The 50,532-nt window shown below is 48.7% G+C and carries 51 protein-coding genes, 3 tRNA genes, 1 other RNA gene and 1 other annotated feature (1 of these 56 cut by a window edge); of the genes, 16 read left to right on the top strand and 39 right to left on the bottom strand.

Features of this window, described 5'->3' with window-relative positions; translation table 11 throughout:
• Positions 1–276: 276 nt before the first annotated feature.
• The 8 genes from C8J48_RS16030 to C8J48_RS15995 all read right to left on the bottom strand — a co-directional run bounded on the left by C8J48_RS16030 (position 277) and on the right by C8J48_RS15995 (position 8,375).
• Positions 277–549 carry a pro-sigmaK processing inhibitor BofA family protein gene (locus tag C8J48_RS16030; protein ID WP_107728232.1) on the bottom strand — a complete coding sequence of 91 codons (273 nt, stop codon included), beginning with the start codon at positions 547–549 and terminating at the stop codon, positions 277–279.
• Between the two features lie 103 nt (positions 550–652).
• On the bottom strand, positions 653–1,639 hold the full coding sequence (locus C8J48_RS16025) for a CPBP family intramembrane glutamic endopeptidase (RefSeq protein ID WP_107728231.1): 987 nt from the start codon (positions 1,637–1,639) through the stop codon (positions 653–655).
• 19 nt (positions 1,640–1,658) lie between these two features.
• On the bottom strand, positions 1,659–2,255 hold the full coding sequence (recR, locus tag C8J48_RS16020) for a recombination mediator RecR (RefSeq protein ID WP_107728230.1): 597 nt from the start codon (positions 2,253–2,255) through the stop codon (positions 1,659–1,661).
• Between the two features lie 197 nt (positions 2,256–2,452).
• A complete protein-coding gene (locus tag C8J48_RS16015) occupies positions 2,453–2,764 on the bottom strand; it encodes a YbaB/EbfC family nucleoid-associated protein (RefSeq protein WP_107728229.1) in 312 nt (103 codons plus the stop codon).
• 15 nt (positions 2,765–2,779) lie between these two features.
• Positions 2,780–4,567, bottom strand: a complete 1,788-nt coding sequence (dnaX, locus tag C8J48_RS16010) for a DNA polymerase III subunit gamma/tau (protein ID WP_107728228.1) — start codon at positions 4,565–4,567, stop codon at positions 2,780–2,782.
• Between the two features lie 136 nt (positions 4,568–4,703).
• A complete protein-coding gene (locus C8J48_RS16005) occupies positions 4,704–6,173 on the bottom strand; it encodes an ATP-binding protein (RefSeq protein WP_245891252.1) in 1,470 nt (489 codons plus the stop codon).
• 430 nt (positions 6,174–6,603) lie between these two features.
• An RNA gene (gene ffs / locus C8J48_RS16000) (signal recognition particle sRNA large type) lies at positions 6,604–6,869 on the bottom strand.
• Positions 6,870–6,983: 114 nt separating this feature from the next.
• A complete protein-coding gene (locus C8J48_RS15995) occupies positions 6,984–8,375 on the bottom strand; it encodes a DHA2 family efflux MFS transporter permease subunit (RefSeq protein WP_107728280.1) in 1,392 nt (463 codons plus the stop codon).
• Positions 8,376–8,865: 490 nt separating this feature from the next.
• Between C8J48_RS15995 and C8J48_RS15990 the strand changes: the two genes are divergently transcribed.
• Positions 8,866–10,197, top strand: a complete 1,332-nt coding sequence (locus C8J48_RS15990) for a helix-turn-helix domain-containing protein (RefSeq protein WP_107728227.1) — start codon at positions 8,866–8,868, stop codon at positions 10,195–10,197.
• Between the two features lie 391 nt (positions 10,198–10,588).
• Here the strand turns inward: C8J48_RS15990 and C8J48_RS15985 are convergent, their stop codons facing one another.
• The 6 genes from C8J48_RS15985 to C8J48_RS15960 form a co-directional block, all read right to left on the bottom strand.
• Positions 10,589–11,323 (bottom strand): ABC transporter permease, encoded by a 735-nt coding sequence (locus tag C8J48_RS15985; protein WP_107728226.1) that lies wholly within the window; start codon positions 11,321–11,323, stop codon positions 10,589–10,591.
• A 2-nt stretch (positions 11,324–11,325) separates the two neighbouring features.
• Complete coding sequence (locus C8J48_RS15980) at positions 11,326–12,045, bottom strand: ABC transporter ATP-binding protein (RefSeq protein ID WP_107728225.1); 720 nt, start codon at positions 12,043–12,045, stop codon at positions 11,326–11,328.
• A complete protein-coding gene (locus C8J48_RS15975; protein WP_107728224.1) occupies positions 12,045–12,515 on the bottom strand; it encodes a DUF3021 domain-containing protein in 471 nt (156 codons plus the stop codon). The genes C8J48_RS15980 and C8J48_RS15975 overlap by 1 nt, the downstream gene beginning before the upstream one ends.
• Positions 12,516–12,524: 9 nt before the next feature.
• Entirely contained in the window at positions 12,525–12,965 is a 441-nt protein-coding gene (locus C8J48_RS15970) for a LytTR family DNA-binding domain-containing protein (protein WP_107728223.1), read from the bottom strand.
• A 251-nt stretch (positions 12,966–13,216) separates the two neighbouring features.
• On the bottom strand, positions 13,217–13,408 hold the full coding sequence (locus C8J48_RS18850; RefSeq protein WP_170105625.1) for a hypothetical protein: 192 nt from the start codon (positions 13,406–13,408) through the stop codon (positions 13,217–13,219).
• 469 nt (positions 13,409–13,877) lie between these two features.
• On the bottom strand, positions 13,878–14,792 hold the full coding sequence (locus tag C8J48_RS15960) for an arginase family protein (RefSeq protein ID WP_107728221.1): 915 nt from the start codon (positions 14,790–14,792) through the stop codon (positions 13,878–13,880).
• 104 nt (positions 14,793–14,896) lie between these two features.
• Here C8J48_RS15960 and C8J48_RS15955 point away from each other — a divergent pair, with 104 nt between their 5' ends.
• Positions 14,897–15,238 (top strand): winged helix-turn-helix transcriptional regulator, encoded by a 342-nt coding sequence (locus C8J48_RS15955; RefSeq protein WP_107728220.1) that lies wholly within the window; start codon positions 14,897–14,899, stop codon positions 15,236–15,238.
• A gap of 194 nt (positions 15,239–15,432) precedes the next feature.
• On the opposite strand, the gene C8J48_RS15950 is transcribed toward C8J48_RS15955, so the two are convergent.
• The 11 genes from C8J48_RS15950 to C8J48_RS15905 all read right to left on the bottom strand — a co-directional run bounded on the left by C8J48_RS15950 (position 15,433) and on the right by C8J48_RS15905 (position 21,819).
• Positions 15,433–15,524 (bottom strand) — tRNA-Ser (locus C8J48_RS15950).
• Between the two features lie 109 nt (positions 15,525–15,633).
• Complete coding sequence (gene tadA, locus C8J48_RS15945) at positions 15,634–16,104, bottom strand: tRNA adenosine(34) deaminase TadA (RefSeq protein ID WP_281261226.1); 471 nt, start codon at positions 16,102–16,104, stop codon at positions 15,634–15,636.
• Between the two features lie 10 nt (positions 16,105–16,114).
• Positions 16,115–16,552, bottom strand: a complete 438-nt coding sequence (locus C8J48_RS15940) for a Fur family transcriptional regulator (protein WP_107728218.1) — start codon at positions 16,550–16,552, stop codon at positions 16,115–16,117.
• 22 nt (positions 16,553–16,574) lie between these two features.
• On the bottom strand, positions 16,575–17,414 hold the full coding sequence (locus C8J48_RS15935; protein ID WP_107728217.1) for a metal ABC transporter permease: 840 nt from the start codon (positions 17,412–17,414) through the stop codon (positions 16,575–16,577).
• Positions 17,415–17,450: 36 nt separating this feature from the next.
• Positions 17,451–18,233, bottom strand: coding sequence for a metal ABC transporter ATP-binding protein (locus C8J48_RS15930; RefSeq protein ID WP_245891250.1), 783 nt, complete (start codon positions 18,231–18,233; stop codon positions 17,451–17,453).
• A 445-nt stretch (positions 18,234–18,678) separates the two neighbouring features.
• A tRNA-Arg gene (locus C8J48_RS15925) sits at positions 18,679–18,754 on the bottom strand.
• A gap of 161 nt (positions 18,755–18,915) precedes the next feature.
• On the bottom strand, positions 18,916–19,056 hold the full coding sequence (locus C8J48_RS18845) for a hypothetical protein (protein ID WP_170105623.1): 141 nt from the start codon (positions 19,054–19,056) through the stop codon (positions 18,916–18,918).
• Between the two features lie 137 nt (positions 19,057–19,193).
• Positions 19,194–21,041, bottom strand: a complete 1,848-nt coding sequence (gene asnB / locus C8J48_RS15920) for an asparagine synthase (glutamine-hydrolyzing) (protein ID WP_107728216.1) — start codon at positions 21,039–21,041, stop codon at positions 19,194–19,196.
• A gap of 46 nt (positions 21,042–21,087) precedes the next feature.
• A complete protein-coding gene (locus C8J48_RS15915) occupies positions 21,088–21,324 on the bottom strand; it encodes a hypothetical protein (protein ID WP_107728215.1) in 237 nt (78 codons plus the stop codon).
• Between the two features lie 9 nt (positions 21,325–21,333).
• Positions 21,334–21,570, bottom strand: coding sequence for a hypothetical protein (locus C8J48_RS15910; RefSeq protein WP_170105621.1), 237 nt, complete (start codon positions 21,568–21,570; stop codon positions 21,334–21,336).
• A 24-nt stretch (positions 21,571–21,594) separates the two neighbouring features.
• Positions 21,595–21,819 carry a hypothetical protein gene (locus C8J48_RS15905; protein ID WP_107728214.1) on the bottom strand — a complete coding sequence of 75 codons (225 nt, stop codon included), beginning with the start codon at positions 21,817–21,819 and terminating at the stop codon, positions 21,595–21,597.
• Between the two features lie 149 nt (positions 21,820–21,968).
• On the opposite strand from C8J48_RS15905, the gene C8J48_RS15900 reads away from it, so the two are divergent.
• On the top strand, positions 21,969–22,241 hold the full coding sequence (locus C8J48_RS15900; RefSeq protein WP_107728277.1) for a hypothetical protein: 273 nt from the start codon (positions 21,969–21,971) through the stop codon (positions 22,239–22,241).
• Positions 22,242–22,466: 225 nt separating this feature from the next.
• Here C8J48_RS15900 and C8J48_RS15895 read toward each other — a convergent pair whose 3' ends face one another.
• The gene (locus C8J48_RS15895) at positions 22,467–23,147 is read right to left on the bottom strand and encodes a protein kinase domain-containing protein (protein WP_107728213.1); all 681 of its coding nucleotides are present in this window, start codon (positions 23,145–23,147) and stop codon (positions 22,467–22,469) included.
• A 783-nt stretch (positions 23,148–23,930) separates the two neighbouring features.
• On the opposite strand from C8J48_RS15895, the gene C8J48_RS15885 reads away from it, so the two are divergent.
• Positions 23,931–24,722: an SDR family NAD(P)-dependent oxidoreductase gene (locus C8J48_RS15885; RefSeq protein WP_107728211.1), complete on the top strand. Its 792-nt coding sequence runs from the start codon at positions 23,931–23,933 to the stop codon at positions 24,720–24,722.
• 243 nt (positions 24,723–24,965) lie between these two features.
• Here the strand turns inward: C8J48_RS15885 and C8J48_RS15880 are convergent.
• The 6 genes from C8J48_RS15880 to guaB all read right to left on the bottom strand — a co-directional run bounded on the left by C8J48_RS15880 (position 24,966) and on the right by guaB (position 31,421).
• Positions 24,966–25,055: transfer RNA gene (locus C8J48_RS15880), tRNA-Ser, on the bottom strand.
• 63 nt (positions 25,056–25,118) lie between these two features.
• Complete coding sequence (serS, locus tag C8J48_RS15875) at positions 25,119–26,399, bottom strand: serine--tRNA ligase (RefSeq protein ID WP_107728210.1); 1,281 nt, start codon at positions 26,397–26,399, stop codon at positions 25,119–25,121.
• A 41-nt stretch (positions 26,400–26,440) separates the two neighbouring features.
• Positions 26,441–26,664 (bottom strand) — a binding site (T-box leader).
• 6 nt (positions 26,665–26,670) lie between these two features.
• Complete coding sequence (pdxT, locus tag C8J48_RS15870; RefSeq protein WP_107728209.1) at positions 26,671–27,255, bottom strand: pyridoxal 5'-phosphate synthase glutaminase subunit PdxT; 585 nt, start codon at positions 27,253–27,255, stop codon at positions 26,671–26,673.
• Between the two features lie 23 nt (positions 27,256–27,278).
• Positions 27,279–28,181: a pyridoxal 5'-phosphate synthase lyase subunit PdxS gene (gene pdxS / locus C8J48_RS15865; protein WP_107728208.1), complete on the bottom strand. Its 903-nt coding sequence runs from the start codon at positions 28,179–28,181 to the stop codon at positions 27,279–27,281.
• A 270-nt stretch (positions 28,182–28,451) separates the two neighbouring features.
• Complete coding sequence (locus C8J48_RS15860) at positions 28,452–29,711, bottom strand: D-alanyl-D-alanine carboxypeptidase family protein (RefSeq protein ID WP_107728207.1); 1,260 nt, start codon at positions 29,709–29,711, stop codon at positions 28,452–28,454.
• A 252-nt stretch (positions 29,712–29,963) separates the two neighbouring features.
• Entirely contained in the window at positions 29,964–31,421 is a 1,458-nt protein-coding gene (gene guaB, locus C8J48_RS15855; RefSeq protein WP_107728276.1) for an IMP dehydrogenase, read from the bottom strand.
• 320 nt (positions 31,422–31,741) lie between these two features.
• Between guaB and C8J48_RS15850 the strand changes: the two genes are divergently transcribed.
• The 5 genes from C8J48_RS15850 to C8J48_RS15830 all read left to right on the top strand — a co-directional run bounded on the left by C8J48_RS15850 (position 31,742) and on the right by C8J48_RS15830 (position 36,031).
• Positions 31,742–32,524, top strand: a complete 783-nt coding sequence (locus C8J48_RS15850; RefSeq protein ID WP_107728206.1) for a hypothetical protein — start codon at positions 31,742–31,744, stop codon at positions 32,522–32,524.
• 19 nt (positions 32,525–32,543) lie between these two features.
• On the top strand, positions 32,544–33,266 hold the full coding sequence (locus tag C8J48_RS15845; RefSeq protein WP_107728205.1) for a hypothetical protein: 723 nt from the start codon (positions 32,544–32,546) through the stop codon (positions 33,264–33,266).
• Between the two features lie 139 nt (positions 33,267–33,405).
• A complete protein-coding gene (locus tag C8J48_RS15840; protein ID WP_107728204.1) occupies positions 33,406–33,819 on the top strand; it encodes a GntR family transcriptional regulator in 414 nt (137 codons plus the stop codon).
• 4 nt (positions 33,820–33,823) lie between these two features.
• Positions 33,824–34,723, top strand: coding sequence for an ATP-binding cassette domain-containing protein (locus C8J48_RS15835; RefSeq protein WP_107728203.1), 900 nt, complete (start codon positions 33,824–33,826; stop codon positions 34,721–34,723).
• 255 nt (positions 34,724–34,978) lie between these two features.
• On the top strand, positions 34,979–36,031 hold the full coding sequence (locus C8J48_RS15830) for a YaaC family protein (RefSeq protein ID WP_107728202.1): 1,053 nt from the start codon (positions 34,979–34,981) through the stop codon (positions 36,029–36,031).
• Positions 36,032–36,181: 150 nt separating this feature from the next.
• Here the strand turns inward: C8J48_RS15830 and gyrA are convergent, their stop codons facing one another.
• From gyrA to dnaA, 7 genes are all read right to left on the bottom strand, one after another.
• Positions 36,182–38,629, bottom strand: a complete 2,448-nt coding sequence (gene gyrA / locus C8J48_RS15825) for a DNA gyrase subunit A (RefSeq protein WP_107728201.1) — start codon at positions 38,627–38,629, stop codon at positions 36,182–36,184.
• A 138-nt stretch (positions 38,630–38,767) separates the two neighbouring features.
• Positions 38,768–40,693, bottom strand: a complete 1,926-nt coding sequence (gyrB, locus tag C8J48_RS15820) for a DNA topoisomerase (ATP-hydrolyzing) subunit B (protein WP_107728200.1) — start codon at positions 40,691–40,693, stop codon at positions 38,768–38,770.
• Positions 40,694–40,750: 57 nt separating this feature from the next.
• A complete protein-coding gene (gene remB / locus C8J48_RS15815; protein WP_107728199.1) occupies positions 40,751–41,011 on the bottom strand; it encodes an extracellular matrix regulator RemB in 261 nt (86 codons plus the stop codon).
• 5 nt (positions 41,012–41,016) lie between these two features.
• A complete protein-coding gene (gene recF, locus C8J48_RS15810; RefSeq protein WP_107728198.1) occupies positions 41,017–42,135 on the bottom strand; it encodes a DNA replication/repair protein RecF in 1,119 nt (372 codons plus the stop codon).
• A gap of 12 nt (positions 42,136–42,147) precedes the next feature.
• Positions 42,148–42,363, bottom strand: a complete 216-nt coding sequence (gene yaaA, locus C8J48_RS15805) for a S4 domain-containing protein YaaA (RefSeq protein ID WP_107728197.1) — start codon at positions 42,361–42,363, stop codon at positions 42,148–42,150.
• Between the two features lie 26 nt (positions 42,364–42,389).
• Positions 42,390–43,526 (bottom strand): DNA polymerase III subunit beta, encoded by a 1,137-nt coding sequence (gene dnaN / locus C8J48_RS15800; protein WP_107728196.1) that lies wholly within the window; start codon positions 43,524–43,526, stop codon positions 42,390–42,392.
• 341 nt (positions 43,527–43,867) lie between these two features.
• A complete protein-coding gene (dnaA, locus tag C8J48_RS15795) occupies positions 43,868–45,223 on the bottom strand; it encodes a chromosomal replication initiator protein DnaA (RefSeq protein ID WP_245891249.1) in 1,356 nt (451 codons plus the stop codon).
• 563 nt (positions 45,224–45,786) lie between these two features.
• Here dnaA and rpmH point away from each other — a divergent pair.
• The 7 genes from rpmH to mnmG all read left to right on the top strand — a co-directional run.
• A complete protein-coding gene (gene rpmH / locus C8J48_RS15790) occupies positions 45,787–45,921 on the top strand; it encodes a 50S ribosomal protein L34 (RefSeq protein WP_107728194.1) in 135 nt (44 codons plus the stop codon).
• 125 nt (positions 45,922–46,046) lie between these two features.
• On the top strand, positions 46,047–46,415 hold the full coding sequence (gene rnpA, locus C8J48_RS15785; RefSeq protein WP_107728193.1) for a ribonuclease P protein component: 369 nt from the start codon (positions 46,047–46,049) through the stop codon (positions 46,413–46,415).
• A 6-nt stretch (positions 46,416–46,421) separates the two neighbouring features.
• Positions 46,422–46,631, top strand: coding sequence for a membrane protein insertion efficiency factor YidD (yidD, locus tag C8J48_RS15780; protein WP_107728192.1), 210 nt, complete (start codon positions 46,422–46,424; stop codon positions 46,629–46,631).
• A gap of 63 nt (positions 46,632–46,694) precedes the next feature.
• Positions 46,695–47,444, top strand: coding sequence for a membrane protein insertase YidC (gene yidC, locus C8J48_RS15775; RefSeq protein ID WP_107728191.1), 750 nt, complete (start codon positions 46,695–46,697; stop codon positions 47,442–47,444).
• Positions 47,441–48,076, top strand: a complete 636-nt coding sequence (jag, locus tag C8J48_RS15770) for an RNA-binding cell elongation regulator Jag/EloR (RefSeq protein ID WP_107728190.1) — start codon at positions 47,441–47,443, stop codon at positions 48,074–48,076. Before yidC ends, jag begins: the two co-directional genes overlap by 4 nt.
• Before the next feature lie 374 nt (positions 48,077–48,450).
• Positions 48,451–49,830 (top strand): tRNA uridine-5-carboxymethylaminomethyl(34) synthesis GTPase MnmE, encoded by a 1,380-nt coding sequence (mnmE, locus tag C8J48_RS15765; RefSeq protein ID WP_107728189.1) that lies wholly within the window; start codon positions 48,451–48,453, stop codon positions 49,828–49,830.
• 13 nt (positions 49,831–49,843) lie between these two features.
• Positions 49,844–50,532, top strand: the beginning of a protein-coding gene (gene mnmG / locus C8J48_RS15760; protein ID WP_107728188.1) for a tRNA uridine-5-carboxymethylaminomethyl(34) synthesis enzyme MnmG. 1,198 nt of this gene lie beyond the right edge of the window; 689 of the gene's 1,887 nt are visible here — the first part of the coding sequence; it begins with the start codon at positions 49,844–49,846; its stop codon lies off the right edge, out of view.

Here is a 50,532-nt window from a genome sequence, read left to right as displayed (position 1 = left end):
AGCCAGGATCAAACTCTCCATAAAAAGAGCTTGAAACGCTCATAATAAGAATTGAACAGGGTCGTTCATTCGCTCTTCAGTTTTCAAGGAACGCTTGTTGCTTCAGGCTTTTCCAGCCCTGCCGCCTCTTGCGGCGACAAGATCTATCTTATCAAACCGTGATGATCTTGTCAACAACTTTTTTTGAAGTTGTTTTTTTGTTTCGCTGCCGTGTTGCGGCGACAGATATTAATTTAACATGGGCAGGCTTTTACGTCAAGAGGTTTTTTTATCTTTTTACCCACCCACTAAAAACAATTTGACTACGATCAGACAAATCAGCCCCGGTAATCCCAGCAAACCGGTAATCATCGCTGTTACTGGATTGATGGGTAGGCGAAAATCGATCAGATCTCCCGCCAAGTTTAAAACAAACAGCACCAACCCACCGACGGCTGTATACAAAATTCCATACCACACCCAGCGCAAAGGCTTGATAATCGATCGACTAATCACCATCAGCAATAATAAGGAAGCCACCCCCACCAACAGCCACCATCCCCATTGCATCCGACTCGCTCCTTTCCGCTGCCATCGTCATCCTGACGGTCATCCATTTGCATTGCCTAGTACAAGCCTATGAACGCAAGCGAGGGAGTAGAACAGGGGCATCCTAAAAGCCAAATACTTCAAATAACACAGACACGGAGTTGTTCACAATATGAAACAGAATGGGTGCCCACAGGGAACGAAACCAAGCATACAAGATCCCCATCACCAAACCCATGGCCAACAACGGCGCAAAAAAAGCGACGTCAGCATGAAAGAGGGCAAAAATCACAGAAGAGAGTAGAATGCTCAATCCTACACCAATTTTGCGCCACATCAGCTTCATCAACAATCCGCGAAAAACCACTTCCTCAGCGATTGGACCCACCACCCCGATGATGAGCAGCTGAAATAATACAAACACCCAACCCGACTCCACCGCTTGGCTGATCCCTGCTGAAATATCGTCTTCGCGCCAGGATGCCAGCTCCAGGTTAAACCATCGTGCCACCGGTTCCGTCACCAGCGAATCCAGGAAAAAGAAGACCAACAGATAAGAGCCCGCCACCACACCGATCATCATGAGCCAGCGACTTGCACGGGGTCGATCAAAGCCCAGCGCTTCCCAAGAGCCGCGAAACAACACCAATGCTGTTCCCACCATAATAAAGTGTGGCAAGAAGGAAAAGAAAGAGTCTAACCATTCCAAGCCTCCAAAACCGGAAATAAAAAAATAAGGAAAAAGCGTCACCATGGTAAGAAATTGCACCCAGGCAAAATAATAAACCACCGTTAAGCCTTCGACCTGCTTTTGGAATGCGAATTTCTCATAGGCAAAGTTCTGAACCGAGCCGGTTAATATAAACAGCAGCGAAGAAATGAAGGTAACTATCATCCATAACAAGTATTGAAATGCAATCCACAAACTTGGTGTCTCCGCACTTTGGATGCGCCATAAGCCTTCCTCTGTTTTTTGCCATTCCAACGTGGATAGCTCCATCGGAACCATATAAAAAAAACTGATACAAAGAAACCATGCACACCAATGGCGCAATTGAGCCAGCGGAGGTTGCGAATGTGATTCAGCAGTGGTGGATTGGGCAGGCAGCAAGGTTAAACCATCCCCTCTATTATAGCTCTCTTCGTCCTTCTAACGCCTTGGTCAAAGTAACTTCATCGGCATATTCCAAATCACCGCCGACGGGCAAGCCATGGGCAATGCGGGTTACTTTTAGCCCAACTGGTTTAACCAGACGCTGTAGATACATCGCAGTCGCTTCCCCTTCAATATTGGGATTGGTGGCCAAAATGAGTTCCGCGACCGTTTCATCTTCCAACCGTTTCAACAATTGCGGGATGCTTAACTCATCCGGGCCGATCCCCTCTATCGGGGAGATCGCTCCGTTTAAAACATGGTACAAACCGTTGTATTCCTTCGTCCGTTCCATCGCAATCACGTCCCGAGGATCCTGTACAACACAAATGACGGAACGATCCCGGTTCTTATCCGCGCATACATTGCAAACGTCCTGATCGGTGATGTTGCTGCAAATACGGCATTGCCGCAGATCCCGTTTGGCCCGGGCCAATGCTTTTGCCAAGTCTAATACGTCTTCTTCCTCCATCACAAGTACATGAAACGCCAATCGCTGCGCTGTTTTTGGTCCAATACCCGGCAAGCGCATAAATCCCTCGATCAATTTGGAAATCGGTTCAGGTACATACAACGCGGTCACTCCTTTTGATTTAGGATAAGAAAAGCCTGTTCCTAAGAACAGGCAGAGGCTGCTAATAAACCGATCGTGGGGCGGTCGGGGGTGGTGATCCGCCTCCGCTCCATGCGTGGCAGAGTCGCTCGCCGAACCACCACCCCTCCCTGTTTTCTAACTCAGGTTATAAGATCAAACCAATTTCGTGGTCGGCCTTAAAACATTCCAGGCAAGTTTAAGCCACCGGTCAATTTCCCCAGATCCTGCGCCGCCAACTCGTCCGCCTTTTTCATGGCTTCGTTGACAGCAGCTGTGATCATATCCTGTAGCATTTCTACATCTTCAGGGTCGACAGCCTCCGGGGCTATGGAAATATCCAACAACTGTTTGTGCCCGTTCATCCGAACTTTGACAACCCCGCCGCCGGCAGTGGCTTCCACTTCTTTGTTGCCCAGTTCTTCCTGAGCTTTGGCCATTTGTGCTTGCATCTTTTTCATCTGTTTCATCATTTGATTCATGTTTTTCATCGAAATTCCTCCCGATCAATCTGTAATCTCGATCATATCCTTACCAAAAAAATCAATGGCCTGTTTGACGGGATCATCATCCCGTTCACCCTGACCTCCGGCGACACTGTCGGCGGACTCCCCTTTAGAGGAAGTTGTTGAGGTAACGGGAGGGGCAGCCTGTTCTACGGGTTGGATGGCATCAAACTCTTCTTTCATCACCGTGATCAACCGTTGAGAAGAGCCCATCACTTCTTGCAACACTTCCTCGATCAATCCTTTGTTGCCTTCCCGTTCCGTGGTATCTCGATGAATGGCGTTGCGAAAGGCGATTAAGACGGCATCTTCCGCTGCAGCTACCGGTTCGCCATCGATCAGCCAAGCATGAACCGTGATTTTTCGCTCCTTTACCCTCCCCAACACCTCAGGCCATAACCCTTTTAACCGCTGCAACCGCTCGGGGGTAGAACGAGCCAGCATCGACGCAACCTCTCCCTTTGCCACCGGTGCGGGTCGAGGACGGGATGGCTGCACTTTCTTTTTGGGATTTGGTGAAGAAACCGATGCTGGGGGAGAAGCGTCAGCGGGTGCGGAAGTGGGTGCGGAAGTGGGTAGATGGGAACGCCCCCCTTTCCACTCCTCCCACTGCTGCCGCAACTGCCGTAACTCTTCTTTTAACCGGGCGATTTCCTGCACATCGTCCGTTTCCTTCCCCGCTGCGGCTTCAGTGGAATCCGGCGGACATTGGGTAAGATCTACCAACGCCACCTCCAGCAAAATCCGGGGCTGGGCCGCCCATTTCATCTGCTGTTGGGTGTAAATCAACCGCTCCAACACCCGCCCCAATCGCACCGCTGACGACTGGGTGGCGAGTTGCTCCAGTATGGCATCCCCGCCCAATCGCTGTTCTATCTCCTGCAAATCGGGAGCGGTCCGAATCAGCATCAAATCTCGCGTCAAATGAATGAGATCATGAATCAAGCGTTCCGCTTCCAAGCCCTCATTTAGTAAGCGGTCAACCCGTTCCAAGCAGTCTGACGGTTTTTGCTCCAGAATCCCGGCTACAATCGCGGCCAGGGATTGCCGAGAAGCAGACCCCGTCACTGCCAAAACCGCTTCTTCGCTTATTTTTCCGTCGTCGGCAAATGCCATCACTTGATCCAACAGACTGAGGGCATCCCGCATCCCACCGTCCGCCGCTTGGGCAATCACCGTTAAAGCGGCATCCTCTGCCGCCACATTCTGGGCTTCGCAAATCATGCGCAAACGCTGCAAAATCGCGGCCAGGGAAATACGGCGAAAGGAGAAGCGTTGACAACGGGAGATGATGGTGGCGGGCAGTTTATGTGGCTCCGTGGTTGCCAGAATAAAAACAACATGCTCCGGCGGTTCTTCCAATGTTTTAAGCAAGGCGTTAAAGGCTTCTGTGGTCAACATGTGAACTTCGTCAACGATATATACCTTGTAACGCACTTCAGAGGGAGCGTATTTCACTTTATCCCGCAGATCGCGAATCTCATCGACGCCCCTGTTGGAAGCGGCGTCAATCTCCACAACATCCATCAGGGAACCCGTTGTTATTTTGCGACATGCCTCACATTCATTACAAGGCTCCGGGGATGGGCCGTTGAGGCAGTTGATCGCCTTGGCCATAATCTTAGCTGTACTGGTTTTCCCTGTACCCCGTGGCCCGCTAAACAGATACGCATGGGAAAAGTGCCCTTCCGCCAATGCATTGGTCAAGGTTTTGGTCACATGCTCTTGTCCGATTAAATCAGCAAATGTCTGAGATCGCCATACCCGATACAAGGCCCGATAAGACACGAGCAACACTCCAAGCCCCGTTGAAAAACTAAATGACACGGGTGAGTTGATGCATTTATCATACTACACCAACCGGCTTTTTTCCAAAAGAATCACCCACCTGAAAAACAGGCGGGTATGAAAAAAATTAAGAGTCTCAATCCTCCATAACAGGAATGTGTACAGTGAAGGCCGTCCCATCCTCTAAAGACGAGAATTCCACTCTGCCTCCGATATCTTGGAGGATTCGTTTGCAAACGGACAAACCCAATCCTGTTCCATGTTCTTTGGTGGTAAAAAAGGGATCAAAAATCTTTTCCGCGGCGTGCGGGGGAATCCCAGGTCCGGTATCCCATACCTCAATCGCCAACTCTTTCCGATCCGTCATCGCAAACAGGCGGATGGTGAGAATGCCGCCATCTCCCATCGCCTCGATTCCGTTTTTGCACAGATTGAGGAAGACTTGTTTTAGCAGTTCTTTATCCGCTTTTACCCGCGGAAGGGATGGGTTCTCCACCTGAAAACGAACCTCTGTATTGTGAAGAATCGCTTCATTTTCAATGATCGGCAACAGCTCTTTCCAGATTTCATCCACTTGTACCGGACACATCCGAACACTTCGGGGTTTGCTCAACAGGAGAAATTCACCCAGCAGGTTGTTGATGCGGTCGATTTCTCGCAACATAATCTCCGTATAGCCCTGTTCTTTTAACTCTCCTTTTTCTTGTAGGGCGTGTTTCATCACTTGTAAAAACCCGCGAATCGAGGTGAGTGGATTTCGAATTTCATGGGCGGTACCCGCCGCAATCTGTCCGATCATCGCCAGCCGATCGTTTCGACGCACCTGCATTTCTAGGGATTGCAGTTGGGTCATATCCCGGATCAAGCAGTAGGCACCGATGATGTGATCCTCCCATCTGCCAAGGGGTTGATAATCCAACCGCACATCCAACCGCTTCTCTCCCACTACCCAGGAAACCGGCTGATCCCGAAATGGGATGCGATTCTGTATTTTCTCTAACAAGGAGGAAAGTTTCCCTGTTTCATCAATCGGATGATTAAATACATGTTCCACCGGTCGCCGCAAAACATCATTACGGTTGACGCCGATTAACATCTGAGCGGATCGATTTAGCTCATCCACCCTGCCGTTGCCGTCTAGAACAATAATCCCAAGCTGTAGATCGGCGGCCAATCGATCTATCCTGTGATGAAACAATCCCCATCCCCTGGATGCAGGATTAAAAATCAACAAATGATAACCATGTCCCTCAGAAGTTCCACTGATCCAATGAATTGTTGAAGGAAGAGGAGAGTAATCTGGGGACAACAGGCTTCCTTGTAACGTTAGCAGTTTAGGCTTACTCTCACCGGGGTGGAAAAGGTGGTGTTCCCCTTTTTCCGGCAACAACAACCACCGTTGAAAGGGTTGGTTGAGAACTGACGATCTCTCCCATCCGACCTGGCTCAGGAGAGATTGGCTCACTTCGATCACCTTTCCATGGTCATCCAGAACCAAAGCCGGCTGCGGCATCCCTTCCACCCACGATGTTAAATGATCCAACTTAACGTCGAGATGAAACGCAATGGGCACCTTCCGATCTCCTCCGTCCCCGGGTTTCTTCACATCCAGCCACCTCTCCGCCGCCATGACCGAATCCAGCGGTGACATGGCCCCCAGTTTGCTCTTGGTTTTTTATTCGCTTTTTACCTTGATCTTCCTTCTTTATTGAGAAACTTTCTATCTGAAGGGAGAAGGGATTTTTGAAAGCGAAGTGCCTTTGCTGTACCACTCAGCGGAAGCCCCGAGGGCGGGAAAAAGCGGTGCATTACAAGCACAAGTCTTGTTATGCCCAAGTCTCGCACTGCAACAGGTTTGAGCGATAGCGAGTTTTGCCCGCTCCCGCACTCGACTGTTGGAGCGGACAGTTCCCTTTTTTCTTTGCAAACAGCAAGAACACGTCAGCTTCAAAAATCCCTTCTATATATTTATAATGACAATCCAAAAAGGACTCGGGAAGATTCCCGAATCCTTATCATTCGTTTATATAGAGATACCGTGCACCTGCCTCTGACCTTTCCGCCTGAGCGGACTCGACTGATTTCGCTCAGATCAGGCACCCCTGCGGCACACGAAAGGATCTCCTTAGTGCTGCTTCCGTCAGGACCTGACACAGTTCAGAGGTTTCCGTTGCGCAGGACCTGTTCGTCAACACGTCCTCAATCGACCAGACCTCACACGGAGAAGACCTCGGGCAGGAATTCAACCCCGCTATGGCGGATTGCGGGTTACAGGGCACCGCAAGCTCCCCATCTAGCACGGTTTTTTTATTGTAACACACATGACCGTTTGAAACAATGTACGGCTTATTTCCAGACTAGGGGAAAGGATTATTGAGACTGCATGTTCTTACCAATTATCATTCAGATCGTCAACCTATGCTTCAGGATGTGCTGCCGACCGCTTAATAAACAAAGCGAGAACAAAACCCACCACCGCAAAGATCATTCCGATGGAAAAGGCGCCTTGCACTCCGGCCGTCAGCGCTTCTACTTGCCGAATGGGTGCAGTAGGATCACTAACGGATGCCATGTATTTACTTTGACCGGCAGTCATGATACTGATGAATAAGGCAACCCCAATCGCTCCCGCCACTTGCTGTAATGTATTTAAAATAGCGGTACCGTGCGGATAATATCGACGGGGCAACTGATTCAGACCATTGGTTTGCACAGGCATCATCACCATGGCGATTCCAATCATCAATAAGGAATGTAAAAGAATCAACGCTGGTATAGAAGTGGTTGGCGTAATGCCGGCGATAAACCACATCACCACCATCACAATGATCGTACCGGGAATAACCAGCATTCTCGGCCCATACTTATCGAACAGCCGCCCCACCACCGGTGAAATAAAGCCGTTCAGAATCCCGCCAGGCAAGAGAATCAGCCCGGTTATAAAAGCACTTAAAGTAGCCGCACCCTGGAGGAACATCGGCAAAATAATAATTGTCGAAAAAAGCGTCATCATCATAATCATCAGCTGCACTGTTGCCAAGGAAAACATGGGGTATTGAAAAGCGCGAACATCCAGTAGCGGCTCTTTCACTTTTAATTGACGCCATAAGAATAACAGCAGCGATATTCCGCCGACACCGAGGGGAATATACACCTCCGGACTCATCCAGCCCCCATTCCCTTCTCCCGCACTGCTAAAACCAAACACCACACCACCAAAGCCGAGGGTAGAAAGCAGGATTGAGATGATATCCACTTTTGGCTTTGTTACTTCCCATACATTCTTCAGATAAATGCTTGAAACCACAATGGATAAAAGCGCAAATGGCAGAACGAGAAAAAACAGCCAGCGCCAGTGCAGCGTTTCAACGATCAATCCGGACAGAGTGGGGCCAATGGCCGGTGCGAACATAATCACCAACCCAATCGTTCCCATCGCTCCCCCGCGCTCATGCGGCGGGTAAAGCACCAAAATCGTATTCATCATCACAGGCAGCAACAAGCCCGTCCCCCCTGCTTGAATCAAGCGGCCGATCAGCAATATGGAAAAATTGGGGGATATTCCACAAACAAATGTACCGATCGTAAATAAAATCATCGCTCCGAAAAACATCTGCCTCGTTGTAAACCATTGGTTCAGCAGTGCCGTTACCGGAACCAAAACCCCCACAACAAGCATAAAACCAGTTGCCAACCATTGGATTGTTGCGGCGGTTACCTCCAATTCCTCAATCAGATCCGTATAGGCGACATTTAATAATGTCTCATTTAAAATGGCAAAAAACGCTCCGACAATCAACGAGATCATGATTGGCGCTCTTTTTAATTGTTTTTGCTCTCTCCACTCAGCATTTTCCGTATCGATCGTATTCAACCGTTAGTCCTCCATCTCAGATGTTTTTAATTGCCGTAATCAATCATGATCGAGGATTCCTGACATCCCAGGTCATATTAGGATTGATCTTTTTTGCACACAAAAAACCACAAGCAACTCCCTTGCCGGTGGTTGATCGGTTTCATTCGTTCTTACGATTGATTTGCACCTCAAAATCGCTGACGAATAAGTCCGTCAGCGGTCACAAGTCCCAATGTGGTAACCGTGTATGTGTTCACTCGTGCTACTATTATATACATTTTATGAACATATATCAACTTTAAACAGTAAGTGTGGAAGATTATAATATCAAAATCGGATTATATGAAGCTTCTTTTGATTTTATTCTCCTACAACCGTTCCAATTAAATTCAATTAGCGGTAAAATTAAGATATATCTGTTACCGAGGGAGGGTGAACAGTCGTGAAAACGGTTGAACTCCATGAAATCGGCGAAATTATACGGAAAGTCCGTAAACAGAGAGGGTTCCGTTTGGAAGATTTGGCGGATGATAATATTTCCCCCGCTACCATCAGCAACATCGAACGCGGTGTCCCTCATGTCAGCATGAACAAAGCCCTATACCTGTTGGAAAAGCTAAACATCGAAACCCACCAAGTCCCCTATCTACTGATGGAAGAAGAGAATGAGATCAAAAGCCATCAACTGGATATGGATATGATTGAGACTTTATTTAAGCTCAATAAACATGATCAAGCCTTGAAAGAGATTGAAGAGTTAAACTTAGAGGATAATCATCCTCTAGCCGCGACTGCTTCTATGTTAAAAGGGCGTTGTCTCAATGCTAAGGGACAGCATAGACGGGCGGAAAGAGCTTATTATCAGGCGATTAAACTGGCTAATCAACACCCCTACAATCAACAAACCAACGTCGAGGCTTCCAGCTTTTGCGATCTTGGCGTTTGTGCCTATTTACAAAATGACTTGGAAAGCGCAATCCAATTTACCAATAGTGGTATCGATGCCTACAAGGAAAACGGAGATCGCTCTTACCTCCGCTATAATCTTCTTCGTAATAAGGCGATCTACTTAGAACGGTTGGGACATATTCACGAAGGGATGCGGGTCGTTGAGGAGATATGGGATGAACGTTTTGGAATTTATGATGTGGATACCCTTCTCACCATTTATTGGGCCCGGATTGAGTTTTTAAGAAGGACAGGCTGTGAAGAGGAAGCGATTAAATGTGCACAGGAAGGGTTAAAACTGTCCATTCGCAACCAGCATTATAGATCGATCTTTGAAACCTGGACCCAGTTGGGCTGTATCTATACGACATTGGGGGATTTGGCAAAAGGAGAAGCTTGCTTTACTACTGCACTGCAAGCAAAAGATTTTCTCCCTGATCAAAGGTTGGCCTCCACCACCTATGTAATGCAGGGATTATTGTATCTTCATCTGCAAAAGTATGCAGAAGCAAAGGAATCATTTGCACAAGCGATCCAGATCTCAGAAAAGGCGAATGATGCTCCTCGATTAATCTATGCTCTCATCGGCATGGGTGATTATATGAAGGAAAATGAAGAACTCAAGGATGCTATCCCATATTACCAACGCACGTTGGAGCTGGCTCAAAAACACAAACTTAAAAAACAGGAGTATAAAGCTTTATATAAACTAGCGGAATGTTGGAACGCAATCGATGAGAAGGAATTCATCAATTGTATGCGAAATATGTATGCAGTAAAAAAAGAACTTGAGGAAGAGGGTGATTTTTTTGGTGAGATGGACTAAGCTCTCAATCATCGCAGCTATGGCACTTTTTACATTCTTCACGGCTTCTAACGTTTCTGCTACAACCTATGTAGTTACGGATACATCCACAACTAAAAGTGAACCTGGTAACGGTTAAAGATAGTAACCCCCATCAATTCCATTAAAATCTAACCATCGCTTAACCCGCAAAAGGAAACCGCTTAAACGGTTTCCTTTTGCCTTTACCCACGACTTCGTCATTAAACTGGCCCGAGTGATGAATGAGACTGAACGTTTTCATTTCTCTATTGATCCTGGTCACGGCTCAAATCAACATAGTTAAAAGTCTTTTTAGCCCTTGGCAGTTCAGAAGAAAAAAAGCGGTGGATCTTCTAGAATCACGCTATGTTCATTTGTTTTCGACCCCTTCTTAATTTTTCATTAACTTTTTAAAACCTAAAATGGCGATCACAAAAATCACGATTGTGTAACTGATGACCCAAAGCAACGGCACGATTATATCTCCATATTCACCCGCCAACGCTGCTCTAGTGGCATCAACGGCATGAGCAAACGGGAGAAGATACGCAATCGTTTTAAATGTGTCACCAACCATATCCAATTCAAACCATGTGCCGCTTAACAACGCGGAGAGGTTGACGAAGATCGCGGAAACTCCGTTCACTTGTTTATCTGTTAGGTACGTCCCTAATAACACACCAAATCCAATATATAGAAACGCAATCCACACAAGTACGATGATTGAAGCCAAGATGTTCATACTAAAAGGTAAACCCAATAAAAAGGCAGCAAGATAGCACATGGCTGTTTGTAGAATCGCAACGGATAATAAGGGAAGAGAGTATCCGACGATATAATCTTTTGCCGTCATCGGCGAAGCAAATATACGCATTAAAAACGAACTACTTTTATCTTTTCCCAACAGCAATCCGGAAAATAATGTGATAAATGTGAAGCTAAATACGATCACACCTGGGATTAAGTTTTCGATACGAAATAAATCAGAGGGCATTTGCGGCATATTTTTTTGAATGGCGGAGAAGAGCCACATGATGAGAATTGGTAACCCGATGCCCAATATCAGTGTGATTGGATCACGCAAGATTTCTTTACGATTGCGCTGTGTAAAGGCAAGAGCTCTCATCCTTAACCCTCCTCCGTCAATGAAAGGAATACATCTTCTAACGTTTCTTGACTGGTTTGCCGTTTTAACTCTTCAATGGTACCCAGTGCATGTAATTTCCCATTATGCATAATACCAACGCGGTCCACTAATGCTTCCACTTCTCCTAAATAATGTGTTGTCAATATAATTGTCATTTTCCCCTTTAGTTCCAATAAAACCTTCCACAGATTGCGTCTTGCGCGCACGTCTAAACCAAGGGTTGGCTCATCTAAAAAGAGAATTTCTGGGTTTGAGATCATTGCCATTGCAATACTTAACCTACGCTGTAACCCACCTGATAACGATTTCGCTTTACTTTTCGCACGATCGGTTAGACCAAATCTCACCATCAGTTCATCCGCCTTTTGTTCCGCCGTATCTTTATTCAATCCATATATCCTTGCAACAAACTCTAAATTTTCCCTTGCCGTAAGATTGGGGGCAACGGCGGATTCTTGTGGAGAAAGGTTGATTTTTTGCTTTACTGCTGCTGGATTTTGAACGATGCTATCCCCATTCATCCAAGCATCACCGCTTGCAGGTGTCAGCAAACCGCTCAACATTTTAACGGTTGTTGTTTTCCCCGCAGCATTTTGACCGAGTAGAGCAAAAAATTCACCCTTTTCAATCATTAATGATAAACCGTCTACTGCTGTACGATCATTAAACCTCTTTGTTAACTTTTTTATGACAATCGCCATTACTCATCCCCCTCTGTTTCCTTCAATTTCATCTGAATCGAGCGGTTGATCTGTTTGATGTCCTTTTTGGAAAAGGTATACTGCAACCAGCCGATCAGCGGATAGATCCCTATAATGTTTAGCAGGATAATCCAGATACCGATATACAGTTCCGGCACCCACAATAGGAAGACGATCGGTACCCATACACTGGTGGTGACAATGAAATGGACGGCATATTGCTTGAATAATCCCCATTTCGCAATATCAAATACAAGTGACGTCGTTGCAAACGTAATGCCGATACAGCCAGTCAACATCATTTGCACGATGACTGCGGTCCATTCATTTGGAAAGTGTGCACCAAAATGATCGATAACAGGAAGATAGGTCCCTTGACCCAATTGTAATGAAATTAGAATCTGAACCATTTGCCCTCCAAAAACCCCTGTAACAAAACCACCTATGATTCGACTAAGTATCAATTTCATCATTTCACCTCATATTCCAAACAAGTTCTTGATCTTTTTTACATAGCGACGGGACGCATACGTTTTAATATCCCCTTTTAGCGCTACACCAATGGTTCCGGTCATACTAATATCCATGTTTGTAATCATTCGGATATTGACTATCTCTGAATTAGAAATGCGGACAAACCATTTACGATCCAGTTTTTCTTCCAGTTCATATAATCTTAAACGGACCGTATATATCCCATCTTTGGTTTGAACATAAACTTTTTGTTTCTCTGTATAAATTCGGATAATATCCTTGCAAGAGATGATTACAACGCCACGATGGGAAAATACGGCTAAAGAATCCATCGTACTTTCGGATAATCGTTTGATTAGCTCCGTAATTTCGTCTGTCATTTTATCAGTTAGGATGATGATTTTCGGTTCTTTACAAGACGGATCAATGGAGACTTCCACTTTCATTGCATCACATCCCTTTAGAGTCACTATATAAGGAACCCTGCTCCTTGTATATCAATTACCAACAATCGGTCGTTTTCGGACGATAAGCGGTTTCGATGGAGACCGATGCGATATTAAGCTGAACATAAAAAAAGGGGCCGACTTCTTTTAAACAAAAACGGGCTCTTGGCTTGGTGTCAACATCATGGAAATCACATAACATGCCTAGTGTGGATAACCCTAGACATACAAAGGAGGGTGGTTAATGGACCTCAACCGAGAGCATCACAAGCATCATGATCATCATAAGCATCATCATCACAGGCACCACAAACATCATGATCACCACAGACATTATTATCACATGGATTACCACGCGCTGAAAAAAGCTTACTACCATTGTAAAAAAGCCTACAAGTACATGGAAAAGGCGATGAAACATCATCATTTGGAAAGTTCTTCAAGCTCCTCATCCTCTTCAACCCATATGAATGATACATTGGGAAGCTCGGATACTTCTAGTTAATCTCCCTTGTTAATGCACCCTGACACTAGGGTGCATTCCTTTCATAAAACCGACAGGATGTATACGAAACATGTGAGGAGGTGAGCGGAATGATGTTCAGTCCCTTTTATATACCGCCGTGGATGGTTTACACGCGATCCACTTTCTATTTTGGTCCATTCTATTTTTACCCTTGGTGGAAAAATAACCCCCCGATTGATCCTGATATCCCTGAAGGGCCATTACGCCCACCGGAGGGCCCTTTGCGACCCGAATTATAGAGGTCGCGCTTTTTTAATGACATTACTGTAACGTGATTGCGGGTAAAATTTTATCAATCACAGCAGGTCAATCGTAATTTCAGCAAATAAAAAGGGTTTCGCAATTGCGAAACCCTTCATTGTTCTATTATAACTCCGTTTTTGACTTTAGTTATTTAAAATAGGTATTTCTGCAAGCAGATTCTTCAAGTTAATAGAGTCCCATGGCAAATGCTCCGTTATACCTAATCCAACTATATCTGTTTCTTCAGATAGTTCTTTAATCAGATTAAGCAGTTGAGGCATTTGCATTGTTCCCGCAGGAGATAAATGAAAGGGTTCTTCAGGGTTGGCGAATAATAAAGAACGAAATGCCTTTGGGTCAAGTACGTCTAAATCAAGGTGTATAGCTAGGTGCTTAATGCCACTTTCTTTAATCCACTCTTTTACAGATTCAGTACTGTTCGTTAACTCTTGGGTTCCAGCAGTTCGAATACCTAGTCTTTGAATTACTTCTGTATCCGGTTCTGTAGGAGCGATACCGAGTCTTTGAAACGCTTCTGAAATCTCTTTTGTTTGTTGTTCAGTAGGAGCTGCTAATCCCGCGATAAAGACATTTTCTGGTTTTAAAGGGATTTCCACATGTTTTACGAACTCCTCATCTCCTATTCCCAAGAGATTCCCGAGAGGTAATGCATGTCCGTTATCATACCCAACATAATTAACTAAGTCGGAGTGAGCATCGATCCAAATTAAACCTAATTCCCCCCCATATCGTTCGTTTAAATAGGCAAATGGGGCTTGCTCGACTAAGCAATCACCACCAAACATGACAATGCGATCGGGTTTATGAGCATTAATGATATGCTGAGCAGCCTCTAATTGTTCAAGTAGCTGTGTTCTTCCATTCATACCGTTCTCATTTTCAAGTGGAGTTCCATCGTAAGCTTGAACTGGAACATGAATAAGAGGTTGATCATTTTCTGGAGCTAGCCATGCAAGCAGTTCGGCTCCAAAAGAGTAGTTAGGGTTGTTCCCACCTTGCCATTGTGGCATAAAAAGACGTATTGTTTTTTTAGTCATTTTTCCTCTCCTTTACTTAAACCTATGGTCAGTATAAAATGAACGCAAATAAAAAAATAGTACGCTCTTTTTTGATAGATACTACCCGAAAGGATAGTGCTAATATGGGTATGGCTGAATATAAAGGTAAAATAAAAAATATTCAAGATACACCTTTTGGTTATACTATTTCAGTTATTGGTGGCAAATGGAAAATGGTTATCATTTACCTACTAGCAGAAAACCAACCGGTTCGCTTTAATGATCTGAAAAGACAAATAGGAGCTATTACTTATAAAACATTGAGTTCACAACTAAAAGAATTGGAAGCAGATGGTCTGGTAAACCGGAAAGAGTATCCTCAAGTTCCCCCTAAAGTCGAGTACAGTCTTACAAATAAAGCGGAAACTCTATTACCAGTTTTAGAAGGATTATGTGAGTGGGGAGTAAAAAACCAAAATAATTAAATCCGAATTCCTGATTGCTCTTTGTAGATCAAGAAATGTAGAAATACCGGACAGGTACCCAAAAGTAAGTATCAGAGTGGTTAAGTCGTTCCACCATTACGATCACAATGGACACATTTTCTCATGTCATGCCCAACATGCAAAAAGAAGCCGCCCAAAAATTGGACGGCTTTCTGTTTTAAAACCCTTCTATTTGGCGGAGAGGGTGGGATTCGAACCCACGGTACGGCGTGAACCGCACAACGGTTTTCGAGACCGCCTCCTTCGACCACTCGGACACCTCTCCATGTTTTTCAATCTGACAATGAACAATTTTATCGGATACTCCGGCAAAAGTCAAGGCGTCGAGCTACGATAAAATTCGTTTTCTTGGCCCGATCACTTTTCAGCAGCCTCTATTTAGGCTTATTTTTCTTTTTCGCCCGTAACTCACGGAAAAAGCGGGTGAGCAGCGCCCCGCACTCCTCCCGCATCCAGCCGTCCACTACCTCGGTCTGATGGTTTAAGCGCGGATCTTGCAACAGGTTCATCAGAGTACCGGCGCAACCACCCTTGGGATCGGTCGCACCGTAAATCACCCGCTCCATACGTGCCAGCATGATCGCTCCAGCACACATCGGACACGGTTCCAAGGTCACATAGAGGGAACAGTCGGTCAGCCGCCAACTTCCCAAGGTGTGGGCCGCCTCCCGAATCGCTATCATCTCGGCATGGGCGGTTGGATCTTGATCCGTTTCGCGCAAATTGTACCCCCGACCGATAATGTGATCATCCTTTACCACAACCGCTCCAATCGGCACCTCACCGATCGCCTGCGCCTGCTGTGCCTGTGCGATCGCCTCCAACATAAAATAGTCGTGATTCACTCTGCTTCCCTCACTTGACCGCTTGCTCGTCCGGATTGATTTCACAATCCTGACAGTAGCCGTATATCTCAAATTTGTGATCGGTAATCGTAAAATCTGCCGGTTTTCCCAGGAGTGCATTCATCGGGCAAAGGTTGAGCGGCTTAGTCCGACCACACTGTTTGCAGATCAAGTGATGGTGGTGATGATCCCCGCCACAATGAAAGCGATAGCGTCGCTCTCCTTCCCATTCCGTCCCTTCAACAATACCCAGGTCTTCAAACAGGGAGAGATTGCGGTATATCGTATCAACGCTTAGACCGGGAAATTGGCCTTGCATCTCCTCCATTACTTCTTTAGCCGTCAAGTAACGGTCCTCCCGGCTGAATATCTCCACCATCGTTTCCCGTTTACCCGTGTATTTATAACCTTTTTGCTTCAATCGATTTAGCGCTTGTTCCACATTCATGGATATCGCCCCTATCCATTCCCTAATTACCGATACGCCGGAAGCGTTTGACCGCTACCACGACTGCCAAAATGACGACAGACACCAAAATGATGGTGCCACCAGAGGCCCAATCAAAGTAAAAAGCGGCAGCTAATCCTGAAAACACCGCAATTTGCGCAAAAAATACGGATAAAAACAGGGTTTGCTTAAAACTGTTGGCAATTTGTAGGCTGGCAGCCACCGGTAGGGTAATCAACCCCGATACCAATAATATCCCCACCACACGGATCGATGCGGTGATTACCATCGCCACCGCCAAACTGAATAAAAGGTTGATCCAGCGACGGGGAATACCGCTAAAGACGGCACTCTCCTCATCAAAGGAAAGGGCAAACAATTCTTTGTAAAAGAGCGAAACCAACAGGAACACCACGACACCCGTCACAATGATGACATAAAGCTCTGACTGGCCGACGGCCAAAATACTTCCAAACAGATAACCAGCCACATCCACATTAAAGCCGTCGCCAGCACTGATCAACACCACACCCAATCCAATTCCGCCGGACATAATGACAGGAATAGCCAATTCCTGGTAAGATCGGTATAACCCGCGCAATTGCTCTACAAAAACGGAGGCCCCCATGGAAAAACCCATCCCGAAATAGAGGGGATGAACCGATTGTAGTGCGGGAAAACTCTTTTGTAACAACAACCCCGCCGCCACTCCGGATAAGGTAACATGTGCCAGGGCATCGGCGATTAACGACAGCCGCCGTACCACCAAAAAGACTCCCACTACTGGGGAGATCAATCCGATGATCATTCCAGCTAGTACAGCCCGTTGCATAAATTCATACTGCAGGATCATCTCTATCATATCAAATTGGATGCCATTGCCGCACCCATGACCTCCTCACCCGATGGAACACGACTGATGACCATGTTCCAATACTGTCACTTTATGCCCGTAAGCTTTTGTCAAAATCTCTTGGCTTCGTAGCGAAAATTCATCGGATTTCCCATGGAAAAAGAGCTGTTTATTTAAACAAGCGATCCGATCGACATAAGTCGTTATCGCACCGATATCATGACTGACCAACAGCAGTGTCAACCCTTTTTCCCGATGCAGATTCAGCAATAGATCATAAAACTGCTCCGATGAGTGGGCATCCACCCCAACGGTGGGTTCATCCAAAATCAATAAATCAGGATCGCTTACCAACGCCCGCGCGATAAAGGCGCGCTGTTGTTGCCCGCCGGAAAGCCGCCCGATATTGCGATCAGTATAAGGCGTCAACCCTACCTGCTCAATCGCCTGCAGTACCCGTTCCCAGTTTTTACGCGTCATGCGCCGGAATAAACCCAATTTGCCGTAAAGCCCCGACGCCACGACTTCCCGTACTGTAGCCGGAAAGCCCAGATTAAAACTGTTCGCCTTTTGTGAAACATAACCAATGCGAGACCACTCTCGAAACCGGCGCTGCGGCGTTCCAAACAGATCAACTTCTCCTTGATCAGGGGAGAGCCCGCCCAGTGTCAACTGAATCAAGGTCGACTTTCCCGAACCGTTAGGGCCGACCAGTCCGAGAAATTCCCCTCGTTTTAACGACAGGTCAATCCCTTCCAGTACCGGTTGCGATCCGTATGCAAAGTGGACTCCCCTCAATTCCAAGATTGTATCCATCACAACTGCCATGGAAAACGCTGCAATGGCAAAATATGCCTTTCCATGGCGACCCTCCAATCACTTGAGAGATAAGGTCTCTTTTTTATCGTCCTCTTATTACCTGTGTGTACTTATTATAAACGATACCCATCAAAATGTAAAACGTAAGTATTACGTTTTAGCACCCAACTCTTGAGATTTTACAATCGGACAACCCGCAGATCACAGCAGACGAATCTAAACGGTTACAATGCCGTTCTCGCACTAATACTTTTTTTTACCACAAAATAAAGACCGCCTTCCTTCGGATCGTTGCGTATCTTCACGCTTTGAACCGAAATAAAGGCGGCTACCAATTCTTGTGCAGAAGTGGGTGTGAAACTATGTGCTATCGTTAAGCTTTCCATTAGGCTTAACGGGCGGAAATAGGGGGGTACCCCCGCAGGCCTGCTAAAATCCGCATCATTTCTACCTTTGGTGCGCCCGAGAGGAGTCGAACCTCCGACACGCGGTTTAGGAAACCGCTGCTCTATCCACTGAGCTACGGGCACATATCGTAGTCATTATTTTATCATGGATGAAAACGCAGTCGCAACCCATCAAAAAAAGGACCACCCAATGGCAGTCCATTCAATTGGCAGCTGAATTACGGGAGAACACGATCTTCTCTCCAAGATGAAGTTTAATCGATACACACTTCAATCATACCCGGTTAACCTTTACTGGAACGTTTTCGACGATGGCTGCCCCGTTTTTTTTGATGCTCTTTCCAACGGCCGAGCGACTGCGGTAATTCCAACAACACCCGTAGCAGTGACACAATCGCAACCATCAATTGAACCCATTTCTCCATGCTCCTGCCCCCTTTTTGGCGAAGGTGGTGATGGGGAGCGGTTCAGTCCTTGTTTTGATTATAGAACATTAGTTCGTATTTTGATAGGCTTTCGACAAAGTTTTTGCACAAAAAAATTTGCCCCTCTTGGGGCGATCTCAATCCACCAAACGAACGCGATAATCGCGCATCCACTGATCCAATTGAATCCAATGGGCGAACAGCTGTGGCACGTTCATCAATTGGCCGAACCAAGGCAAGTTGACCTGGGTAAGGTCTCCCGTTGCAAAGGAGCGAACAGCATCGCGATCCAACAACTGACAAACGGGTGCGTTGGGATCATCCAGGATGTGTAGCGCTTGCTCTTTTACCGCTTGTAGATATGCCGGATTATGGGTTTTGGGGTAGGGGCTTTTTTTGCGAAACAGAACATCATCGGGCAAAATCCCCTTCATCGCTTCCCGGAATAATCCTTTTTCCCGTCCATTTAGTCGCTTCATCGACCAGGGGATATTCCAAACGTACTCCACCAAGTGGTGATCACAAAACGGAACGCGCACTTCCAACCCCACCGCCATGCTCATACGATCTTTCCGGTCCAACAGTGTCGGCATCCAGCGGGTTAGATTGAGGTAAAAGATCTCCCGAATACGGGCTTCCAGCCCTTCCTCCCCTTCCAGCCGCGGCACCTCTGCCATAGCTTCGCAATAACGGTCCTGAACATATTCTTGCGGCCGAATCGCCCCCCGTATCTCCGGCGCCAAAAAAGAGACACGCTCGTGGATATGGCGAGACCATGGGAAGGTATCCGCTTGGATCATTTCTTCACGGTGAAACCAAGGATACCCCCCAAACACTTCATCGGCACACTCCCCGGACAATACCACTGTTGCATGTTTTTTAATCTCCCGGCAAAACAGGAGCAAAGAAGCATCCACATCGGTCATGCCGGGCAAATCGCGCGCCAAAAGTGCATGGGAAAGGGATTCTGCCAACTCCGCATTGTCAATCACAATCGGGTAGTGGTTGGAATCGATCGCCTGGGACATGCGCTTGACCCACGGCGCATCCGCATTGGGCTGAAATTCGTTGGGTTGAAAGTAGCGATCGTTTCCGTCGTAATCAACGGAGAAAGTGGAGAGCGCCCCTTTGCCCGTATTCCGGAAATAACGGGCTGCGCATGCGGATATCGCACTGGAGTCCAATCCGCCGGAGAGCATCGTGCCGATGGCCACATCCGATACCAGCTGCCGCTCAACCGCATCGGTAAAAAGCTGACGTACCCGCTCGATCGTAGTCGGCAAGTCATCGGTGTGCGGACGGCTTTCCAATTGCCAGTACGCTTCCACCCGTTGCGAATGGCGCGTCACCTTCATCCAATGGCCAGGACGCAGTTCTTTCACCCCTTTAAACACACCGTGACCCGGCGTGCGAGAGGGGCCCATCGCCAATACTTCCGCCAACCCTTCCGCATCGACTTCTGCGGTGATGTCAGCATGAGCCAACAACGATTTTAACTCCGATCCAAAAAAAACAGATCCCTTACGGATTGTGTAAAACAAAGGCTTTACCCCGATCCGATCCCGGGCCAAAAACAGACTCTGCTCCCGCTCATCCCAAATAGCAAAAGCAAAAATACCGTTTAGATGTGCGGGGGCATCTGTTCCCCATTGGGCGTATGAAGCCAAAACCAACTCCGTATCGGAACGGGACTGAAACGTATGCCCCCTTACTGTCAGTTCGCGGGAGAGCTCATCCATATTGTACAATTCACCGTTGTAGGTGATCACCAGGTTGCGATCCCCATAACGGCGGATCATCGGCTGTACGCCACCTTCCGGATCGATGACGATTAAGCGACGATGGGCTAATCCGGTGCAGGGGGAGAGCCAGATTCCCTCCGCATCGGGCCCGCGTGGAATCAGGGTTTGATTCATTTTTTCCAACCAGTCGCGCCTAAGGCTTAGATCTCGTTCCCAATCAAGCCAACCCGAGATACCGCACATGGTTCATCCCTCCAAGACGGGCCAAGGTTTTCGTTTGTTTGATTTCTCAAATTTGCCCACCACCGACATTGTTTGCATCGATATTTACCATATCGGCTTTATCGGGGTCCCAGTTGACCAAGGTGCTGGTGGGAATATAGGAAACGCCATCCCCGATGGTAAAAACGCCATTGTTTTGCTTGGTGGCGTTTCGATTTTGCACCAGATTGATACCGACTCCCACGATCCCACCTTGGGTGACGATGTTGGTTTTTATTACTCCCACATGGAGATTGGTAAACATTCGCTCCACCTACACTTGTGGTGCCGCGATATCAGCTGCTTCAATCGAAGTTTGATCAATCAGATCCGTATCCCCATTCAGTTGAAAGAGGATCGGCGCTGCGCTCAAGCCGTCCCCAACGTTGAAGGATCCTTGGTTAGTCTTGGTAGAGGTTCGGTTTTGAACGATGTTCTGCCCAAAACCGAGTGTACCACCGCTATTGAGCTGATCATTTTTCACGAAACCGACATTTAAAAAAACTGGCATCCATCCTTCCTCCTCCAGCATTCCTTACGGGAAGATTGTGTTTTGTCTGTTGTCAGCATATTGATCAAAATCGTCCGGATCCATATTGATAGATGTATCGGTTGGAGCATGGATCGAACCACCTGCAAAAATAACCACACAATCGTTCCGTTTTAGTTGGTTACGACTTGATATCGCATTATCGCCAAATGTCACATTGGCGTGTTGGGAACAACGATCCACATCCAGCGATCGAATTGTGACCCCCATTCCATTCCCTCCCCGTCGCTTCTTTGTTTTCTGCTACTGTTTTACGCGGGAGGTGGGCAGAATGTGCATGCACCATTTTTTCATCTATGCGTATACTGGGCACGTATCCCTGTGAACCACGGCCCGAATACCAAAAGGAGGTGCCGATGGTGAAAGAGATCAACCTAACCATCAACATCAACAATATCAAGATTGTCTCCATGTCCACCGCCAGTACGGTAGCCATCGGCAATAGCGGAATCGCCAATCGGAACACCAGTAAAAGCAATGCTGGCCCTTCACCTGTCGTCGGCGGAGATGCCTATGTTCCCATTCAAAAGCAGATCACCTATGATCCTGACAATATGGACACTCCCGAATGGGGTGGCGATCACGTCATCAATGCGCCGGGCGCCTGTCCCCCTCCTGATCGCAGACAATAGCGGCAAAAAAGAAAGAGCAACCCGTCAGCGAGGTTGCCCTTTGTTCCTTGCGAATCCCTGCAATAACGGCAGGGTTTATATTGGCAAGCGTGATTTTCTTATGGTGATTCATCCTTTGGCACCGGACCAAACATCCTTGACAAGCGACCATCACTTGTTGCAGCTGATTCAAGAAGCATATTTATCCTCTCTACACAAGCTCTCAAAAGCCATGCTCAAAAGACATTATGAAGAATGGTATCTTTTTCTACGGTATTTCCGTCTTTTGCGGCGGGAGGAAGAGTAAGAGCGGGAAGAGTGGGAGTTGCTATGGGAACGGGAACCGGATGAACGATAACGATGGCGTCTCCGTTTGCGACGAGAGGAGGAGAAAAAGCCAAAACCGAATACATGGTATTTGAGATCCTGCAAATCTTCCGTCAATCGTTCTTTGTAATCTTCAGACTGATCGGTGTGGACAAAACGGCCGACATCCACAATTTTAATGCGATTATCGCGATCCACCATCACATTGTTTAGATGTAGATCCCGCGGAATAATCCCTACCTGATAACACTCTTCTACCACCTGTTCAATTTGCGTAAAATATGCATCCTTTAGCCCGTCTCCACTTTCTCGCTCCCGTGCCAAGGTCGTTCCATCGCATTTGTCCATCAGCATAAAGCGGTCTTCATAATAGTGGAGCGTCGGAAAGGCAGAATGGTGGTGAAGGCGGTTTAGCATCCGATAATCGTCGTTCTCACTGCCGTCTTCTTTAAACACTTTCACAGCAAAATTCTCATACTCATATACCCGACCACTCAATCCCTCACCCAGCAGACGACACTGATTTTGGATCTGTTTGTTGGCAACCATACTGGAAAGTTCATCGACAAGCTCACGATAAATGGGTTGAAAGGGTTTCATGATGGTTTAACTCCTTTTCACCGTATATTTTTATTTTAGCGAGAGATGTCCCCCGTTTCCATTGAATATTTTTTAAACTTCACCCTGACATAGGATTTATCCCATGTTTCACCGAAAAAATAGCACCTGACTCTAATATAAGGTGATCAATATGTCAACGATGGGAAGGAATTGGATTAAGCAAAATCAAAATAAGCAAGTGATGCAAAAAACCATCCCAAATCGGGACGGTTTCTTTTGTGTTAATCTAATTAAGCGGATTCTGTTGTTTTTGGTACACGCGGGCGGCAGCGAAGACGAAGAAGACCCCATGCCCCTAGCAAAAGGATTTCGCGGTCCCGCTAGGAGGTTGGGGTCTTTGCGACACTGACTTCTCCAGGACGGTGGGTCCCGTCCCGTCGATGAAGTACGTCCTACAGTGGCTCCAGGTGCCCGCCTGGGGCTACTTGTAGTTTATGCTCAACTTTATATTAGCATACCCAGCAACTGTAAACAACAAACAATAACCCATCAATGTTACTTCCGCCAAATAATATCCCTCTAAGGCCTTCAGTAAAACAAAGTATGACCAATAAGGCGTTTACCAAGTTGGAGAATCGAACTGATCCACTTGAGATGCATGACTGCTAAAAAATGAACTTTAAAGCTTTATAAATTGCTCAAAGAGAGAGAAACATAGGAGAGTGTCAAGCAGGTTCTTTGACGATGACGTATCCGCTGCACTATACTTGTAAACGAATGTTTTTTCATCTCAGACTTTTTAAAAGCAAGGATGGATTTCATATGGATTTACAGCTGCAAGATAGACTCGTGCTCGTAACAGGCTCTACTGCAGGGATTGGAAAAGCAACGGCTGAAGCCTTTTTGGCGGAGGGCGCCCGGGTCATCATAAACGGACGTACCGAAGAAAAGGTTCAATCAGTCGCAGACGAGCTTTCTAAGTACGGGACCGTCTACGGAATCGCCGCGGATTTGTCCGATCCTGAACAAAGCCGGACGTTGATAAAAAAAACGGAACAGCTCGGCGAGCTTGATATCCTCGTCAACAATATGGGATTCTTTGAAGTAAAAAATTTTGCGGACGTCATGGATGAGGAATGGCTTCAGTATTTTGAGGTGAACGTGTTAAGCGCCGTCCGCCTTTGCCGCGCCTTCCTACCGAAAATGCTCAAACGGAACGCGGGCAGAATTTTGAATCTCGCAAGCGAAGCCGGCATCAAGCCTCTTCCACAAATGATCCCTTATTCAATGACTAAAACCTCTTTGATCAGCTTATCAAGAGGACTGGCGGAAATGACGAAAGGTACGAATGTGACCGTAAACTCGGTCCTTCCCGGACCAACCTGGACTGAAGGCGTTTCCAATTATATGAAGGGAGCTGCCGCAGCGGGGAATACCGATTTAGACACATTTGTCAAAGATTACTTTAAGGTGAATGAGCCGACTTCTTTAATTCAGCGCTACGCAAAGCCGGAGGAAGTCGCCAGCACGATCGTCTATCTCGCCTCGGAGAAAGCGGCGGCGATCAACGGTTCGGCGCAAAGGGTGGAAGGCGGCATTATCCGCTCCATTTAATGAAAATCCTCTGCTCAGACGCAGAGGATTTTTTACGGCAGCACATGTGTCCGTCTATGCAAGTCCCCGGCCGTATCATCGATCGCCTGTCAGACTTTACCGGCCATAATCCTTTTAAAAATGAGGTAGCACATTCCACCATTGCAATAACCATAGACACCTATTTTCATGTCATGCCTAACATGCAAAAGAAAGCCGCCCAAAAATTGGACGGCTTTCTCTCTCTTTTACCCTTATTATCATTGGCGGAGAGGGTGGGATTCGAACCCACGGAGGGCGTGAACCCTCGACGGTTTTCAAGACCGTTGCCTTCAACCACTCGACCACCTCTCCACGAGGGGCAAACTTGCCCCAACATTGTATCACAGGCTGGGCCTTTTCTGCAAGGGAGTCCAATCAGTTGCGCGTGATTTTCTCCAACCCGCCCATATAAGGTTGAAGCGCATTTGGGATGCGAATGCTGCCGTCTTCTTGCTGGAAATTTTCCAGGATGGCGGCTACGGTTCGACCCACGGCTAGGCCGGAACCGTTTAAGGTGTGAACAAATTCCGGCTTGGAACCAGCATCGCGGCGAAAGCGAATATTGGCCCGACGGGCTTGATAATCCTCGAAATTGCTGCAGGAAGAAATTTCACGGTAGGTGTTGGAGCTGGGAAGCCATACTTCCAAATCGTATTTCTTGGCGGCGGTAAAGCCGAGATCGGCGGTGCACATATTTAACACCCGGTAGGGGAGTTCCAGCAACTGCAATACCGTCTCCACCTCCTGTACCAAGGACTCCAACGCTTCGTAGGAAGTTTCCGGCTTTACCAATTTGACCAGTTCCACTTTGTTAAACTGGTGCGTCCGAATGAGACCACGGGTATCCCGGCCGGCGGAACCCGCTTCTGAGCGAAAGTTGGCGCTAAAGGCTGCAAATTTTTTGGGAAGCTCGTCACCGGAGAGAATCTCATCGGCATGATAGTTGGTGACAGGCACTTCTGCGGTAGGGATCAGATAGTAATCGGTAGCAGCCACGGCAAAGGAGTCTTCGGCAAATTTGGGTAGCTGACCTGTACCGGTCATGCTGTTGCGGTTAACCATAAACGGCGGAATCATCTCCGTGTATCCGTGCCGCTCCGTATGCAGGTCCAGCATTAGGTTGATTAAAGCTCTCTCTAAACGTGCCCCTACCCCTTTGTAAAAGACAAAGCGGGAACCGGTTACTTTGCTTGCTCGTTCAAAGTCCAGCAGATCCAACCCTTTTGCCAAATCCCAATGGGCTTGAGGTTCAAAGGAGAATGTTGGCACCTCTCCCCAATGGCGCACCGGCACATTATCTTCCTCACTGTCACCGACCGGGACACTTTCATGGGGAATGTTAGGCAAAGTGAGCAATACGTGGCGCAGCTGTTCGTCCACCTGACGAATCTCATCATCCAGCTCCTTAATGCGATCGCCCACTTCCCGCATCTCTGCGATGACATCCGCCGCATCCTCCCCTGCCTTCTTCTTGGCGGCAATCTCCTTGGAGACAGTGTTGCGTCGGTTTTTTAACTGTTCCGTCTCCGCCAATCCGCGACGACGACGCTCATCCAACTGCAAAATCGCATCCAAGCCGCTGACATCTTCGCCCCGATGCTGATACTTTTCCCGCACAAGTTCCAGATTGTTACGCAACCATTTGATGTCCAACATGTGAAACCCCTCCTTTTAACAAATAAAAAGGAACCTTCACCCCAAGGGACGGAAGGTTCCGCGTTGCCACCCTTATTGACCGGACTATACGGGTCCGATCCTCTCACAGCGGGATCACGGGCCGCCAACCGGGTGCGCTTAACGGAAAGTTCCGTTTTCACGCCCAGCTCTGAGAGGGATTCCCCTGATGGATGGAGCGGTTTTCACCAACCACCGCCTCTCTGCACCATCCGTTCAGGGTACTGGTTCTCATCCTCGCTATTGATTGTTTTTAAGCGTTTACGCTGGCCGCTTGCTTCACCATCTCGACAAAATGGCGATGTAAGCGGGAGTCCTCGGTCAATTCCGGGTGAAAGGCAGCACCGAGAAGATGTCCTTCCTGCACAATCACAATCCGCTCATCCAGTGCGGATAAGACTTTGACAGCCGGTCCCGTCTTTATGATCAATGGGGCGCGGATAAAAACCGCTTCATAATTGTCAGCGACTCCCTTCACCTGCAAATGGGCCTCAAAGCTTTCCCGCTGCCGCCCAAAGGCGTTACGGCGAACGGTGATGTCCAACAGCCCCAGATGGGATTGATCCGTTCCTTCTAACTCTTTGGCCAGTAGGATTAAGCCTGCACAGGTGCCAAAGATAGGCATCCCCGCCAATCCCCGTTGTCGGATCGGTTCCATCAACCCATAGCGGTGCATTAATTTGCTGATGGTGGTGGATTCACCACCGGGAATCACTAAGCCATCCAGGCAGTCTAAATCTTGAGGTTGCTTGACCGGAACAGGATCTACACCGACTGATTCTAAAATGCTAAGATGTTCACGCACTGCTCCCTGTAGAGCCAGCACCCCGATCTTCATCGGCCTATCCTCCTGATTCGCCATTACCAACCGCGATCCTGCATCCGATCAGCTGGTTGCAAGGTGGAAATCTCCAGCCCCTTCATCGCGGTGCCGAGGCCTTTGGATAATTCTGCGATCAAGGCATAGTCCTCATAATGGGTCGTCGCCTCCACAATCGCTTTGGCAAACTTCGGCGGGTTTTCCGACTTAAAGATACCGGAGCCGACAAAAACTCCATCAGAGCCCAGTTGCATCATCAATGCCGCATCCGCCGGTGTCGCCACCCCGCCAGCGGCAAAATTGACAACTGGCAAGGCGCCGTTTTCATGGACATCAAGCAACAGATCATAGGGAGCGCCCAATTTTTTGGCTTCTGCCATCAGTTCATCCCTGGACATGGATTGAACCTGTCGAATCTGTCCCATCATCTGGCGCATATGCTTCACGGCTTCCACGATATTACCCGTACCCGGCTCACCCTTGGTTCGAATCATGGATGCCCCTTCGCCGATGCGGCGCAAGGCTTCTCCTAAGTCACGAGCCCCACAGACAAAAGGCACGGTAAAACTAGCTTTATCGATATGAAAAAGGTCATCCGCCGGTGTCAGCACTTCGCTTTCATCGATGTAATCAACCCCCATCGCTTCCAGCAAACGCGCTTCCACAAAATGACCGATCCGCGCTTTGGCCATCACCGGAATGCTGACGGCGTTCATCACTTCTTCAACGACCGTAGGATCCGCCATACGGGCGACACCACCGGCCGCACGAATATCGGCCGGCACGCGTTCCAAGGCCATTACCGCTACGGCTCCCGCTTCTTCCGCAATTTTTGCCTGTTCGGCGTTGACGACATCCATGATGACGCCGCCTTTTTGCATTTCAGCCATTCCACGTTTGACGCGGTCTGTTCCTGTTTGATTTCCATTGATGTGTACAGACATAAGGCCCAATTCCCTCCCAGTTTTCCCGGAATCTCTATCTTCATTAGAACTATTGTAACCAAAGGGGGGATAATTGACAACGACAGCATCCATTTTTTTAATCGGACCGATTGTTTTGCTATCTATTCTTGCCGAAACCGGTCGTGTAGAAAAAGAAAAACCGCCGTAAATACGGCAGCACAGATTGAGTAGGCCCAGGTCGCGATTTCTTTCCCATAAGTAGTTTGTCAGCAGCATCAAAGCCGTACGGCAGCAACAAGTTCACTACCCTTATCCCACTGAAAAGTATCCAATCATACGGCGGCAAAAAAGACGAAGCCATCCTGCCGCTTCCACATCCTGCGCAACCACAATCGATATGGGTTTGACCCCCTCCACTTCTTTCCCATCATACAAAAACGTCGCTTTTCCCACTACATCGCCGGTTTTAAGCGGGGCTGTCAGTTCATCGTCGAGATCTACCGCCCAAGAATAACGATCCTCTTCGCCTTTCCTTACCGGATAGCGTAAAGTGACTTCAGCCTGTAAAGCGACTTCCGTCTCTACGCCGTCCTCTACCTGGACTTTGTTCATACCGGGGATCGAATCCCCCTCTTTGATCCAGTTACGTAATTGGATCTGCTCAAACCCGTAGTCCAACAGTTTGGCCGTTTCCTTAAAGCGTTGACTCTTCGAAGAACTGCCCATCACCACTGTGATCAACCGCACTCCATCCTGCTGAGCGCTTCCAGCAAAGCAGTAGCCCGCTCTTGAAGTAAAACCTGTCTTTACCCCATCCACACCTTCATAATAATGGGAGAGTCCGGGAAGCATCCGATTGGTGTTGATCAGCTTCATCTCTCGCGCCTCGCCTTTACGGAAAAAGTAACGAGGTTGGGAGATAATTTCCTGCACTTCAGGATAATCATGTAACAATCGACGCGTCAATACTGCTACATCCGTCGCCGACATCACATGATCGCCCCCCACTTTGGGAGGGTTGACATAAAGCCACATCGGCAAGCCCGTACTGTTGCGAAAATGGGTTTTTTCTAATCCCATTTCCTTTGCCGTCTCGTTCATCATACCTACAAACGCGGTTTCACTTCCCGCGACATGTTCTGCCAGGGCAACGGCGGCATCGTTCGCCGATTGAATCGACAACGCATAAAACAACTCCTCTACCGTCCGCTTCTCCCCTTTGCGCAAAAAAACCTGCGCCTCACCGATTGAGGCGGCGTTTTTACTGACGGTAACCGTCTCATCCCAATCGAGTCGGCTTTCCTTTATTTCCTGCAAAATCACGTATTCCGTCATCATTTTGGTTAAACTGGCGGGAGCGTAAGCTTTTTGCTCGTTTTCTCCCGCTATGATGCGTCCACTTTCCATCTCCAGCAATACATAGGAACGGGATTGAATTTGAAGGGAATCCAACGACTCATCTTGCTCGGCTACAACCGTCGTCGGCATCCACAGGCCCAAAAACATACTGATGATTAAACAGAGAAGAAGTGCCTTCTCCCCTTGTCTCTTACTTTGCCCCCAATGCATCTTTCTTTCTCAACCTTTCCCACCTGTTTTAAAGCCTGCCGATTGTTTTCACCAGACCAGTTTACCGCAAGCCCATGGGGTTGGGAAGCGAAAAAAAGGCAAATCGTCCGTATTTACGACTTCTGCAGGAACAAAAAACACGGGTGGCTAACCCGTGAAGGTGATGACAAACTATAGAGAAACGAAAGCGGACAGCTCTACATCCTTGCAAGGGAAAGAGGCGCGTAGACGGAAATCGGAAACCGGACCCACTTATAGATTATAGTTAGGAGCCTCTTTGGTGATCTGGATGTCATGAGGATGACTTTCCCGTAGTGAGGCATTGGTGATACGAATAAAGTGAGCTTCTGTTTTTAATTCTTCCAGGTTTTTGGTACCGCAGTATCCCATTCCAGCCCGCAGGCCGCCCATCAACTGATAGACGGTATCCGCCAGGGGACCTTTATAAGGAACGCGCCCTTCGATGCCTTCCGGCACCAATTTTTGTTCGTTCTCCTGAAAATAGCGATCTTTACTACCGGCACGCATCGCTCCAATCGAACCCATGCCACGGTAGACCTTAAACTGACGCCCTTGATAAATTTCTGTTTCACCGGGGGATTCCTCTGTTCCAGCAAACAAGCTGCCCATCATAACGGCATCGGCACCGGCAGCCAGGGCTTTGACGATGTCTCCGGAGAAGCGGATCCCCCCATCGGCGATGATGGGCACACCGTATTCCCGTGCAACTGTGGCACAGTCGTAGATGGCCGTGATCTGCGGTACACCGATTCCCGCCACTACACGGGTGGTGCAGATGGAACCGGGTCCGATTCCCACTTTGACGACGCTGGCTCCGGCTTGAATCAAGTCACGTGTTCCTTCCCCAGTAGCCACATTGCCGGCAATAATCACCAGATCGGGATACTCGGCCCGCAGGCGGGCAACGGTGTCCAATACGCCTTTGGAATGGCCGTGAGCGGTATCCACCACCAGTATATCCACTTCCGCTTTTACAAGAGCGGCAGTCCGTTCCATCGTATCATGGGAGACTCCCACAGCAGCCCCAGCCAGCAAACGTCCCTGCTGATCCTTGGCAGCATGGGGAAACAGTGTTGCTTTCTCAATATCCTTAATGGTGATTAAGCCCTTCAGGATGCCATCACGATCAACCAAAGGCAACTTTTCAATCTTATGCCGCTGCAAAATGCCTTCCGCATCTTGTAAGGTGGTTCCCACCGGGGCGGTCACCAGATTTTCTTTGGTCATCACTTGCGAGATGGGGGTGGAGTAATCGTGGATAAAACGTAAATCCCGATTGGTCAGGATTCCCACCAGCTTCTCCTTTTCATCCACGATCGGCACACCAGAAATGCGATATTTAGCCATGAGCGCCTCAGCATCGTAGACGCGGTGATCCGGGTGAAGGTAAAAAGGATTGGTGATGACTCCGCTCTCGGAGCGTTTTACCCGATCCACTTCTTCCGCTTGTTCTTCGATTTTCATATTTTTGTGAATGATCCCGACTCCACCTTGGCGCGCCATCGCAATCGCCATCGGTGCCTCCGTTACCGTATCCATCCCTGCGCTGATCAAAGGAGTATTTAATTGAATATGGTCCGATAATTTTGTGCAGATGTCCACATCACGCGGAAGGGTGTCCGACCGGGCGGGCAATAACAACACATCATCAAAGGTGAGGCCTTCTTTGGAAAATTTATGTTCCCACATCGACATTCCAGTCCCCTTTTTTTAAGTTGATCCGTCAAATAGGTTTTTGAAAGTTTATCAGACCCTCCAAATGGTGTCAAGTAGCGTCACAACTGGTTTTTTTCCATCTTCCGAAGTTGGAAAAAACGGCCTTTTTCAAAATAGGGCTTGCAGTGAAAAGATGATATTGTTAATATTCATATACACACATAAACATAATCGATTTTCCGTTATTCTTTCCACGGTGCAAAGGGATAACCCATACTGTTCACTCTTGTATCACTGTCCATCCCTGATTGACAGATGGTGCTCAGATAAAAAAGGTAAGGAGGCTTTTTTCAATGAACGCCAATCAAGAAGCGAGGCGATTGCTTCATTTTGAATGGAAGCGGTATTGGCCTGATATGATCATTTCTTGCCTTTCCGCCTTTTTTTTAGGATTGTTGGCGGTCATGCCTTTAATCGGTCAAACCGATCACGGTCCGTTTCTTTTCCAGATGTCGATTGTTGAAGCGGATAACCCTGTCGAGCGTCATGTGACCGGACTCTTTCTCGATATTATCTTTCTCGGCCTTTTCCCGTTGTTTGTACTGGTGTTAACCACAAGGATGCCGGTATCGCTCGTAAAGACATGGGAAATCTATGCGCAACGATTGGCGGTTGCCCGTACGATGCCGTTGTCGACGCGTGGTTTTGTCCGTGCTCGCACGTTTCAGGGGATCACCATGGTGCTGCTTCACTTTGTCGTCTTTTTCGGTACCATCTATCTCGTCAGTCAGGCAGCCTTTGTAACCCTTCCGTTTTTTACGTACCTTTCCTTTATCGCAATCTGGCTGGGATACAGTTTAGCGGTAGGGGGATGGTTTATCTTTATGGAATGGGTGAGTGGAAAACGTTCACTCTTCGTACATCTCGGTCTGTATCTTGCATTCGTCATCGGATTGATTGTCTTTGACATGTGGCGGATGTTATCACAGATGAACAGCAGCTTGGTGGATCAGACGATCCGACTAGTAAACCAATACCCGTGGATCAGCCCGCTGACCCTTCTCTTCGGATGCTTGGTTTTATTCGGTTGGTCCCTCTTGATTGAAAAACGCTTACAAACACGTGAGCTTTACTAATTACAGGGGTGATCTAGAAATGAACACCAATCAAGAAGCTTGGCGCATCCTTCAATATGATTGGCAACAAGTACGATCCGACTGGATCATTACCTGGTTTGGATCCATACTTCTTGGCTTATTAGCCGGATTCGTATTCAATGATCTAGTCGTCGATTCATCAAATTTCTTTGTACAATCGCTGGTACTTGATTTTTACTTCTTGGTACTGATGCCGACGTTTACCGTCGCTTCTTTTGGTAAAGTGTATTGGTCTCCGCTCCAACTGCGTGAAGCGATGGATCGCCGCTTACAAGCACTTTGGATTTTACCGATCTCCAAGAAGGGATTTGTCCGTTCGCGCCTCTTACAAACCGCAATCATCATGCCGATTAGTATATTTGGATTTTACACAAGTTCGTATTTGGTAAGCGGCATGTTTACTGTTATCCCCCTCGCTGAGTTTATTGGATTCAGCTTATTTTGGTCCGGAATCAGCTTATTAATCGGGGGGTTTTACCCGGTGATGGAATGGACAATGGGGAAGTGGCCTTATCTGGTGTTTAGTATTCTCTCCTTTTTGTTGGTTTTTCCACTCTTTTGGATGATGAAGTCCATAACGGGAAGTGGGATGGTGGAGTGGACGATCCATGCTGGATCCTCCCTTTATTGGATGGGACTTGTCACCTTCTCTATCGGTGTAGTGGGAATGATCGCTTGGGGGAATCTATTGCAAAAGTGGTTGGCTGCAAAGGAGGTGTAGAAGGGTGATGATCAAAAGTACGTCTCCTTCCTTTCAGTTGAAAAAAGGGACCGCAGCCACCGCTATCGGCGTTATCTTTGATTCACCCCTATACGTTTAAACCTTTAGCAGTTCGATTTGCAGCAAAGGAAGTGGTGCTATGGCCCTGCCGATCCGTGTGGAAGCGAGTAAAAGCATCCCGATCTACCGGCAGATCTACGATCAATTAAAAGAATTGATATACAGCGGCTTACTTCCCTCCGGAACGCCGCTTCCGTCAATCCGTGCACTCGCCCAGGATTTGGAATGCAGTGTGATCACCACTCGACGGGCGTATCAGGATTTGGAAAGTGAGGGTTTAATTGTGACGCAGCGAGGACGGGGCACCTTTGTCGCTGAAGTGGAAGATCCAAAGCGGGAGCGACACCGGCGGGAGACATTACAGCAAACGCTTCGTGACGCCATCGACCAAGGATTGCGCATGGATTTCTCCCCTCAGGAGATCCGCAGTCATTTTGAAGAGGAATTGCGTCAATCGGAGGCCGGTAAACGCAAGCAGAGAGGAGAGAATTAAAACGATGAGTTCAAATCAACTCGTATCGATGCAGTCGATTACCAAGTCATACTCCACTTTTCAATTGGGTCCTCTCGATTGGGGGATTGAACCGGGGCTGGTATACGCCCTCGTCGGTCCCAACGGTTCAGGCAAAAGCACCTTGTTTCGCATGATGATGCAACTGGTTCATCCCGATAAAGGAACATTGCGTCTTTTTGGGATGCGTTATCCGGAAGAAGAAGTGACGATCAAGGAACGGATCGGATATGTTCCGGAAGAATCGATCGATCATGGTAAAGTAAAGGTGAGCGGACTGGTCTCCTTTATCTCCCAATGGTATCCCCGCTGGAACGACGAGACATACCGCCGGTTAGTAAACGAGATGGGAGTTCCCGTCGAATCAAAATATCACCAGTTGTCCAAAGGGGAAAAGAAACGCTTATCTCTCACGCTGGCTCTCGCAGCGGAACCCCAACTTTTACTCTTAGATGAGCCTACCGATGGACTCGATTTTTTTGGTCAACGGGTTTTCACCGATGAAATCGACCGTTTTTTACAAGAAAACGACCACCGCAGTGTTGTGTTGGCCACTCACCGGGTGGAAGACATTCGTAAATTGGCGGATGTACTGGTTCTTATTCATAAAGGGCGCTATCTCGGCTCCTACGAAAAAGATCAACTGACAGAAGACTGGCGCAAGTGCTGGGTTGATTCCCTCCCCAACGATGCGGATTCCCTTCCTGGTATCGTCCATGTGGAACCAGGGCCACCAGCATATGTAATCACCCGCTCCTATGAAGAGACTACCGCAGCACTGGCAAGCAAAAGAAGCACCATCACCCAAATATTCCCGATGGAATTGCAGGAGATATTGGAGTATCTGTTTATGCTAGAGGAGAAATCTCCCCGAAAATCAGGCTGACAAAGGAGCTCGGGTCCCGATTTCCGCCTACTCCTGCTTTGTCAACGATCTCAATACTATCCTTCCTTTTTAAAAATCAGCTTCACAGTAACTCTGCCGTCAACGATCGGTAGAGTTGTTTTTTTTGCAAAAAAAGTCCTTGACAAAGATGAATACTTAAAAACCCCTAGAGTTATCCCCATTTCCCACAACTTATCCACAGGTTGCTACGGAATCCGTAGAAGTGGGATAAAGAAGGGAGCGGGCGGTCACACTATGGTTCACATCACGGAAGGGGGAACACTGGTGAAGCGGCGACGGATTCCCTGTGAATCGCCGGAAGAAAAGATTTGGAACCTGTATCTGCTGTTGGAAAATGAAACAACCGTACGCCGATTTCTAGAGGAGAAATATCAGGGGAGAAACAGGGAAAATCCAGGGCGTGACGCCTTTCGTGCCGCCCATTCCTTGATCTATCACATTAAGCAGGCCCGTTCGCTTTATCAAGCCGCCCGGCAGAGCGAGTGGATCATCCGACCCCTGCTGGCTTACTATGGACTGATGAATTTGGCAAAAGCATGGGTATTATCGGAAGATCCGGATTATCCCCGTACCGCCTCAGTTTTAAAGCATGGCCTCTCCACACGGAAACGAAAACCGGCTTCTTTTTCTCTGTTTTGGGAGGAGGTGAGGGTGCAACGGGAGGGGTTATTCCCCTTGCTGGTAACGTTAGCAGGAGAAGGAGAGCGTACTGGGGAACGATGGTCGATGCAGACACTGTTTTCGATGCTGCCTGAATTACAGGATAGTTACCGCCAGTTATTTCGCGAAACGAGTTTGTTCCCGATCGCATGGACAGAGGGAGAGCAAGGGTGGATGGTAGTGGAGGAAGCCGTCTTGGATCGCCTGCATCTCACTTCACAAGGGATGGTGCAAACATTGGAACGTCATCGCCATCCGGCGGGCATTTCCTTTTCAGCAGAGGAGTCCTATATCCGTAGTAGCAAAATGTATCTCAAAGTGGAGCAGCCGCAATCGTTATCAACCCACCCCTGGATCCGTGAAGATGTCGGCGGACAATATTATCTCTATATCAATGATAGCCGCCGAAGTTGGGTTCCAGCAGAGATCCTGGTTCATTACCTGCTGTTATTTTCCCTCAGTATGTTGTGTCGCTATGATACGCCCCTCTGGGGAGAGATGGTATATGGACTAGGTTCTGAGGAGATGGTGCTGATCCAGGAATTTTTGCAACTCACCCAACGAAAAAGCCCCCAGCTGATCCTGGAGGCTTTGTTTGAGGAACGTTTTTTATTTAGCAAACCGTGAATAGCAGTTAACCAAGGCTGGAGACTGCCGACAAACGCATACAAGGCGGGGCGGGCAGATTTTCGTCTTCGCGCCCCTTCTCTGTCATCGGTGAGGGGAGTCCCGTTTTGTCTCAATCCACTCCCTCTACCATCAAATTCTGCTAATCGATTACTCCGCCTCTTCTTCCTCTTCATCGGTTGCCGCAACCCGGGCCAGTGTGGTCACTTCCTCATCTTCCCGCAGGGAGATCAGTTTCACCCCTTGTGCGTAGCGACCCATGGTAGAGATCCCGGAAATGTTCATCCGGATCACAACGCCAGCGGTGGTAACAATCATTAGATCTTCTTCTTTTGACACCACTTTTAGGCCGACCACTTGCCCTTTTCGTTTGGTCACACCTTGGGTTTTAATCCCTTTTCCGCCCCTGGATTGTGTCCGATATTCCGAGAGGGGGGTACGCTTGCCGTAACCTTTGCTGGTGACGATCAAGGTATCCAGTTCGGGGTAGACGATATCCATGCCGATCACTTCGTCTTTGTCCCCTAAGGCGATCCCTTTTACGCCAGTGGCGGTACGACCCATCTGCCGTACATCGCTTTCGGGGAAACGGATGGACATGCCCATGCGGGTACCCAGGATAATCTCCTGTTCTCCATCGGTCAGACGAACGCCGACCAACTCATCCCCTTCACGCAGGTTGATGGCAAACAAACCATTGCGCCGGATATGACCAAACTCCTCCAGCGGCGTTTTCTTGACGACGCCGTGTTTGGTACCGAAGAAGAGGTAGTTGTCGGGGGTAAATTCCTTGACGGGAATCACCGCTTCGATATATTCCCCCTGATCGATTTGGATCAGGTTGATAATCGGGGTTCCCCGGGCTGTCCGCGACAATTCCGGCACCTCATACGCCTTCATCCGATACACTTTCCCTTTGTTGGAGAAGAAGAGGAGTGTATTATGGGAGTTGGTACCAAATAAATGTTGTACAAAATCGTTTTCCCGCGTTCCCATTCCTGATACACCACGGCCGCCGCGACGCTGTGCCCGGTAACCGGACAAGGGCATCCGCTTAATGTAACCGCGATGGGTGAGCAGAATCGTCACTTCTTCTTCCGCGATTAGATCTTCATCGGCGATCTCTTCCGCATCAAAAACGATGCGGCTACGCCGGTCATCAGCATATTTGTCTCTGACCTCGGACAACTCATCCCGCACAACACCACGAATCCGTTCTTCTGAAGCCAAGATCGCCTTTAGCTCGGCAATCGTTTTTTGCAACTCCTGGTATTCACTTTCGATCTTCTCTCGCTCTAGACCAGTCAAGCGCTGCAAACGCATATCCAAAATTGCCTGAGCTTGTTTTTCCGACAGGCCAAATTTCTCCATCAGGCCGTCTTTGGCTTCCTGGCCGGTTTGGGAGCCGCGGATCAACGCGATCACTTCATCGATATGATCCAGGGCAATCCGCAACCCTTCCAGGATATGAGCGCGCTCTTCCGCCTTGCGCAGTTCAAACTGGGTACGGCGCCGAATTACTTCAATCTGATGCTCCAGATAATGGTGGAGAACCTGTTTTAAATTGAGAACCAGAGGTTTCCCGTCCACCAGGGCCAGCATATTGACGCCAAAGCTGGTTTGCAGATTGGTATGTTTGTACAAGTTATTTAACAGAACCCGCGGGTTGACATCCCGGCGCAACTCAATAATCACCCGCATGCCGTTGCGATCCGATTCATCCCGTAGATCGGTAATGCCGTCCACCTTTTTATCCCGTACCAACTCGGCGATCTTTTCTACCAGTTTCGCCTTGTTGACCTGGTAGGGCAGCTCTTCCACCACGATGCGGGTTTTACCGTTACTCGCCTCTTCGATGCGGGTTTTAGCCTGCATCTTGATGCTGCCTCTACCGGTGCGATACGCTTTTTTGATGCCCTCTCGCCCGAGAATCGCTCCAGCGGTAGGGAAGTCCGGCCCTTTAATATGCTTCATCAACCCGTCAATCGTAATATCGGGATCGTCGATCAAAGCCAAGAGGCCGTCGATCACTTCGCCCAGATTGTGAGGCGGAATATTGGTAGCCATCCCCACCGCAATCCCGGCAGATCCATTGACCAACAGATTGGGGAAGCGGGAAGGCAGAACCAAAGGTTCCTCCAATCGTCCATCGTAGTTGGGACCATAGTCGATCGTCTCTTTTTGGATATCGCGCAAAAGCTCCAGTGTGATGGGAGCCATCCGCGCCTCGGTGTAACGCATGGCAGCAGCTGCGTCTCCGTCAACAGAACCAAAGTTGCCATGGCCGTCTACCAGCATATAGCGGTAGGAAAAATCCTGGGCCATGCGAACCATCGCTTCGTACACGGGCGAATCTCCGTGGGGATGGTAAGAGGCCAACACATTACCGACGACGTTGGCCGACTTACGGTACCCTTTATCCGGGGTCATACCCAGATCGAACATCGTATAGAGAATCCGGCGGTGTACCGGCTTTAAACCGTCGCGCACATCCGGCAGCGCACGGCTGACAATAACGCTCATGGCATAATCCAGAAAAGAACTGCGCATCTCCTGGCTAATATTGATTTCGCTGATCCGACTTGTTTCTTCAGGCATGAATCGCTTCCCTCCGCTCCTTCATCGGAGGAAGGGATTTTTGAGTCAGTGTGTAGCTTCCGCTGAATAGCACAGCAAAAGCACTTCGCTTTCAAAAATCCCTTCCGTTATTCAAAAAACAACAGACCTGCTCACTTTTTAAATATCCAGGTTACGAACTTGATTGGCGTATTCCTGGATAAACTCCCGCCGTGGTTCCACTTTGTCCCCCATCAGGGTTTCAAACACCTGGTCCGCATCCATCGCATCCTGCAGCGACACTTGCAACATGGTACGGCTTTCAGGGTCCATCGTCGTCTCCCATAATTGGGTAGCGGTCATCTCTCCCAGCCCTTTATAGCGCTGCAATTCCACTTTACCTTTTCCTTTGGCCTGCAATTCTCCCAACATGCGATCCTTCTCCTTCTCATTGAAGGCATAGAGCATGGTTTTACCCTGTTGCAGCTTGTACAGCGGCGGTTGGGCGATATAGACATACCCTGCCTCAATCAATTCACGCATGTAGCGGAAGAAAAAGGTGAGCAACAGGGTGCGAATATGCGCGCCATCCACATCAGCATCGGTCATGATCACGAGTTTATGGTAACGGGCTTTGGATAATTGGAAATCTTCGCCGATACCCGTGCCCAGGGCGGTGATAATGGTCCGTACCTCTTCATTGGAGAGAGCCTTGTCCAGGCGCGCCTTCTCCACATTGATAATCTTACCGCGCAAGGGCAAGATCGCCTGAAACATACGGTCTCGCCCCTGTTTGGCGGTACCGCCGGCGGAATCCCCCTCCACCAGGTAAAGTTCGCAGATCTCTGCCTTGCGGGAACTGCAGTCCGCCAATTTTCCCGGCAGTGAGCTCACTTCGAGGGCGTTTTTGCGTCGGGTCAATTCCCGCGCTTTACGGGCCGCTTCCCGTGCGCGAGCAGCCATCACCGCTTTGTTGATCACTTTTTTGGAGACGTTGGGATTCTCCTCCAAAAACATGAGAAATTGTTCGGCAAAGAGCGATTCTGTCGCGGTGCGCGCTTCGGAGTTGCCCAGCTTGGTTTTGGTTTGCCCCTCAAACTGCGGATCGGGGATTTTGATGCTGATGATGGCGGTCAACCCTTCGCGGGTATCGTCACCGGATAAGTTATTTTCGTTTTCTTTCAGCAGGTTGTGTCGACGAGCATAATCGTTGATCACCCGTGTTAAGGCCGACTTAAATCCCGATTCGTGGGTGCCGCCTTCATGGGTGTGGATATTGTTGGCGTAGGAATAAATATTGCCGGAAAAACTGTCGTTGTATTGCAACGCAAGCTGAACGATAATATCTTCCCGCTGCCCTTCGATATAGATCGGCGGCTGATGTAAGGTTTCGCGGTTGCGATTCAGATGCTCGACAAAGGAGCGGATCCCGCCTTCGTACTGATAATCGTAGGATTGACCCTCACCGCGTTCATCGGTGAGCTTAATGCGGACGCCTTGGTTGAGAAACGCCATTTCCTGTAGCCGTTTTTTCAGTGTTTCGATATCGTATTCGGTTGTTTCTGTGAAGACTTCGGCATCCGGCTTAAAGGTGATGGTCGTCCCGGTCTCTTTCGTTTTGCCGACCACTTCCAAATCCGCCTCAGGCATCCCGCGGCGATAGCGTTGTCGATGGATTTTCCCCTCTCGCTTCACTTCCACTTCCAGCCATTCCGACAAGGCGTTTACCACCGAGATCCCCACACCGTGAAGACCACCGGAAAATTTATAGCCGTCTCCGTCAAACTTTCCGCCGGCGTGCAGGACGGTCATGACGACTTCTACTGCCGGGCGTCCCATCTTTGAATGGATGCCCACCGGGATGCCGCTACCGTTATCCACAACGGTGATGCTGTTATCTTCATGGACCGTCACCGCAATCGTATCACAACGACCAGCCAGGGCTTCATCGATGCTGTTGTCCACCACTTCCCACACCAAATGGTGAAGACCACGGACGCCGGTGGAACCGATATACATACCCGGCCGCTTGCGGACCGCTTCCAAACCTTCTAATACCTGAATTTGTGACTCATCGTAATTCGTATTTTCCAAGGCCACCACCATCACCTGCTTTTCAAGAGGTTAACTCCCCCAGCGATTGTTGTTTTCGCGCTAATCTCACTATCCAAGAATACGCGTATTTTCCGGTTGTCCCCGTTTCATCAAGGTAAGGGATGAAATTGGGGAAGCGTAAATCATTTCCGCCGTTACCACATAGGATTTAATCTCTTCCGCCGCAGAGATCTCCTCCAGACAGCCCTGTTCTTTCGCTTTTTCCAAAAACGGCTGCAATGTAGAGAGCGGAACGCGGCTACCGGCGTCCAGAATGGTGATCACTTCGCTGGTACGGATCATTTTATTGCCGCCAAGATGGATAAACATCGTCCTCACCCCTGTTCGGAAATGCTTCCCTGCCGCACCTGGTAGACACGTGCCCGGTTTAGTGTTTCGCGATCGATGCCTTCTAAACCGGTTGCGGTGACAAAGGTTTGCACCTTGCCCCGAATCGCTTCCAGGAGATGGGTTTTGCGGGAATCGTCCAGTTCAGACAACACATCATCCAATAACAAAATGGGATAATTGCCGGTTTCGGAACGAATCAGCTCAATCTCCGCCAACTTGAGGGACAAGGCTGCCGTTCGTTGCTGCCCCTGGGATCCGTAACGATGCAAATTAACGCCATCCACTGACAGGTGCAAATCATCACGGTGAGGACCGATGAGGGTGCTGCCGCGCTGAACTTCCTGCGCTTGAATCCGCTTCAATTCATCGACCATCACGGCTCGCATACGCGGACGATCCATGTCGCCCTCCAGGTTGAGAGAAGGTTGATACACCACTTGCAGCGATTCTTTATCCTGTGTGATCGCTTGATGAATCTCCCTGGCCCAACGGTTCAATTGATCGACAAAGGCATACCGCTTTATCCACAGTTGTGTGGATAAGTCGATCAGCTGTTCATTTAAAACATCCAACAAACCCCATACCGGTTGTCGACTTTTGGCCATATCCTTCAGCAGTTGATTCCGTTGGTTGACCAAGTGGTTGTATTGGGTCAAGTGATGAATATACCAGGGACTCACCTGACCCAGCTCCATATCGAGAAAACGACGACGGACTTGGGGACTTCCTTTAACAATTGCCAGATCTTCGGGAGCGAACAACACCGCCGTCAATGAACCGATGTAATCACTTAATTTCCGTTGTTCCAGCCCGTTTTTGATCACCTTTTTTCCCTTGGGAGAAAGGAGGATCTCCAGGCGATCAACCCGATTTTCCCGCCGAACATGGACTTTCAAGCGGGCCGAATTGGTCTCCCATTGGATCATCTCCCGATCTCTGCGGGTGCGATGTGATTTGCCGATAGAAAGAAGGGAGAGGGACTCCAAGATGTTGGTTTTTCCCTGAGCGTTGGGTCCTACGAACAGGTGGAGTTTCTCGGGGCAATCCAGGCGGATTTCTTTGATGTTGCGAAATTGCCGCAGCTCCAGCCGTTCAACAAACATCCGGCTCCCCCCTCACTCCCGAACGAGGCGATATTGGCCGACGCCTTCAATCGCAACGATATCATCGGTCAACAGTTTCCGTCCACGCCGGGTCTCCAACTCACCGTTGACCGTCACCTGATATTCTTGCAAAAACCACTTGGCTTGACCGCCGGTGTCCAGCAGATTCAGCTTTTTTAGCAATTGACCGAGGGTGATGTTGTCATCGTGGATCCTCACATTCCGCATCCTGTTCACTCCCTATCCGGTTTACATCAACGGGTGCGGATGGGAACGATCAGATGCAAAGCATTATCCCGGTCCGCCGGTTGGATGACGAAGGGGGTCATCGTTCCAGTAAAGAGGATCTGAATCTCATCGGAATCAACCGCCCGCAATGCGTCTAACATGTATTGAGCATTGAAGGAGATGCTCATCTCTTCCCCTTTGATCCGCGCCGTCACTTCTTCCTGTACGCTGCCTACGTCTTGAGCGGCGGAATGGATCAACACCCGACCTTCTTCTTTCAACGTACATTTTATCACATTATCCCGTCCGTCCCGACTGATAAGAGCGGCACGGTCTACGGATTGTAACAGCTCCTTGGAGGAAGCGATCACTTCCGTCTTTCCTCCTTGCGGAATGACGCGGTTGGTGTCAGGATATGTTCCCTCCAGCAGCCGGGAGAAAAACAACAACTGATCGGCACGTACCATAATCTGGTTATCGGATAGAACGACATCGACCCAGCCATTCTGGTCGCCTAAGATCTTGGCCAATTCAGACAAACTCTTGCCAGGAACAACGACATTTTGAATCGTTAACTCCGCAGATGTTTCCACTTCAGCCTGACGCCGGGAGAGACGATGGCTGTCTGTCGCCACAAAGGTGAGGGTTCCTTCCTGCAACTGCCACAGCACCCCGGTCAACACCCCGCGGGCTTCGGATGTAGAAACGGCAAAACCGGTTTGACGAATCAACGATTGTAGCAGATCAGCCGGCATGCTAAACATTTGATCCTCCCGCAATTGCGGCAGTTGTGGATATTCTTCCGGATCCAACCCTTTTAGTTCAAACTGAGCCTGTGCCGAGCGTAGCGTCGTTTTCCACCGTTCATCCACAACCCACTCCACTTCCTCGCCCGGCAACTTACGGACAATGTCAGAGAAGATGCGACCGGGTAAGACGACACTCCCTATTCTTTCCATATTCACAATTTCCTTATCATCTTGCTTAGAAGGAATCGTTACTTGAATCGTGAGGTCAGAGTTGCTTCCGGTCAACCATAAACCATCTTCATCAACAGTCACTTTAATCCCAGTCAAAATAGGGACGGTCGTCTTTTGCGAAACTGCTTTAGAAACTTGGGAGACAGCTTCAGTCAAAGCCGAACGGGAAATTCGGAATTTCATATTGGGAATTCCTCCTTATCTTTCTATCCTTTCCCTGAGAAGAAAGGGTTTTCCGTGTACAAAGACAAAGAGCCCCTCTGCCCATTCAATCACTCTTTTTCAACGGGGGGAAGCCCTTTGCCGAAAAATAGGAAAAGAGTCGGAGTCATAAGTAGACGTCTATTACATATATATTATAGTTTAAAAAATCGTAGTCGTAGTAATAGGGGCTGTGGATATGTGTATAAGTGGGCAAAACCCAATAATACAGCCTATACACGCTGTGGATAAACCTGTGTATAGGCTGCTCTATTTGTCCACATTTGTCCACAGGGGCGGGAAATTCCTGTGGAAAAGATCAGTTACATTGAACTCATTTTGATACGGTCTTTAAGATCCTCAATCGCTTTTTGCAGACTGCGATCCATATTGAGGGTACGGGAGATCTTTTCATGTGCATGGATAACGGTCGTGTGATCGCGTCCGCCAAACTCTTCTCCGATTTTTGGAAGAGAGGAATCAGTCAACTCCCGGCACAGATACATCGCAATCTGACGAGGAAGGGCCACGTTTTTGGTCCGCTTCTTGCCTTTTAGTTCATCCATTTGCAGGCGGTAATAACTGCAGACGGTTTGTTGGATCTCCGGGATGCCGATAATTTTGGGACGAGCATTGCGCATGATATCCTTTAACGCTTCACTGGCCAACTCGGTTGAGACAGGCTGATTCATTAAAGCGGAAAAGGCGACTACACGGATTAGCGCTCCTTCCAACTCACGGATGTTGGTATCAATGCGATCGGCGATAAAGGCCATCACTTCACTGTCGATATCCAACTTATCTGCGATCGCTTTTTTGCGCAGAATGGCGATGCGCGTTTCCAAATCCGGCGGTTGGATGTCGGTGATCAACCCCCACTCAAAGCGGGAGCGAAGGCGATCTTCCAGGGTGGGGATCGCTTTAGGCGGTCTATCACTGGAAATGACGATCTGTTTGCTCTCCTCATGCAGCGCGTTAAAAGTGTGGAAAAACTCTTCTTGGGTTTGCTCTTTGCCTGCGAGAAATTGGATATCATCGATCAACAGGATATCCACATTACGATACTTATTGCGAAAATCATCCGTTTGGTTGTCTCGGATGGAATTGATAAATTCGTTCGTAAACTTTTCCGAGGAGAGATAAACCACCCGGGTGTGAGTGGGGTGGGATTGGATATAATTGCCGATGGCATGCATCAGATGCGTTTTCCCCAAACCGACGCCACCGTAGATGAATAAGGGATTATAAGCTTTGGCGGGAGCTTCGGCTACTGCCAAGGAGGCCGCATGGGCAAAGCGATTGCCAGATCCGATCACAAACGTATCAAAAGTATAGCGGGAATTGAGCATGGTCTTCAGTTCCACATCGTTTTCCACAGCCGATTCCATCGTGGCGGCAACTTCTTCTTCCTCTTCCCACCGTTTGGCTGCATGGGTGATAAATTGAACGCCGATCACGGAGCCGGTCACTTCTTGCAAGGTATCTCGCACCAGATGTGAATACTTGGATTCCAGCCAATCCCGTGCAAACTCATTGGGAGCGGAGATGATTAGAGTATCGTCGCGCCAATCGACTGCTTCCGTCGCTTGTAGCCATGTCTCAAAACTGGGTTTAGACAGTTTATCCTGAATGCGTTCCAACGCCTGCGCCCACAATTCCTGAATGTGGGTATCTTCCAAAGAGATTCCCTCCTTTCCAAATGATCGGGATGAAAAAATTACGTTATCAACAGGAATATCCACAAGTCGTTTCGCTTCATAACAAGGAAATACACCCTTATCCACATTATCCACAAGCCTGTGGATAACATTATCCACAACGCCCATTCGATTGTCCACAGATTGTCCACAGCCTGTGGATAAGATGGAGAAGCACAAACGTTATCCACAATGGAAAACATGAACATCATATCAAATTTACCCAATCATCACAATGGATGGTGGATGAGTTGTCCACAATCCACAGGCATGTGGAAAAAGTTTTCCACAAGGACTGAATATGTGGATAGTCAGGGGATAAGTTCTGGATAAGTTGTGGAGAAAAACGAATAAGCGTCTCAGGTTATCCACAGCTGTGGGTTTCTTGACAACCTTTTGTTTACACCGCTATAATGATTAGGAATGTCATCGAAATGACAACGGAAAATGATCAGTAGAGAAAGGAGGCAACCTGGCTGGGCAAATTCCTGTAGATAACATGAACGGGTATAACATTTGTGCCATATACAGCCAGGTGACTCGATATGAAGCGCACATTTCAACCGAGTAATCGCCGTCGCAAAAACGTACACGGTTTTCGTCAACGGATGAGCACCAAAAACGGGCGTAGAGTGCTTCGCAATCGCCGTCGAAAAGGCAGAAAGGTTTTGTCCGCATAAGGCCACTCATCAGATAGTGGTCTTTTTTCCTATATGGAGAGACAATAAAATCAATCGAACAGGTTTAATCCCGCAGTCCTGCCACCTATACTGATAATACCAATCGACCGGAAGGGGGAGTCGGCGTGCAGAGCCAGTATCGTTTGAAGCGGCGGGGTGATTTTAAAAGGGCATTCCGCATCGGGTCTTCAGTGGCTAACCGCCAATTCGTTCTTTATCGGTCACGTCGCAGGGATGCGGGGCCTGTCAGAATTGGGATATCGGTCAGCCGCAAAGTGGGAAACGCAGTGATCCGTAACCGCATTCGACGGTTGGTCAAGGAGATTACCCGTCAATGGGTAGACGATCTACCGGAGCGAACCGATTTGATCGTGATCGCGCGAAAGCCTGCGGCGGATATGGACTATCACCAGATGAAGTCCAGTCTGCGTCATGTTTTTCGTCGGGCACAATTGCTGGATCGACCCCCTGCCAAGAACGGCTTGTTGAGGTGAGTCCTCATGAAGTTTATCGCGATCTATTTGATTCGTTTCTACCAACGCTTTCTTTCACCACTCACCCCACCTACCTGCCGCTTTGCTCCCACTTGTTCACAATACGGCTTAATCGCCATATCGCGGTATGGATTTTGGAAAGGCGGCTGGATGACGGCCAAGCGAATCGCCAAATGTCACCCCTTTCATCCAGGTGGGTATGATCCCGTTCCGTGACCGGCAGGTGGCAAACCAATCTTTCGCGGTTGAAACCGGTTAGATTTGAAGGAGGAGTCTTTCTTGTTCAGTCGACGCCTGATCGGGATTCTGGTTTTGGTATCTGTCCTGGTGCTCTTAGCCGGTTGTGCACCCAGTCCGGACCAGTTTAAACCGATCGATCCCAATAACGCTGGCTTCTGGGATCTATATTTCGTCTGGCCTTTAACAAAAATTTTGGATGAAGTGGAAAATGCGCTGGGCAGCTACGGATGGTCGATCCTAGTGGTGACGGTGCTAATCCGTTTGTTGGTGTTGCCTTTGACCCTAAAGCAGATGAAAAGCTCTCAGGCGATGCAGGCGTTGCAGCCCCATATGAAGAAACTGCAGGAGAAGTATAAAAACAACCAACAAAAGCTGCAGGAAGAGACAATGAAGCTCTTCCAGAAGCATAATGTGAATCCATTGGCCGGCTGTTTACCCATGTTGGTGCAGCTGCCGATTTTGATCGCTTTTTATCAGGCGATTATGCGCAATCCGGAGATCGCCAAGGCCAGTTTTTTGTGGATGGAATTGGGACAAGCCGACCCGACGTTTATTCTTCCGATCCTGGCAGCGGTGACAACCTACTTACAATCTGTCGTCATGGGGATGGGAGATAATCCGCAAGCGCGCGCATTTATCTTTATCATGCCGATCATGATTTTTGTTCTGGCCTTTTCATTCCCTGCCGCCCTGGCCTTGTACTGGGTGTACAGCAACTTGTTCACCATGGTCCAGTATATGTTACTGGGTAATAAATACAAGGTGAAACGGGAGGGTGCGACCGGTTGAAGAAGATTACCGTGACGGGAAAAACGGTGGAACTGGCGGTGGAAGAAGCGTTGCGGCAGTTGGATGTGGATCGTGACCACACCAAGGTGAAGGTGTTGGAGGAGCCCTCTTCCGGTTTTTTGGGGTTGATCGGCGCCCGTGACGCAAAAGTAGAGGTGGAACGCCTGCCGCTCCCATCCGAGGAAGCGGAGCGGTTTTTGGCGGCTGTTTTGGCTACCATGGGGCTGGATGAAGTCCAATTGGAAGCCAAAGATGAGGGGGAGCACATCTGTATCGATGTATCGGGTAAGGAGTTGGGACTTCTGATCGGCCGCAGGGGTCAGACGTTGGATGCACTCCAGTATCTGGTCAATATTGCTGCGAATCGCGCAGCCAAGCCGTATACGCGCTTTGTGCTGGATGCGGAAGGCTATCGACAACGGCGGCGGGACACCTTGGTGGAATTGGCAGATCGAATCGCCAAACAGGTAAAACGAACGCAAAAGCCGGTGACGCTCGAACCGATGAATCCGATGGAACGGAAGGTCATTCACACCTGCATTCAACAGAATGAAGGGGTAACAACGACGAGTGAAGGTAATGAACCTTATCGCCGTGTGGTGATCTCCCCCATACCCACTACTGACCGTTAAAACCGTCCGGACAAAACTCTCCTCTGCAGAAGGAGGGTTTTTTTGTATAGTGTTAGTTTTCCTTCAGCAAAAGTTGATCTTACTTTATGGAGTGGGTGGGAGTGGAATTCCGCCTGACCGGTAAAGTCTCGCCTTGGTCACTTCGTTCCCAGGTCTCGCTTTGCACGAAAGCACAAGTCTCGCCTTGGTCACTTCGTTCCCAGGTCTCGCTTTGCACAGAATTTATCCCTTGGTAGGGTGCATGGCTCTTATGGACCGGGCGTTCATTTGTTTTCACCTGATCGTATGGTAAGATAAAATATCAAGGATATTGCGGATCGGGATATCATTGGCCTACTTTTGGTAAACAATGTGAAGGAATGGGGGTGGCGGGAATGGAAACCGATACAATTGCGGCGATTTCTACTCCTGTCGGTGAAGGGGGAATCGCGGTCATCCGGGTTAGCGGCCCTGATGCGATTCCGTTGGTGGACCGTGTGTATAAGGGGAAGCAGGCTTTGACGGAAGCTTCCACCCATACGGTTCACTATGGACATGTCGTTTACCCTTTTACCGATGGGGATCCAATCGATGAAGTGTTGGTAACCGTCATGCGAAAACCCCGCACGTTTACTCGTGAAGATGTGGTGGAAATTAGTTGTCACGGTGGATTAGTGCCAGTTCAAGCTGTGCTGGAAGCGTTGCTGGAAGCAGGGGCTCGCTTGGCGGAGCCGGGGGAGTTTACCAAACGCGCCTTTTTAAACGGGCGGATCGATCTGTCTCAGGCTGAGGGCGTGATTGATCTGATTCGATCTAAGACGGATCGTGCCGCGCAGGTGGCGATGCGGCAGGCGGAAGGACGGCTGTCGCGGTTGGTGCAGCGGCTGCGTCAAGATATATTGGAAACCTTGGCTCATTTGGCGGTAAATGTGGATTATCCTGAATACGATGCCGATGAACTGACGGCACAACGGTTGCGGGAACGATGCGATCAGGTGGAGCAGGAAGTGGAAACATTGCTGACCACCGCACGCCAGGGACGGATTTATCGGGAAGGAATCGCCACGGTGATCGTCGGGCGGCCCAATGTAGGCAAATCATCGCTGCTCAATGCCCTCGCCCATGAAAATAAAGCGATTGTGACCGATATTCCCGGGACCACACGGGATGTGATTGAGGAATATGTCAACGTTCGCGGTATTCCCCTACGATTAGTGGATACGGCTGGAATCCGGGAGACGGAAGATGTAGTGGAAAAGATCGGTGTGGAACGCTCCCACCGGGCATTGGAAGAGGCGGATTTGGTATTGTTGCTGCTCAATTATACGGAACCCTTGTCCGCTGATGATCGACGTCTTCTCGATGAAATGAAACACCACACCGCAATTGTGGTGGTAAACAAGACAGATCTCCCCTCCGGCCTGGATGTGGAAGAAGTACGTTCTCTGCTTGGGAAGACTCCACTCGTCTCCACTTCTATCAAGGAGGAAACCGGGCTGGATCAGTTGGAACAAGCCATTGTCGATCTGTTTTTCGCCGGGCGTGCCCAGTCCGGGGATTTTACCTATGTGAGCAATGCGCGCCATATTCACTTATTGAAAGAGAGCCTACGCCATATCCAGGAAGCGAAGACGGGGTTGGAAATGGGGGTTCCTCTGGATATGGTGGAGATCGATATGAAAAATGCTTGGCAGTCCCTGGGGGAAATTATCGGGGATGCAGTTGCGGAAGATTTGATTGATCAGATTTTTTCTCAGTTTTGTCTGGGTAAGTGAAGGAGGGAGAAGGATGCCTGTTCATGGGCAACAATTTGATGTGATTGTGATAGGGGCCGGTCATGCGGGGTGTGAAGCGGCTTTAGCATCGGCGCGGATGGGATGTTCCACGCTGTTATTAACCCTGAGCCTGGATACGATTGCGTACATGCCGTGTAATCCGTCTGTCGGTGGCCCGGCCAAAGGGCATGTGGTGCGGGAAGTAGATGCGCTAGGCGGTGAGATGGGGCGCAATATCGACAAAACCCATATCCAGATGCGGATGCTTAATACAGGCAAAGGGCCGGCGGTATATGCGCTGCGGGCGCAAGCGGATAAGGTGTTGTATCAGCAGGAGATGAAAAAAGCCCTGGAGAACGAGCCCAATCTGGTTCTGCATCAAAATATGGTGGAACGTCTGCTGGTGGAGAATGGCATCTGCCGAGGCGTGATCACCCGGACAGGGGCGGAATACCGTGCGGAAGCGGTGGTTCTCACTACCGGAACCTATTTACGCGGGAAGGTGATTATCGGGGATCTCGCTTATGAAAGCGGACCGAACAACCAACAACCCGCCATCAATCTGGCCCATCATCTGCATGAACTGGGTTTTGAGACGGTTCGTTTTAAAACGGGGACGCCACCGCGGGTAAATAAACTGACGATCGATACGGAGCAAATGGAAATTCAGCCGGGGGATGAAGAACCGCGTGCTTTTTCCTA

It is taken from the genome of Desmospora activa DSM 45169 (genome assembly GCF_003046315.1).
GTDB lineage: Bacteria > Bacillota > Bacilli > Thermoactinomycetales > DSM-45169 > Desmospora > Desmospora activa.
This window is presented reverse-complemented; position numbering and strand designations above follow the sequence as displayed.

Bases quoted from the DNA above. Each gene is read 5' to 3' on its own strand.
- C8J48_RS16030 (WP_107728232.1), bottom strand. From the start codon at position 549: ATGCAATGGGGATGGTGGCTGTTGGTGGGGGTGGCTTCCTTATTATTG.
- C8J48_RS16015 (WP_107728229.1), bottom strand. From the start codon at position 2,764: ATGAAAAACATGAATCAAATGATGAAACAGATGAAAAAGATGCAAGCA.
- C8J48_RS15995 (WP_107728280.1), bottom strand. From the start codon at position 8,375: ATGATCTCGTTGATTGTCGGAGCGTTTTTTGCCATTTTAAATGAGACA.
- C8J48_RS15985 (WP_107728226.1), bottom strand. From the start codon at position 11,323: ATGAGAGCTCTTGCCTTTACACAGCGCAATCGTAAAGAAATCTTGCGT.
- C8J48_RS15980 (WP_107728225.1), bottom strand. From the start codon at position 12,045: ATGGCGATTGTCATAAAAAAGTTAACAAAGAGGTTTAATGATCGTACA.
- C8J48_RS15975 (WP_107728224.1), bottom strand. From the start codon at position 12,515: ATGAAATTGATACTTAGTCGAATCATAGGTGGTTTTGTTACAGGGGTT.
- C8J48_RS15970 (WP_107728223.1), bottom strand. From the start codon at position 12,965: ATGAAAGTGGAAGTCTCCATTGATCCGTCTTGTAAAGAACCGAAAATC.
- C8J48_RS15960 (WP_107728221.1), bottom strand. From the start codon at position 14,792: ATGACTAAAAAAACAATACGTCTTTTTATGCCACAATGGCAAGGTGGG.
- C8J48_RS15955 (WP_107728220.1), top strand. From the start codon at position 14,897: ATGGGTATGGCTGAATATAAAGGTAAAATAAAAAATATTCAAGATACA.
- C8J48_RS15940 (WP_107728218.1), bottom strand. From the start codon at position 16,552: ATGAATGTGGAACAAGCGCTAAATCGATTGAAGCAAAAAGGTTATAAA.
- C8J48_RS15935 (WP_107728217.1), bottom strand. From the start codon at position 17,414: ATGATAGAGATGATCCTGCAGTATGAATTTATGCAACGGGCTGTACTA.
- C8J48_RS15930 (WP_245891250.1), bottom strand. From the start codon at position 18,233: ATGGCAGTTGTGATGGATACAATCTTGGAATTGAGGGGAGTCCACTTT.
- C8J48_RS18845 (WP_170105623.1), bottom strand. From the start codon at position 19,056: ATGGAGAAATGGGTTCAATTGATGGTTGCGATTGTGTCACTGCTACGG.
- asnB (WP_107728216.1), bottom strand. From the start codon at position 21,041: ATGTGCGGTATCTCGGGTTGGCTTGATTGGGAACGAGATCTAAGCCTT.
- C8J48_RS15915 (WP_107728215.1), bottom strand. From the start codon at position 21,324: ATGTTTACCAATCTCCATGTGGGAGTAATAAAAACCAACATCGTCACC.
- C8J48_RS15910 (WP_170105621.1), bottom strand. From the start codon at position 21,570: ATGCCAGTTTTTTTAAATGTCGGTTTCGTGAAAAATGATCAGCTCAAT.
- C8J48_RS15905 (WP_107728214.1), bottom strand. From the start codon at position 21,819: ATGGGGGTCACAATTCGATCGCTGGATGTGGATCGTTGTTCCCAACAC.
- C8J48_RS15895 (WP_107728213.1), bottom strand. From the start codon at position 23,147: ATGAAACCCTTTCAACCCATTTATCGTGAGCTTGTCGATGAACTTTCC.
- C8J48_RS15885 (WP_107728211.1), top strand. From the start codon at position 23,931: ATGGATTTACAGCTGCAAGATAGACTCGTGCTCGTAACAGGCTCTACT.
- serS (WP_107728210.1), bottom strand. From the start codon at position 26,399: ATGTTGGACATCAAATGGTTGCGTAACAATCTGGAACTTGTGCGGGAA.
- pdxT (WP_107728209.1), bottom strand. From the start codon at position 27,255: ATGAAGATCGGGGTGCTGGCTCTACAGGGAGCAGTGCGTGAACATCTT.
- pdxS (WP_107728208.1), bottom strand. From the start codon at position 28,181: ATGTCTGTACACATCAATGGAAATCAAACAGGAACAGACCGCGTCAAA.
- C8J48_RS15860 (WP_107728207.1), bottom strand. From the start codon at position 29,711: ATGCATTGGGGGCAAAGTAAGAGACAAGGGGAGAAGGCACTTCTTCTC.
- guaB (WP_107728276.1), bottom strand. From the start codon at position 31,421: ATGTGGGAACATAAATTTTCCAAAGAAGGCCTCACCTTTGATGATGTG.
- C8J48_RS15850 (WP_107728206.1), top strand. From the start codon at position 31,742: ATGAACGCCAATCAAGAAGCGAGGCGATTGCTTCATTTTGAATGGAAG.
- C8J48_RS15845 (WP_107728205.1), top strand. From the start codon at position 32,544: ATGAACACCAATCAAGAAGCTTGGCGCATCCTTCAATATGATTGGCAA.
- C8J48_RS15840 (WP_107728204.1), top strand. From the start codon at position 33,406: ATGGCCCTGCCGATCCGTGTGGAAGCGAGTAAAAGCATCCCGATCTAC.
- C8J48_RS15835 (WP_107728203.1), top strand. From the start codon at position 33,824: ATGAGTTCAAATCAACTCGTATCGATGCAGTCGATTACCAAGTCATAC.
- C8J48_RS15830 (WP_107728202.1), top strand. From the start codon at position 34,979: ATGGTTCACATCACGGAAGGGGGAACACTGGTGAAGCGGCGACGGATT.
- gyrA (WP_107728201.1), bottom strand. From the start codon at position 38,629: ATGCCTGAAGAAACAAGTCGGATCAGCGAAATCAATATTAGCCAGGAG.
- gyrB (WP_107728200.1), bottom strand. From the start codon at position 40,693: ATGGTGGTGGCCTTGGAAAATACGAATTACGATGAGTCACAAATTCAG.
- remB (WP_107728199.1), bottom strand. From the start codon at position 41,011: ATGTTTATCCATCTTGGCGGCAATAAAATGATCCGTACCAGCGAAGTG.
- recF (WP_107728198.1), bottom strand. From the start codon at position 42,135: ATGTTTGTTGAACGGCTGGAGCTGCGGCAATTTCGCAACATCAAAGAA.
- yaaA (WP_107728197.1), bottom strand. From the start codon at position 42,363: ATGCGGAATGTGAGGATCCACGATGACAACATCACCCTCGGTCAATTG.
- dnaN (WP_107728196.1), bottom strand. From the start codon at position 43,526: ATGAAATTCCGAATTTCCCGTTCGGCTTTGACTGAAGCTGTCTCCCAA.
- rpmH (WP_107728194.1), top strand. From the start codon at position 45,787: ATGAAGCGCACATTTCAACCGAGTAATCGCCGTCGCAAAAACGTACAC.
- yidD (WP_107728192.1), top strand. From the start codon at position 46,422: ATGAAGTTTATCGCGATCTATTTGATTCGTTTCTACCAACGCTTTCTT.
- mnmE (WP_107728189.1), top strand. From the start codon at position 48,451: ATGGAAACCGATACAATTGCGGCGATTTCTACTCCTGTCGGTGAAGGG.